This is a genomic window from Photobacterium japonica, from assembly GCF_050337005.1.
Taxonomy (GTDB): Bacteria; Pseudomonadota; Gammaproteobacteria; order Enterobacterales; family Vibrionaceae; genus Photobacterium; species Photobacterium japonica.
This window is the reverse complement of sequence record NZ_JAKJSN010000032.1, coordinates 1-56,350: the sequence shown is the minus strand read 5'-3', so window position 1 is coordinate 56,350 and position 56,350 is coordinate 1. Positions and strand designations below refer to the sequence as shown.

The following is a 56,350-nucleotide window of genomic DNA, read 5'->3' as shown; positions in this document are numbered from 1 at the left end:
GTACGGCACACCGTGCACAAGCATCTACGCACGGCGTAGGCATGCACGCACCTGTCGCATGTGCGGGTCCACTGCTAGCCGCTGAGCTAGAAGCATTGGGTAAAGCAATGAGCAACCCTGCACGCCCATTGGTTGCTATCGTGGGTGGCTCTAAAGTATCGACCAAGCTAACTGTGCTTGAATCTCTATCTAAAATCGCTGACCAATTGGTTGTTGGCGGTGGTATCGCAAACACTTTCATCGCGGCTGAAGGCCACAACGTAGGTAAGTCTCTGTACGAAGCTGACCTAGTTGAAACCGCGCAGAAACTAATGAAAGAGTGTGCGATTCCAGTAGCAACAGACGTTGCATGTGCAAAAGCATTCGATGAGAACGCAGAAGCTGAAATTAAGAACGTTGCTGACGTTCAAGATGACGACATGATCTTCGACCTAGGTCCAGATTCAACAGCCGTACTTGCAGACATCATTGCGAACGCAAAAACAATCCTTTGGAATGGCCCTGTTGGCGTATTCGAGTTCAAGAACTTCGAAGCGGGTACAAAAGGTATTTCTGACGCTATCGCTAAGTCTGCAGGTTTCTCTGTCGCGGGCGGCGGTGACACACTAGCGGCTATCGACAAGTTCGGTATCAAAGCGGATGTTTCTTACATTTCAACGGGCGGCGGTGCATTCCTTGAGTTCGTAGAAGGTAAGGTACTTCCAGCCGTTGCAATGCTAGAAGAGCGTGCAAAAGCGTAATAAATAAGGCGGGAGCATGAAGCTCCCGTACTTAAACGTTTGTGCATTGGGTCAGGTTTTTATAGAATACTGACCAGTAGCAAACGTTTGCAAAGAGTTTAAATTCACAAAGACAACAAGGTAAATAGGACTATTGTTATGTCTAAGATCTTCGATTTCGTAAAACCTGGTGTTATTTCTGGCGATGACGTACAGAAAGTATTTGAAGTAGCAAAAGAGAACAACTTTGCACTTCCAGCTGTTAACGTTGTTAACACTGACTCAATCAACGGTGTTCTTGAAGCAGCGTCTAAAGCAAAAGCACCAGTTGTTGTTCAGTTCTCTAACGGCGGTGCAGGTTTCTTCGCTGGTAAAGGCGTGAAACTTGAAGGTCAAGGTGCACAAATCCTTGGTGCTGTTGCTGGTGCGAAATATGTACACGCTGTTGCTGCCGCTTACGGTGTACCAGTGATTCTTCACACTGACCACGCAGCGAAGAAATTGCTACCTTGGATCGACGGTCTACTAGACGCGGGTGAAGTATTCTTCGCTGAAACAGGTAAGCCTCTATTCTCTTCTCACATGATCGACTTGTCTGAAGAATCACTAGAAGAAAACATCGAAATCTGTGCTCAGTACCTAGCGCGCATGGAAAAGATGGGTATGACACTAGAAATCGAACTAGGTTGTACTGGTGGTGAAGAAGACGGCGTAGACAACTCTGATATGGACGCGTCTGAGCTATACACTTCTCCTGAAGATGTGGCTTACGCATACGAGAAACTAAGCGCGATCAGCCCACGTTTCACTATCGCGGCATCTTTCGGTAACGTACACGGTGTTTACCAAGCGGGTAACGTTGTACTGACTCCAACGATTCTACGTGATTCTCAAGCATACTGTGCAGAGAAGTTCGGTATTGCACCAAACGCACTAAACTTCGTATTCCACGGTGGTTCTGGTTCTTCTGAAGCTGAAATCAAAGAATCTATCGGCTACGGTGTGATCAAAATGAACATCGATACTGATACACAGTGGGCAACGTGGGACGGTATCCGTACTTACGAAGCTGAAAACCGTGATTTCCTACAAGGTCAAATCGGTAACCCAACGGGCGAATCTGCACCTAACAAGAAGTACTACGATCCACGCGTATGGCTACGTGCTGGCCAGGCGTCAATGGTTACTCGTCTAGAGAAAGCATTCGCTGACCTAAACGCAATCGACGTACTATAATTTCGTTTTAAACGAAATCTAGAAAAGCCCGCGCAAGCGGGCTTTTTTTTATCTGGATAAAGTGAAGTGTGTGTAGAGCCCACTTTTCTGTTGGTGATCAGTCGCGGTGGAGGTATTATCCCGCGCATAAAATGGCCACAGAAATTAGGCCATACACCGGTGATCACTGATATAGTGATGATTGCATAAATAGTAAGCTTTTTTTTATCGACGCGTATTGCACTGCCGTACCGAGAGGGCGGTTGGGAAATACCACAAGCAGGATGAGATAAGTATGAGTGAGAGTGTTGCATCAAGTGTGACGGACTCGGTAGTCGAGACGATTACCGATAATGAGCTGACCAATGGCGTGTTGCACGCGGGGAATTGGATTGCAGATAACCATGATTTGTTAGTGCAGTATGGTGTAAACATCATTTCTGCTCTGTTGATCCTGTTTATCGGTAATATGATCACCAAAGGCATTGCTAACGGTGTAGCAAAAGTGCTGCGCAAGAAAGAGATGGATGAAGCGGTTGTTGAGTTCCTACACTCATTGGTTCGCTATCTGCTGTTTGTGATCGTATTGATCGCGGCATTGGGCCGTGTTGGCGTACAAACTGCGTCTGTGGTTGCTGTGATCGGTGCGGCCGGTTTGGCTATCGGTCTGGCACTGCAAGGTTCATTGTCTAACTTTGCTGCGGGTGTCTTGATTGTAGCATTCCGTCCATTTAAGTCTGGTGACTTCGTAGAAGTGGGTGGCGTATCGGGTCTGGTTGAAGCGATTCAGGTGTTCTCAACGATCCTGAAAACCACAGACAACAAAATGGTTGTCGTTCCTAACTCTGGTGTCATTGGCGGTCCGATCACGAACTACTCTCGTCATGCGACCCGTCGTATCGATTTCGTGATTGGTGTGTCTTACAAAGCGGATCTGAAGAAAACGAAAGCCGTACTTGAGCGTGTTGTTGCGGCAGAAGCGCGTGTACTGAAAGACGTTGAAGCGACTGTCGGCGTAGTGGCATTGGCCGATTCATCGGTGAACTTCGTGGTGCGCCCATGGGTAAACACGGAAGATTACTGGCCTGTGTACTTTGATTTGCTACAAGCAATCAAAGAAGGCCTGGATGAAGAAGGTATTGAGATCCCATTTCCACAAATGGATGTACATCTCAACAAGCTAGAAGGCTAAGCCTTTATTGCTGAATGGATTTAAAAATGGAGCCGAGAGGCTCCATTTTTTTATGCTTAATAAAACAATGTACAAAAAAAGAAATAATCCATGGAATCTTTTGCCTCATGTTGTTGTCGAAGGTACATATCCTAAAATAACGACGGGCAACTTCGATGAAAAAACACCTTTTGGCAGTGATGCTAGGATTGGGTCTATTAGGCACCAGCGGCGTGGCATCGGCGGACATTTCTGTCCCTCATTTGGAAACCACCGGTAGCGGTGAAATCACGGTACAGCCGGATATGGCCGTATTTTCTGTGGCGGTAGAAGAAGTGAAACCGACCGCACAAGCCGCCAAGCAGGCGGCGGACCAAGCCGTGACGGCGTTTGTTGAGCGTTTATTGGCGCAGGGCTTAGAACGTAATCAGATCCAAAGTGCCAATATCAGTTTGCAGCCGCAGTACACCTACCCGAAAAATAATGCGCCTCAGTTGAAAGGCTACCGTGCCAGCCGCAGTATTACCGTGACAGTGAATCAATTGGATAATCTGAATACCTATTTGGATCATGCATTAGGGGATGGCATCAACCGTATCAACGCCATTGAGCTGAAAGTGCGTGATGAGAAGACGTTCCAAGAGCAAGCTCGTCAGGCCGCGATCCAAGATGCAATAAACAAAGCGGAGTCATTGGCGAAAGGGTTTGGTGAGAAGTTGGATGGGGTATGGAATATTTCGTATCAGTCAAATCAGCCACGTCCGATCATGATGCGTATGGCGATGGACAGCCCGAATGAAGCGGCCATGACCTACCAAGATGCCCAGATCACCATTCGTGACCAAGTGGCAGTGACGTTTAAGCTGGAAGATTAAGCAAGAGAGCAGGGACGAGGGGCGCGTCTAAAGGAAAAGCAGGAAAAGCCAGATAAAGCACGGATGAAAAAAATGGGACACGTTGCCGTGTCCCATTTTCATAATATTACTGAACCTCGAACCTCGAACCTCGAACCTCGAACCTCGAACCGTTTAGTGCAGAATACGGGCGCGAATGGTGCCGTCGATGGCTTTGAGTTTCGTCAACGCTTCTTCAGAGCGTTCGGTTTCGACATCAATCACCACGTAGCCCACTTCAGCGCCTGTTTGCAGGTACTGGGCGGCAATGTTGATGCCTTCCGAGGCAAAGATGGTAGTGATTTGATTCAGAATACCAGGGCGGTTTTCGTGAATGTGCAACAGACGCGAGCAATCACGGTGTTCAGGCAAAGACACTTCCGGGAAGCCAACCGCAGACAGGGTCGAACCGTTGTCAGAGTATTTGGCCATCTTGCCAGCCACTTCCACGCCGATGTTGGCTTGGGCTTCTTGCGTTGAGCCACCGATGTGCGGCGTCAGCAACACGTTGTCAAACTTCATCAGTGGGCTTTCAAACGGGTCTTTGTTGGTTTCTGGCTCTACCGGGAAGACGTCAATGGCCGCGCCTGCAAGGTGATTGCTTTCCAAGGCGCTGCACAGTGCATCAATATCGACCACCGTGCCACGGGCGGCATTGATGAAGATTGAGCCCGGTTTCATGCGGGCAAACTCTTCTGCCCCCATCATATCTTGCGTGCCTAGCGTTTCAGGCACGTGCAGACTGATCACATCACACTTATTGAGCAACTCGCTCATGGTCATGACTTGCGTGGCATTACCGAGTGACAACTTGTTTTCGATGTCATAGTAATAGACTTTCATGCCCAAGTTTTCCGCTAAGATCCCCAGCTGCGTACCGATGTGGCCGTAGCCGATAATACCGAGACGTTTACCACGGGCTTCATACGATTGATCGGCGGATTTGATCCACTCGCCACGGTGTGCCTTAGCATTTTTCTCAGGGATCCCACGCATTAGCAACAAGATTTCACCGAGGACTAATTCTGCCACACTGCGGGTATTTGAGAAGGGGGCGTTAAAAACGGGAATACCACGCTTGGCGGCCGCTTGAAGATTCACTTGATTGGTGCCGATGCAGAAGCAACCGACCGCGATCAATTTCTTCGCCGCGCTGAACACGTCTTCCGTTAATTGGGTGCGCGAACGGATCCCGACAAAATGGGCATCGGCAATAGCGTCTTGAAGCTCCTCACCGGAGAGCGAACCTTTGTGGTACTCAATATTGCTGTAGCCCGCGTGTTGCAGTACCTCGATGGCTGAAGGGTGTACGCCTTCGAGCAGCAAGATCTTTATTTTGTCTTTATCCAGTGAAAAGTGTGCCATTGATATCCATCCTTAATACGTGAGGCATAACGTGGCGATATCGGTCTCTGGGAGGGGGAAGCTGGAAGGAAATGCTTCGCTGATTTGGGTGTGCATAGTGCCCACCGTATCCGGAGTTGCCTATTCTCGTCACGTTATAGGTTGCTTACATGCTATTGCTTAAACTACCAAAAAATAACCAGAATGGGTAAAAATATTACAGAACTGAATAAAAAAAACGGCATAAAGGATGCCGTTTCGTAAGAAAGTAACGTATTCAGCGCTATTCCCTCATAGAGAGAGAGGAATCTACGCCAAAGCGTTATTTTTCAAATTTTTTCACGCCTTCCGGGGTGCCCATCAGCAGCACATCTGCACCACGGTGGGCAAATAGACCGACAGTCACCACGCCTGGCAGGGCATTGATTTTGTCTTCCAACTCTTTCGCGTTGGTGATCGCCATGTTGTGCACATCTAAAATGATGTTGCCGTTATCGGTGATACAGCCTTCACGGTAGACCGGATCGCCACCCAACTTCACCAACTCACGGCCAATGAAAGAGCGTGCCATTGGGATCACTTCCACAGGCAATGGGAATTGGCCTAGCACGTCGACTTGCTTGGTGTCATCGACGATACAGATGAACTTGTCTGCGATTGCCGCGACAATTTTCTCACGCGTTAGGGCCGCGCCGCCGCCTTTGATCATGTCGTATTCGCCGTTGATTTCATCAGCGCCATCAACATACACATCCAGGCAGGCCACTTCGTTCGCGTCAAACACAGGAATGCCGATTTTTTCCAGACGTTCTGTTGACGCCACAGAGCTCGATACCGCCCCTTTAATTTCTTCTTTACGGGTTTCCAAAGCATCGATGAAGTGATTCACGGTTGAGCCAGTGCCCACACCCACAATGCTGCCTTTTTTGACGTACTCAAGTGCAGCCCAGCCGGCAGCTTTTTTCATTTCATCTTGTGTCATGCTTTTCTCCTGATGATGACATACATAGCGCAGAGCGCTGATTATAGCCAAAGCCGTGCGTGCCGTCAGTCCCTAAGCGGGAATGTTTTTTGTGCTAGAGGTAGCAAGAAAAGATAATTCTATTAATAACATAGGCTTAATGTTGGCAGTGTGGTGATAAAAAACCAAACGATTGCGTTAAGCGGTGCAAAACAGGGGCTTATCACTAAAAAGAACAGGGTTACCAATGAAAGTGACGAGAGGGAGTGAGGATATCGGGCAGGGGCACATCCCACGCTTCAACGGGCAGAGAAGTAACGTGTTGGCAGTCGTGGGCAAGGCCAACAGGGCGTGGCCCCTGACGGTGCTGGTGCCATTGCATTAAGGTGCGGTCGTAATAGCCGCCGCCCATGCCTAAGCGCTGTCCGAGTAGATCAAAGGCCACCAGCGGGGTGCAGATCAAATCCAGCGCCATGGCGGGTTTCACGGCCCGAACATCGAGTTTTGGCTCGGCAATGCCATAACGGTTGGTGTGCATGGGGGTGGTCGGGGTGTAGTGCAAAAACAACAGGTGCCCTGGGCTGAACGGGTGCAGGACCGGCAAATAGACATCACGGCCTTGCTGCCACAACCAATGGATCAGGGGTTGGGTATCAATTTCGCCGTCATAGGCCAGATAGAGCGCAATATGGTGTGCTTGAGCCAATGTCGGGGAGCGGGTAAATCGGGTTAATAGATCGTGTGCGGCTTGTGTTTGTTCATTCGCACTGAGTGCGCGACGCTGTTGGCGGATCTGTTGACGTAGGGTATGGCGGATAGTGTGTTGAGAGGGTTGTGCGTGAGACGGTGTTGCAGGTTTCATGGGTCATCCAATGACGGTTTGGTGACAATGTCTTGTCGACGCAGCTGACGAATTCCATTCGTCGTCGTAAGAGGTGGTGCCCCAGAGTGCCGTTGCGCATTGTGGCCCTTGAACCAGATGTTCAAGGTGGACCAGCAACATTAACCGTAGGCTTCTCGGTACGGGCCGAGCATGCTCAATAGCTAATCAAAGCTGATCCTGGGTATTTGCTTATCGGCTCGGGGACGTTAATACGCTGACGAACACCCCAGGGTCAATTCATTATCAACGCTCAGGCTGATATTGCAATGCTTTCTCCAATAAATCTTCCATCTGGTTGATTCTAGTGGACATTTTTTCAGCACTACGTTGTTGTTCTTGGCGCTCGCTGTGAAGCTCGTTGCAGATATTGAGGCCGGTGAAGATCAAAAGTTGTTCTGGGTTAGTGATCTTCGTACGTTCAGAGAGATCGTTCAGGCGCTGGTCAMAATCAGCGGCAGCCGCACGCAATGCCTCTTCCTGACCGGTTGGGCAATTCACTTTAAGGGTGCGGCCAAAAATCTGAATTTCTACTGCCTGATTACTCATAGCTTTTTAATCTGCTCCGTGTCAGATTGCTCAATATAGCATTCCGCTTGCGATACGCGTTTAGTGGCTCAATATAGAAAAAGCCCTACCAACATGCAAGCAAGCATATCACGCTTTATGCTCAATAGTGTCTGACTAATCAGATATTAACCAGATTGAGGTAAACGTGGCCCTGTGGCCGGAATTGCCAAGTGACGCTGCTTTCGGTTAAGTGGTAGCATACTCTACCATAGATACCCCTATAGACACCCACGAGAAAAAGGTGAACGCCATGAGCGAAGTGAAATTGCCAGCTTACGAAATCCTTGAGCCACGCTTGAAAGAGCAAGGCCTTGCTGTGACACCGTCAGAATTGCACGGTTTGTTGAGTGGCATGATCTGTGGCGGACTGGCCGTCGACGGCGAACAATGGCTCACCCCGATCTGCGATTACGCCAATCAGGGCGAAGTGATGACAGACGGCGCCAAAAGTGTGGTGCGTTCAGTATTTACTGCGGTGTCCGATGAGCTGACACAGGTGACACAAACCCTGTTTACCTCAACGGCGGCAGAATTGGCCGACGTGGATTTCCATGTCTCTCTTCTGCTACCGGCGGAAGACGCGGACTTGATGGTGCGCGCGGAAGCCCTGAGTGAATGGGTGACCAATTTTATTTCGGGTCTGGGCCTGATGGGCATGGACAAGCAAACCCTCTCTGACGATGTGACAGAAGCGGTGGCGGCGTTGGAAGAAATCGCCCAACTGGGTATTGATGAAGATGAAGAAATGGACGAGCAAGCGATGTTGTTTGATAACGTCGTTGCGTACGTGCCGGAGTGCGTGTTGGTGTGTTTGGTCGGCTTGAGCCAGCGCGGAGAGGTCGATGAAGACGACGCGTTTGGTGTTCCGTCTGACGATCAACCAACCTTGCATTAATCCATCACGGTCATCACGAAGAGGCGAAATGTGAAGCAGTACGATGTCGTCATTGCCGGTGGGGCGATGGCAGGTGCCACGTTGGCAATTGCGTTAGACCGTTTGAGCGGCGGGCAGTTGCGCATTGCGGTCGTTGAAGCGGTCGCGCCGCAGCAGGATTACCATCCCGGCTATGATGCGCGCAGCATTGCCCTGTCATTGGGATCCGCGCACGGCTTGGATCACATTGGGTGCTGGGCGCCGTTGTCTGCCGTGGCGACAGCGATTGATCATATCCATGTGTCGGATCGCGGCCATGCCGGTCGTGTGACGATGGACGCCCATGCTCTCGCGGTCGATGCGCTGGGTTATGTGATTGAATTGGCGGATGCCGGTCGCATTTTTCATCAAATGTTGGCCGACACGCCTGCCGTTGATCTGTATTGTCCTGCGACTATTTGCGCCATTGCGCGTACACAAACCAACGTGACCCTGACCCTTGATTCGGGGGACTCGCTCAACGGTAAGCTGTTGGTGACTGCTGATGGCGCGGTGTCGGCCTGTTGCAACATGGTCGGTATTGGCCGCAGTGAATACGATTTTGAGCAAGTGGCGGTGATCGCGAATGTGACGACCGCCGAGCCGCACCGTGGCCGGGCGTTTGAACGGTTTACGGCGCAGGGGCCGGTGGCCTTGCTGCCGATGTCGGAAGGGCGCAGTTCACTGGTGTGGTGTGTCCGTCCGGATGCGCGTGATACCGTGATGGGCTGGAACGATGATGAGTTTTTAGCACACTTGCAGCAGATCTTTGGTTGGCGCTTAGGGCGGTTGGTCAAAACCGGCGCGCGCAGTGCGTATCCGTTATTATTGCGCCAAGCCCTGCGTTTGACCTCTCACCGCGTGGCGGTGGTGGGGAATGCCGCACAAACGTTGCATCCGATCGCCGGGCAAGGCTTTAATCTGGGCTTGCGTGATGTGCTGAGTTTGGCTGAAGAAATTGTACAAGGTGTGGCGGAATACGGGGATGCCGGTTGTACCGCCGTGCTTAGCCGCTATCGTCAGCGCCGCGAACCGGATCGCCAAGCCACCGTCGGCATGACCGCCGGTTTGGTCAGTGTGTTTGCCAATGAGGCCATGCCACTGGTGGCGGGGCGTAATCTTGGTCTGATGGCCATGAACACCTTTGATGTATTGAAAGCTCCGCTGGTACGGCGAGCGATGGGACAGGTAGAAAGATAACCATGATGCAAAGTGTTGATGTCGCGATTATTGGCGGTGGAATGGTGGGCTTGGCCTTGGCGGCTGCGTTGGCAGATACCGAGTTGCGGGTTGCCGTGATTGAAGGTCACCAACCGGATCCAACATTGGCAGAATTACCGGATCTGCGAGTCTCTGCCTTGAGCCGTGCCAGTGAGCGTATTCTGCGCCGCGTGGGCGCGTGGCAAGGCATTGAAGCCCGCCGCAATGCCCCGTATGACAAAATGCAGGTGTGGGAACAAGACAGCTTTGCCAAAATCGCCTTTGATGCTGCGCGTTTAGCCCAGCCGAACTTGGGGTACATCGTTGAAAACCGTGTGATCCAACTGGCTTTGTGGGACAAGGTCTCTCAGCTGGATAACGTCACCTTGTTGGCTCCTGAGCGTTGCGAGAATATCGTGTTCGGTGAAAGCGAAGCCTGGTTGACGCTGGCATCCGGCAAACACCTGACCGCCAAGCTGGTGGTGGGCGCCGATGGGGCGCACTCTTGGCTGCGTGACAAGCTGGATATTCCGTTGACCCATTGGGACTACGGGCACAGTGCGATTGTGGCGAACATTCGTTGTGCTGAGCCGCATCAGGACACGGCGCGTCAGATCTTCCGTCCACAAGGGCCGCTCGCGTTCCTACCATTGCCGGAGCCGGATCTGTGTTCCATTGTGTGGTCAATGCCGCCGCTAGAGGCTGACGCGCTCTGTGCTATGTCAAACAGTGAGTTTAACAAGCGCTTGACGAGCGCGTTCGATAATCACCTAGGCTTGTGTCAGGTGGAAGGGGAACGCCGAGCGGTGCCATTGAAGATGCGTTATGCCCGCAGCTTCGTTCGCGATCGCGTGGCGTTAGTGGGCGATGCGGCACACACTATTCATCCTTTGGCTGGCCAAGGCGTCAACTTGGGGTTGCTCGATGCAGCGGCCTTGGCGCAAGAATTGAAACGCTTGTGGCAACAGGATCAAGACATCGGCAAGCTGGCGAATCTGCGTCCATATGAACGCTGGCGTAAAGCGGAAGCGGCCAAAATGATTGCCGCGATGCAAGGGTTCAAAGACTTGTTTGCCGGCGCGCATCCCGCAAAAAAGCTGGTGCGCGATCTGGGCATGCTGTTGGCCGATAAGGCGCCGGGACTGAAAGACGAGTTTATGCGCCGTGCATTGGGGCTGAGCGGTGAGTTGCCGGATTTAGCCCGTTACTGAGTGATGTGCGTCGCTGATTTTAAACCGCCTATTGGGCGGTTTTTTTGTGCCTGATGAATACCGGTTTCTGCGGTTAATAACATGAATACATAGTGCTTTATCGCAAGTTTGAAAAAATCGATCCGGAGCGGGAATTTTTCTCCTACAGTAAATATCAGGAAAAACGAGGGGCGGCGTATCCCACGATGTCGCTCTCTTTCATGATGACGAAACCCGTGCTGCCTGATGCTTTTTTCGGTGTCGAGCAGGTTATTTTCATAAGGACGTTTACGATGAGCTATATCCCTTCTGAATTGAAATATACCCACACGCACGAATGGGTGCGCCCCGAAGGCGAGGGTGTGTACACCATAGGCATTACCGATCATGCCCAATCCTTATTGGGCGATATGGTGTTTGTGGACTTACCTGAAATAGACAGCGCCACAGAAGCCGGTGAAGACTGTGCGGTGGCGGAATCGGTGAAAGCCGCATCAGACATTTATGCGCCACTGACAGGGTTTGTGGTGGCCGTGAACGAGGATCTCGAAGGGGCGCCGGAATTGGTGAACAGTGATCCCTATGGTGACGGCTGGTTATTCCAAATCAAAGTCGACGATGACGGTGAAGACGGGGATTTACTGGATTCGGACAGTTATCTCGATGTGATCGCTGATGATGACGATTAATGGATCAAAAAAAGCCCAATGATGGGCTTTTTTCTGGCAAACACGATGAAACGGTTAGTAGGCGCTGTCTTTCATGCGTCTGATTTCTTGGTTGATTTCATTCACGGTTTGGTAGTGGCGGTGCTCTGCCTTAATGGGTACCATTAACAATCCATTGTTAAATTCATAACCTCCACGGCCATCAATATAAATCCGACCACTGAATAAACGACTGACGTGCTTTGCGATCATTTTAGGCACGTAGCGTTTGAACATGCGCATAATTAGTCAACCTTTCCCTCTGTTTTTGACGGTGAGAAGTGTAAATCAACTTTTTGCCCGCTTCTGTGATGCCTTCAGCATAATGAAAATGTTAAAACTATCTTATTATTGTGTTTCTTTTGTCAGTAAGCGCCTCGATAGTGAATTCTCCTTGTTTTAACACGCTCGGTATGGCGGAGAAGGCTATTCTGGCGCTTGGTGTGCGTGGTTTAACGGTGAAAATACAGATTTTTCATCGATCTGCGATGAAATGGTGGCGAAAGGCAACAAAGTCAAGATGTACGTGCTTATTACGGTGGCTCGCAGATAGGGGAGTGTCACCGATTGGCTGCAAAGTTGTTAAGCGATATTTTGCTTTGGTGTGGGTGTTTTTGCATGATCACTGCGCAAGATCAAAGTGAGTTATTGGCATATGCCAATAATAGGGCGCTGTTGTGATAATAGCGATGACGAGAGTAAAGAGGATGCCTAGACCGAAAATAGCCCGCCGGATCAGTTGCCGCCCAGCTTATCAGTGTTTTAAACCCAATGGGGTGCCGATGTCAGAATTGACGGCCATCCTGCTGGCGGCTGATGAGCTAGAGGCGCTGAAGTTGGTTGACGTGAATGGGCTCAATCAACAAGCGGCGGCCTTGGCGCTCGGCGTTTCTCGTCAAACGTTGGGTAATATTGTAGCCAGTGCGCGGCATAAAGTGGCTAAAGCGCTGGTGGGGGGAATGGCGTTAGAGCTGGCCTCGCCGCTAACAAGTGATCGTGAAAAGGAATAAGAAATGGCATTGGCAATTGCAGTGACACCAAGACAAGAAGTGGCGGGCCACTTCGGCAAAGCGGCGACGTTTAAAGTCTATGATGAACAAGGGCGCTGGTTAGCTGACCTTGAAAACAGCGGCAGTAAAGCGGTGGGATGTAAGCATAAAAAGCTGATCCAACGCCAGTTGGCGGAGCAGGGCGTATCAACCATCATTCTGGGTAATGTCGGTCAACGTTCTCTGGCAAGGTTGCTCAATGCTGGCTTTGTTATTTTCCGCGTGCCGTCACGCAGCGCGTTGACAGACGTGCTTAATGGTACCGTTCCCCGTGAAGCGTTAACCGCTGCCGAGCAAGGCCGTCCGTGTAAGCGTGAAAAAGGTGGATGCGGTTGTGGGTGCGGTACCAAAAAAGCCGCGCCAGCGCCTGTGGCGAAGATCGGCACCCGTACGCTGGGTGCTTCTGTGCTGAAAGGGTTGACGAAAATCGGAGGATTGAAACTATGACCTACGTGTTAACGGTGGTGGTATTTTTATTGGTGATCGGCGGCATGGCCATCGGTTTACTGAAGAAGCGTTCGATTCAAGGCAGCTGTGGTGGTTTAGCCAATGTGGGCGTGGATAAAGAATGCAACTGCAAAGAGCCGTGTGACGAGCATAAGTTGTATCAGATCCAAGAGCCTGGGCAGAGCGAGCCCTCTGCGGATAAATAACGGTATCACTCATGCGCGGTAAGCGCGGGCTGCATACTAAAAAAAAACGGTGTCGCGTAGAACGTGACACCGTTTTTTATGGCTCGCGCATCGGATTTGCGCAACAACACGGAGGGATTTTAGTTGAGTTGCCGCAGTTCATTCACTCTCGCCGTGATGGTCTGATGTACGCACTGGCGCAGCCATTCTTGACGGGGGTGGTTAGCATTGCGGCGTAACCACAGCATATTGATATCAAAATCCGGGATATCGACAGGCGGTCGGCACTGGGTCAGGGTGTCTTGGAACACATCCAATTGCGCCATCAAGGTCGAGACTACACACAGCAAGTTGCGGCCTGTCAGTAGGTGGCGAATGGTCAAAAAGCTGCTGGAACCGACGGCGATGTGGCGCTGAAAACCTTGCTGTTGCAATTGGTTATCGACATTGCTGGCCAGCTTTCCGTCAGGGGTGACCAAGGCTTGCGGCGTTTGAATGTAGCGTGTGAGATCGATAGGCGTCGATAAGCCCGTCGCCTGACTGTCAAACAAGCACACGTGATCTTCGGTGTAGAGATACTGGCTCTCAAACTCCCGAGGCAGATCTTTCATTGAGCCGATGATCAGATCGATTTGCTGCGCTTCCGCGGCATGCTGATAGTTGTTTCTATCGACATTGCAGAAGCTTAACTGGCTGTGCGGGGCTTGCTCGCGGATCGCATCAAACAGCGCGGGGGCGAACAGCAATTCGGCGTAGTCGGTCAGGCCAATGCGGAAGATCCCCTGATAATGTGCAGGCGAAAAATCCCCCGGTTGCAAGATCTCTGACGTGACCAACTGCAAAATGTGCTCCACCACTGGCGCCAACTCCAAGGCTTTATCCGTGGCAATCATCTGATGGCCATGACGTTCAAACAGCGGATCGTCGATCAGTGCACGCAGGCGGGACAAATTATGGCTCATGGCCGATTGCCCCATCGACAGTTTGGCGGCTGCTTTGGTCACACTGCGGGTTTCCATTAAGGCCGAAAACGCGATCAGCAAATTCAGATCGACGCCGCGCCAGTTGATGGTGTTCATGAAGCCTCCTGCTTCGTTACGCCGTGCGGCAGATGTCTGCCAACATTGGATCACATAACACCAGTAAATCGTCGGTGGCCAACTCGATCCCAGCCATGCGATCACCGCTGCTGATGTTGACGTGCGAGTGAGCCGTAATGCTGTGATCAAAAATGATCGGCAATGGCTGTTTCAGGCCAATCGGCGCCACGGTGCCAATGATCAGCCCGGTGACTTTTTCGACATCACTGGCTGAGACACAGGTCATACGGCGACAGCCAAACATGTTTCGTACCTTGGTGGGATCCACTTGTGCCGGGCCTGGCACACAGGCCAGCACATGAAAGCCACTCATGTCGCGCAGCAAAATCGATTTCACCATCTGTTGTGGATCAACCCCGCGTTCACGGGCGGCTTCCTCGACCGTTTTGGCCGGTTGACGGTGAGGAAGCAGGCGGTATTCCACGCCTTCTTCCTCTAAATAACGGGTAACGGATGTTTGCATACGGGCTTACGCTTCTTCGAGTGAGTACGGCAAAGCCTGTTGCTGCCAAAGCGCGTCGTGACCGGCAAGGCGGAATTGGGTGTCGGCATCCAAATCATTCGGCAGGCAGACCAAGGCGATAGCCGTGTCATCACTGAAGCGGTAACCGGCAATGATAGTGCCGCCTTTACGCCAGTTTTCACCAATACTGCGCTCAAGGGCATCCCCCGCTTGTGGGCATGCTGTGGCTGGGCCGCTGACTAAGTACATGGCACGTTTGTTGATGCCACGGTATTTGGCTCGCGCGACCGTTTCTTGGCCAGTGTAGCAGCCTTTCTTAAAGCTGATCCCATCCAATGCCTGTAGGTTCAAGGCTTGTGGAATAAATTCCAGCTCGGTCGCCGCTTCAATGCGAGGCAGCGCTGCCGCGACATCACAACGATCCCACAGGGTGTCGTCGCACAAGGTTGCGGTGTCAGCCAATTGCGCTGCAATGGCGTTCGCGCGTTCAGCGGTCACCGCGATCAGCCAGCGTTGTTCGTCAATCTTCACCGCTGTGCCGCCGTCGATGGCACGCACATCGCCTTCGCCACCGAACAGGGTATCCACGTGTGCTGTGGCGTCACGACCGACCAAGCCGAGCAGGATGTCATCGCTGGTGTTGATGTCCACTTGCGAGAAAATGGCGTACTTTTTCAATTCTGGCAGTTGGGTCTCTGTCAGGCTGCGGTGCTGGAAGAAGCCGTAACCGTCATTGTGATGGAACAAGCGGAAGATAGTACGTAGTTTGCCTTTGGCGTCGCAGTGACCGCCCAGCGTGGATTGATCGGCCGCCAGGCTTACGACATCACAGGTCACCTGACCTTGCAGGTACGATTTTTTGTCATTGCCGATCAGCGTGATCAGCGCCCAGTGCGTTAAATCCACCAAGGCCAGCGCCGGCAAGTCGGCATCCTGTGTCAGGGCGAGAGGGGGGAACGTGAAGTTTTCAGACCAAGTGCTCATAGTATATCCAACGTCGTCGTATCGTGAGCGGGTGGCGTGTTGCCGAGCCCTCAAGGTGCCCCACGACAAATAGGGGTGAATGGGAGGAGGGTTACCTTACCCGGCGCGAAGGCGCGGGTACGTAACGTCCCTGATTGGACTATGTTAAAGCGACTTTTTCCGTTTGTCAGCATCTATACCTGAGGTAAACGCTCAGATACTGTCAGGCGCGTGACAAGGCGGCAAAAGTGATCGCAGATCTCAACTTGGGGGTTTGCTTGCGCTGGCGCATAGTCGCGCCCAAAGGGGGCTGCTAGTATGAGTGGCATATTCCATGATGGGGCACCCGCATGGGCATGGCATGTCACGTCAGCCCTGTTGCCCTGAGCAAGATGATTGAGGTTGTAACAATGTTGAGTGCAGAAGATAAAGCACGGGTTAAATGGGCATGCCGCCGTGGTATGTTGGAATTGGATGTGATTATCATGCCGTTCTTTGAAGAGTGTTTTGAGGCATTGCCAGTCGAAGAGCAGAAAGACTTTATTTCACTGTTAACCTGTGATGATCCGGACTTGTTTAAGTGGATGATGCAACACGGTCGCAGCGACAACCTGGCTCACGCGGCCATGGTCGATAAAATTGTTGCCCACAACAACAGCAAACTTCGCTGATATCGCGCTGACCCCTTCTCGCCCCCTCTTTTACGCACTGGCGGTGGGTTATGCCAGTGCGTTGTTTTTGTTACTTCTCACTGTGTTTGTGCATGCCTTGCCGCCATCACTGCTTGTCCTCGGCGTGTGGGGATTATGGCATGAAGTCGAGCAATGGGCGTGGCGCCACGTCCGCCAGCAAGGACGATTAGTGATCCGCTGTGACGGTCAGATACAGTGGCAAAATACGTCGTGGACACTCAAACGCCTTACTCTGCGCACCCCGTGGCTGGTGGTGTTTCAGTTACGCCATAGTCCGTCGCCGTCTTACTCACCGTTGTCGTCTTCGTGTCCAGCCAAACCCCGAACCGTGTGGGTCGCGGTTACTCCAGACAGTTGTACGGCATCGGCGTATCATCAAGTTATGTTATTTGCGCGCTACCCGAATGGGATTGCGGATTATCGTCCGGGTGAGTCGTGGAGAAGAGAATGGTAGAGAAGGAAGGAAAGCGGTCTCGTGACGTTAGCCACGAGACCGCTGCCACGAGATAGAAGTACGATTAGCAGGGTTGATCCGGCGTCAGGATGGTCGGGCGAGGTTCCGCCGAAGACTCGGGATAGTCCAAGGTATAATGCAAGCCCAGGCTCTCTTTACGTTCCAGTGCACAACGTACCATCAGCTCCGCCACTTGCAATAAGTTACGCAACTCCAGCAGGTTATTCGAGACGCGGAAGTGGCTGTAGTATTCATGGATTTCATCTTGCAGTAACTGAATCCGCCGCATCGCCCGCTCTAAGCGTTTGGTGGAACGGACAATGCCCACGTAGTCCCACATAAACAGACGCAGCTCGTGCCAGTTGTGCTGGATCACTACCTCTTCATCTGAGCAGCTGACCTGACTTTCATCCCAATTGGGCAAGCTGCCAGGCAGGCTGACGCTGTCCATGTGTTTGGCAATGCTTTCAGCCGCCGCCCAGGCGTACACCACGCACTCTAACAGCGAGTTGGAAGCCATGCGGTTCGCGCCGTGTAAACCGGTGTAGCTGACTTCCCCAATGGCATACAAGCCATCCAGATCCGTGCGGCCTTGTTGATCCACCATCACGCCCCCACAGGTGTAGTGGGCGGCCGGCACAATCGGGATCGACTCTTTGGTGATGTCGATGCCGTATGTCAGCAGCTTTTCGTGGATCATCGGGAAATGCTTCATGACAAAATCGGCCGGCTTGTGGCTGATATCCAAGTACATGCAGTCCGCCCCGAGGCGCTTCATTTCATAGTCGATGGCACGGGCGACGACATCACGCGGTGCCAGTTCGCCCCGCGTATCGAAATCAGTCATAAAGCGTGACCCATCCGGACGGCGCAGGTAGGCGCCTTCGCCACGCAGGGCTTCGGTCAGCAGGAAGTTGCGGGCATCCGGGTGAAATAAGCAGGTAGGGTGAAACTGATTGAATTCGAGGTTCGCGACACGGCATCCCGCACGCCATGCCATGGCAATCCCATCCCCGGAAGAAACATCTGGGTTCGAGGTGTACTGGTACACTTTCGACGCACCACCCGTGGCTAGCACAACAAACTTGGCGCGCACGGTTTCTACCGCTTCGCGGTTGCGATTCCATATATAGGCACCGAGAATGCGGTTGGGTTGGTCGGTCAGGCCCAGCTTTTGGCTGGTGATTAAATCGAGGGCGTTGTGACGTTCAAAGACGTTGATGTTGGGGTGTTGATGGACATTGTCTTGCAGGCTATTTTGTACCGCCATGCCAGTGGCATCGGCGGCGTGGAGGATACGGCGATGACTGTGTCCGCCCTCGCGGGTGAGGTGGTAGCGGGGGGAGTCGTCACTGTCACACTCTTCCCGGTCAAAGGGGACGCCACCATCGATCAGCCATTGGACACAATGCTTGGCGTTCTCGGCAATAAAGCGAACCACTTGTTCATCGCATAAATGGGCGCCGGCGATTTGGGTGTCTTCCACATGGGAATCGACACTGTCGCCTTCGTCAAACACCGCGGCAATACCGCCTTGGGCATAATAGGTCGCCCCTTCGCTGCGGGGGCCTTTACTTAAAACAATCACTTTCCCCTTGGGGGCAAGGCGTAATGCCAGTGACAATCCTGCGGCACCACTCCCGATGACTAATACATCACATTGATGCTCTCGGTTTTCGTTCATCATGATCTCATATCCCTGTGGTCATGCCGTTATGTTACCAAATTCCCTGTCATTTGTTCATTTTTGACGGCGGGTTCACAAATTGCTCTCATGAAACGCTATAATGCGCGACGAAGCACAGCCTAAGGTGTTTCTCTTTCGTATCAGACCGCGCTCAGTACGCCGGTGGCGGAAAGCAAAGCGAATGTTAATACTGCGGTATTGGCGCCGAAAAATCGCGCACTATTTCTGAGAAGTTATTTTTTTATCGGGAACTTTGTGGGTTCTGCCGAGTCAGAGATAGTGCTCACGCTCATATATTTTTATCATATTGTTTTGGTTGGGCACGGCAGATCAGATTGGATCGCAAATTCGCGATGCGATCGGTTTCGTTGATGGCTCACAATCTTTTTTTAGCCAGGACGCATAAGAAATACGGGTGTCATAGACATAGGAGTACACGCTCGGATGAGCGAGCAGCAAACTGACCAAGTACTCATTGAGCGGGTACAGCGTGGCGACAAGCAGGCCTTTAATTTACTGGTCGTGAAGTACCAGAATAAAGTCTGCAACTTGGTGGCAAGGTATGTCAGCAATTCTGGCGATGTGCCAGATGTTGCCCAAGAAGCATTCATTAAGGCCTATCGTGCGTTACCGACGTTTCGTGGTGAAAGTGCCTTTTATACATGGCTCTATCGTATTGCGGTGAACACCGCGAAGAATTACTTAGTCGCTCAGGGGCGACGCCCGCCTGCGTCCGATGTGGATGCTGAAGAGGCGGAATATTATGAAAATGGTAATGCGCTAAAAGAAATATCGAACCCTGAGAACCAAATGTTGTCAGAAGAATTGAAGCGGGTTGTCTTTAGTACCATTGAAGGATTACCGGATGATCTTAAAACAGCGATCACATTGCGCGAGTTGGAAGGCTTAAGTTATGAAGAGATTGCTGAAGTCATGGATTGTCCGGTGGGTACGGTGAGATCTCGTATTTTCCGTGCACGAGAGGCGGTGGAAAAACGCATTCGCCCTCTCATGCAGCGATAGTGTTGGGCCAAACGGTGAAAAAAGATGGCTGATAAAGAAAAAATTTCGGCATTGTTAGATGGCGAAGAGCTGGATCAGAGCATTGTAAATGCATTGACTGTTGATAACAGCAGTCAAGAAACCTGGCAGAGCTTCTCTTTAATCGGGGATGTGATGCGCGGGGAAGCACCGCAAACCATGGATTGGGATATTGCGGCCAAGGTAGCACTGGCGCTGAACGATGAGCCTGCTCATTCCGGTATGGCACCGCAAGAGGTTGCGCCAGTGGTGCACCTTGCGGATGTGCGTGAAACACAGACGGTGCCAACCGAATCTCAGCCGACACCACAACAGGCAAAGTGGACACTCCCTAGTTGGTTAACCCAGCTCGGTCAGGTGGCCGTGGCCGCCAGTGTGTCATTGGCCGTGATTGTCGGCGTACAGCAATACAACGGCAGTGACATCGGTGCCGATGGCTTAGCAAACAGCGAGCAACTCCCAGTATTGGAAACCATTCCTTTTGCTGGCACTGCTGAGCCAGTTAGCCTCACGCGGGATTCGGTGCAAGCCAATCATCGTCATGCAGGGCCAACGGAAGCGCAGGTGATGGAGCAGCGCCGTCGCATTAATGCGATGTTGCAGGACTATGAACTACAGCTGCGCTTAAATGCCGAAGACGGTTCCATTGACCGTTCGATGTTGGAAGCGAACTAATTGATGGCGGACAAATGAAAAAGATTCTGGTCGGTGTGATGACACTGGTCAGCCTTGCGATGCCACTGCAAGCCTCTGCGGAAGATGTGACACCCTCCGCAGAGGCTTTGTTGCATCAAATGGATGAGGCCAGCCGTGCACTCAGTTATGAGTTGTCGTACATCCTAATCAAGAAAAACAGCATTGAACCGCTGCGTTATCGCCATGCGGTGGAAAACGGGGAAACCTATGCGCACTTGGTGTACCTCAGTGGGCCGCCGCGCGAAGTGATCCAGCGGGGCAATGAAGTCAGTTATTTTGAGCCGGGTCTTGACCCGTTCACCATCGACAGCAACAAGATGGTGGCGCCATTGCCGCCGATCATGAAAACAGACATCAGCGAATTAGCGGACTATTATGATTTCATTGCTATGGGGCGGTCGCGAGAAGCGGGCGTTGCATGTGATGTCGTGCGTATCGCACCTAAAGACGGGGCCCGTTATTCCTATTTGTTGTGGATTGATACCCGCAGCAAGTTGGTGATGCGTGCCGACTTGCTGGATCGTGATGGTGAGCCGCTAGAGCAATACCGTGCCGTTTCTTACGTGATCAACCCGAAAGTCGGGGATGTGCTGAAAAGCCTGGAAAGCGTTGAGTTGCCAGCCGTGGTGCAGTTACCGCCGAAACCCCAAGCGGAGCTGGACTGGAAGGTAAAGTGGTTACCACAAGGGTTTGAATCGATTTCTCGCAATCGTCATCGCTTGATGATGACCGAACGACCGGTAGAGAGCAAAATGTACAGTGATGGCCTGTTCAGTTTCTCGATTTATGTGTCTGCCGCCGATAATTTTACCGTGCGTGAGCAGCTCGTACGTCAGGGGCGTCGTACCTTGCACAGCTACATGCTCAAGGGCAAAGAAGTGACGGTGGTGGGGGATATTCCGCCCGCCACTGCCCGTCGAGTTGCCGAGTCAGTGGAGTTTCCCGCAGCCGGGAGTAAGTCACAATGATGCATTCATTGGCCACCGTGGTGGCTTGCCATTCTGGCCATATCGTGGTCAGTTGTCAGCAACAAACCAGTTGCGGCAGCTGTGCCTCACAACAGAGCTGTGGCAGTGGTATCGTCAGTAAAGCGTTGCCCGGTCGCCAGCATAAAATCACCATTCCGACTCAGCAATCCGTCAATATTGGGGATGTGGTCGAGATCGGCTTGTCTGAGCGGAGCATGATTCACTCCGCCTTGTTAGTCTACGTGCTGCCTTTGCTATGCTTAGTGGTAGGTGCTGCACTCGGTCAGTGGTGGTTTGTCAGTATGGTCGGTGGCAGCGAGCTCGGTGTGATCCTCACCGCATTAAGTTGCGCCGCACTCGGCGTGGGGATTGCGAAGCATTATGCTGCACGATTAGAGGGGGATTCTGACTATCAACCGAGCTTGATCCGTGTACTTGGTCAGCCTGTTTCGGCAGAGTTGGCAATAAATGCCGCATCGAAAGATAGCGAGTAGCGGGGAAATTCGGTAGAATCCGTGAACTTGATCTGTAGATCCCATTCATTTTTATCACGAGTTAGTCACGCCAATTCATGAAGCACATTCGTAACTTTTCGATTATTGCACATATCGACCATGGTAAGTCGACCTTATCCGACCGTCTAATCCAAGTCTGTGGCGGCCTTTCCGATCGTGAAATGGCTGCGCAGGTTCTTGATTCCATGGACCTTGAGCGCGAACGCGGTATCACCATCAAAGCCCAGAGCGTGACGCTCGATTACACGGCTAAAGATGGTGAAACTTATCAGCTTAACTTTATCGATACCCCTGGACACGTTGACTTCTCGTATGAAGTTTCGCGTTCACTTGCTGCGTGTGAAGGCGCGCTGCTAGTGGTTGATGCGGGTCAAGGGGTTGAAGCCCAAACACTAGCAAACTGTTACACCGCCATGGAAATGGATCTGGAAGTTGTGCCGATTTTGAACAAAATCGACCTGCCAGCCGCCGAACCTGAGCGTGTTGCAGAAGAAATTGAAGACATCGTGGGTATCGACGCAATTGATGCAACACGCTGTTCAGCGAAGACCGGTGTGGGTGTTGACGATGTACTAGAAAACATCGTGTCTGCCATTCCGGCACCAGAAGGTGATCCTGACGCGCCATTGCAAGCGTTGATCATTGACTCTTGGTTCGATAACTACCTAGGTGTTGTTTCTTTGGTGCGCATTAAAAATGGCATCATGAAGAAAAATGACAAGATCAAGGTAATGAGCACAGGCCAAATCTGGGGTATCGACCGTCTGGGTATCTTCACACCGAAGCAAGTTGATAAAGACGTGCTGCGTACCGGTGAAGTAGGCTGGGTTGTCTGTGGTATCAAAGATATTCTTGGTGCACCAGTAGGTGATACCTTGACGTACGCGAAAAACGGTTGTGAAGAATCACTGCCGGGCTTTAAGAAAGTGAAGCCTCAAGTTTACGCCGGTCTTTTCCCTGTCTCTTCTGATGATTACGAGAACTTCCGTGATGCACTGGGCAAGCTGAGCTTGAACGATGCTTCATTGTTCTACGAGCCAGAAAGCTCAACTGCGCTAGGCTTTGGTTTCCGTTGTGGCTTCCTTGGCATGCTGCACATGGAGATCATCCAAGAGCGTCTAGAGCGTGAGTACAACATCGATTTGATCACGACGGCACCAACGGTGGTGTACGAAGTGACAAAGACAGACGGTACCTTGATTTATGTTGATAGCCCGGCGAAATTGCCCGCGGTGAACGACATTGCCATCATGGGTGAGCCGATTGCACGTTGTAACATCCTGGTACCAAGTGAATACCTGGGTAACGTGATTACCTTGTGTATCGAAAAGCGTGGTATGCAGGTAGACATGGTGTACCACGGTAACCAAGTGGCATTAACATACGACATTCCAATGTCTGAAGTGGTGCTCGACTTCTTCGACCGTTTGAAGTCAACGTCTCGCGGCTATGCATCGCTAGACTACAACTTCCAGCGTTACGAAGAATCGAACATGGTACGTGTTGATATCTTGTTGAACGGCGATCGTGTTGATGCATTGGCTATCATTACGCACAAAGACAACTCGCAACAACGTGGCCGTGATGTGGTTGAGAAAATGAAGGAATTCATTCCTCGCCAGATGTTTGATATCGCTATTCAAGCGGCTATCGGCACCAACGTGATTGCTCGCTCAACCGTGAAGCAGCTACGTAAGAACGTTATCGCGAAATGTTACGGTGGCGATATCAGCCGTAAGAAGAAGCTACTGCAGAAGCAGAAAGACGGTAAGAAGCGAATGAAGCAGATCGGTAACGTTGAACTGCCTCAGGAAGCCTTCCTTGCTATTCTGCATGTGGGTAAAGATAAGTAATAGATTTAACCTATTGTTATCAGTAGACAATGAAAGACAAGGGTTGTTACTCTTATCATCAGTAATACTGATAATAATGGCAATGCAGCAAGCTGGTCTTGCTGCATTGTTTTATCGAGCGAACGGTGTTTGGTTTTGCCAGCCGTTTTGCCTGATAGTTAATTAAGTAGGGATAAACATGGCAAATACTTTTTCGCTAATTCTTGTGCTGGCGACGCTGGTAACAGGGATCATTTGGGCTTTAGATAAGTTTATTTGGGCGCCGAAACGCCAATTGAAGATTCAAGCGGCGGCGGTAAATGCTGGCGATCAGGTGGATGCTCAAACCTTACAAGCCGTTGCACCGCAACCGAGCTGGGTAGAATCTGCTAGCTCGATGTTTCCGGTGATCGCGCTGATTATGGTATTTCGCTCATTTATTTATGAGCCGTTCCAGATCCCATCCGGTTCGATGATGCCGACGTTATTGGTCGGTGATTTCATCTTGGTTGAAAAATTCGCGTACGGTCTGAAAGATCCTGTTTTCCGTCACCAGTTGGTGGAAACCGGTGAAGCGGAACGTGGCGATGTGGTGGTGTTTAAATACCCGCCTCAGCCAAATATTGACTACATCAAACGTGTGGTAGGTTTACCTGGTGACACAGTGCGTTACAGCGCACACAAACAACTGTGTATTGCCCCGAAAGGCACCGCAGAGTGTACACCAGTCCCACTGACCAATATGACTGATAGCGACTTTAGCCAGGGTATGACCCGACTTGTGCAATTCAATGAGAAATTGGGTGAGCACGAACACCAAATTTTGGTGCATCCACTTAAGCGTGATAACACGCTGGCATACCAGCCTCGTTCTGGTGTGAATGAGTGGGTTGTGCCGGAAGGGCAGTATTTCGTTATGGGTGATAACCGCGACAACAGCGCAGATAGCCGTTACTGGGGATTTGTGCCAAAAGCCAACTTAGTGGGTAAAGCGGTCGGGATCTGGATCAGCTTTGAGTTTGAACGAGGTGCTGATAGTGCACTTCCATCTTGGATTCCTACCGGTGTGCGTTTCAATCGCATCGGTGGCATAAACTGATCGGGAAAAAATGACCACTCCTGCAAATAGACTCCAGCGTAAGCTGGGGTATACATTTAATGATTCAGCCTTGTTGACCCTAGCACTGACACACCGCAGTGCTAACGGAACACACAATGAACGCCTAGAGTTTCTGGGCGATTCTATTTTGAGCTTCGTGGTAGCGGATGACTTGTATCATCGCTTTCCGTCGGTTGATGAAGGCGATATGAGCCGCATGCGTGCCACTTTGGTACGCGGCAAAACATTGGCCGAATTGGGCCGTGAATTTGAACTGGGTGATCACCTGTTACTGGGTCCTGGCGAATTGAAGAGTGGCGGTTTCCGTCGTGACTCGATTCTGGCGGACTGCGTAGAAGCGATCATTGGCGCGATTTACCTCGACAGCGGTACCGAATCTGTTCGTACTATTGTCTTGAAATGGTACCAGTCGCGTCTTGAAACGATTCAACCAGGGATCAACCAGAAAGACCCGAAAACTCGTCTGCAGGAATGCCTGCAGGGACGTCGCCTTCCATTACCTGCGTACACAGTGACCAAGGTACATGGTGAAGCGCACAACCAAGAGTTTACCGTGCAGTGTGAAGTGGCGGGCTTGGATCAGCCTGTTATTGGTAAAGGCGGCAGTCGGCGCAAGGCAGAGCAGGCAGCAGCAGAAATTGCACTTAAGCAGTTGGAATCATGACAGATAAGCAACATTGTGGCTTCATTGCCATCGTTGGCCGTCCGAATGTCGGTAAGTCAACCCTCCTCAACCGTTTGGTTGGTCAGAAGCTGTCAATTACCTCGCGTAAGCCACAGACAACCCGCCACCGCATCATGGGTGTTGATACCCGTGATGGTTACCAAGCGGTCTATATCGATACCCCTGGATTGCACATTGAAGAAAAGCGTGCGATTAACCGCTTGATGAACCGAGCGGCCAGCAGTTCTATCACTGATGTAGAATTGGTTTTGTTCCTCGTTGACGGCACCATGTGGACCGCCGATGATGAAATGGTATTGAACAAGCTTAAAAAAAGCGGCTTGCCGACCGTGTTGTTGATCAACAAAGTCGACAACGTGAAAGATAAGCACGAATTGTTCCCTCACTTGCAAGAGCTTTCTAGCAAGATGGAATTTGTTGATGTGGTGCCTATTTCTGCAAAGAAAGGGACAAACATTGATACCATTGAAAAGATTGTTCATGAACACTTGCCTGAATGTGACTACTACTTCCCTGAAGAGTATGTAACTGACCGTTCTCAGCGCTTCATGGCGTCTGAAATTATCCGTGAAAAGCTGATGCGTTTTACGGGTGAAGAGTTACCGTATTCAGTGACCGTGGAAATCGAACGCTTTGATTACAACCCAGATACCGATGGTTTTGATATCAACGGTTTGATCTTGGTAGAACGCACCGGCCAGAAAAAAATGGTGATCGGTAAAGCGGGCGAAAAAATCAAAGTGATCGGTACCCAAGCGCGTATGGACATGGAAGAGTTGTTCGAACGCAAGGTCTACCTTGAGCTATGGGTAAAAGTGAAGTCCGGTTGGGCTGACGATGAACGCGCCTTGCGTAGCTTGGGCTATATCGACGATCTATAAGGCACGGTTATGGAAGGGCTTCAGCGCTGTTTCGTCCTCCATACTCGTCCCTACAGTGAGACGAGCCTGATCCTCGACGTCTTTAGCGAGGATGCAGGCCGTCTCACACTGCTATCGAAAGGAGCGCGCCGTAAGCGCTCCAATCTTAAAGGCGCCCTTCAGCCTTTTACCCCCCTCTTCATGAAATGGTCCGGTCGCGGCACCATGCCCGTGCTAACCCACGCGGAACCCATTAGTATCGGTCTGCCGATGCGTAGCTATATCTTGTACTCCGCCCTGTATGTGAATGAATTAGTGGCGCGTGTGCTGGAAACCAATACCCCTTATCCTGTGCTGTTTCTCGATTATCTGAATGTGCTGCGTGAGCTGGCCCAAGCGGATAACCCAGAGCCGGCATTGCGCCGTTTTGAACTCGCATTACTGTACCATTTAGGCTACGGTATCGACTTTCTTCACTGTGCAGGCAGCGGCTTGCCAGTGGATGACACTATGACTTACAACTACCGTGAGCAACGGGGATTTATCGCCTCGATGAAGGTGGGACACTTAACCTTTTCCGGCGAACAGCTCAAGGCGATTGATGCCAGACGGTTTGAAACCCCCGAACAATTGCGTGCCGCGAAGCGCTTTACACGGATAGCGTTAAAGCCGTATCTTGGTAGTAAACCATTAAAAAGCAGGGAATTGTTTATCCCTAGAGGAAGGAGTACCGGAAAATGAACAACATCTTACTCGGCGTCAATATCGATCATATTGCCACATTACGTAACGCACGCGGCACCCGTTATCCGGACCCTGTGCACGCCGCAGAAGTTGCTGAGCGCGCCGGTGCCGATGGGATCACCATTCATTTACGTGAAGATCGCCGCCACATTACCGATCGTGATGTGCGTATTTTGCGTGAAACCATTCAAACGCGTATGAATCTGGAAATGGCCGTGACGGATGAAATGGTGCAGATCGCGTTGGCGACGCAGCCTGAGTTTGTGTGTCTGGTACCAGAAAAGCGTGAAGAGTTGACGACTGAAGGCGGACTGGATGTCGCTGGCCAATTGGATAAAGTCAAAGCGGCGACGGAAACCTTGCGTGCTGCAGGCATTAAAGTGTCGTTATTCATTGATGCGGATCGCGGTCAAATTGATGCTGCGCTGGCGTGTGGCGCCCCGTTCATTGAGCTGCACACCGGTCACTATGCCGATGCAGAAACTGAAGCGGAGCAACAAGCTGAGCTGAAGAAAATCGCAGCAGCGGCCAGTTATGCACACGATAAAGGCATTAAAGTGAATGCGGGTCATGGCTTGACGTACCACAACGTGAAGCCGATTGCGGCGTTGCCTGAGCTGTATGAATTGAATATTGGTCACTCGATCATGGGGCGTGCCGTGTTTGATGGGTTGCAAAAAGCCGTGGCGGACATGAAAGCGGAAATGCAGAGCGCCCGTCGTTAATGGCTATTCTCGGTTTAGGGACAGACATTGCTGATATTGAACGCGTCACGAAAGTGTATGCGCGCAGTGGCGATGCGTTTGCTGAGCGGGTGTTATCGCCGTCTGAATTGGCGATCTTTCATTCGCTGAAACAAAAAGAGCGTTATCTTGCTAAGCGGTTTGCGGTGAAAGAAGCGGGAGCCAAAGCCCTCGGTACCGGTATTGCCTGTGGCGTGAGTTTTCAGGACTTTACGGTCAGCAATGATGAGTTCGGCAAACCGGTGTTGCATCTGTCGGGTAAAGCGGCAGAGTTGGCGGCACAGCGGGGCGTGAATCACGTCCATCTGACCCTTGCCGATGAAAAGAAATACGCCGTGGCGACGGTGATCCTCGAATCCTGATCGCCTTGGCGACGATTCAAAACAAACACATAAAAACGGCGAGCCTTAGCTCGCCGTTTTTATGTTTGGGGTTTTATGTTTGGGAAGGTGATGGATAACCGACCGCGGTGATCACCCTTTATAGGCTTTAGAGGCCTTGACCACATTCTCCATTTCATCAATCAATTCAAACAACTCTGGCTCTATCTCGTCCATGCCAGCCCCCGCTTTCAGGGCTGTTTCAATGGTGTAACACAGGTTTTTCAGGCGCGGTACACCGCTGTATGCACAGCTGCCATGCAGTTTGTGAATCGGCGGCCAGAGCTCAATGGCTTTGCCATCCAGCGCTTCATTGACCAGCATTTCCACTTCCGGCATGAAGTCGAGCAGCATTTGCAGCATGTCTTTGGCCAGATCTTCTTTGCCTGCTGCTTGCTTCAAGGCCAAATTCCAGTCCCAGCTGACGTTCTGTTGTTCCGCCGTGGGCTCGGTGTGTGTTTGTTCGATCGTGGCTACGTTCGGTAACGCTGTGCTCATTTTGTTGGGATCGGTCCACTTGGCCAAAATCTGCTGCAAAATATGCTCTTCAATCGGCTTGGTCAGGTAGTCATCCATTCCCGCTTTAATCAAGCGTTCGCGTTCACCGGCCATGGCATGGGCGGTCACGGCAATCACCGGTGTGCTGTGGTTCAGGTGGGTGTCATGAATGGCCTGACAGGCGGTGACCCCGTCCATTTCTGGCATCTGAATATCCATGAACACCAAATCAAATTGCTTCTGCTGAGCGTATTCGACCGCTTTGCGCCCACCCGTTGCGGTGATCACGGTTTCCACCCGCTCGCTGAGCAGGGCGGAGATCAGTTTCAAGTTAGCCGGGTTGTCATCGACGGCCATGACCGTCAGTGGTTGCACGGTCGGAGCCAGCAAGGGCTCTGGCAGTGGCTCCGGTTCATGGAACGCTTCCGGCTCACTGATCAGCGTTTCCAGCAGCTTACGGTGGCCTAATGGTTTCGGTAAGCAGGCGGACACGCCCGCATTGAGCAAGCGATCAGACAGGGCCAATTCCGTGGTCGGCAGGCTGACGATCACTTTGTCACTGAGCTGCTCGGCTTTAAACACGGTATTGAGTAAGGCCCCCAATGTTGGCTGCTCACCCGGTGCCAGGTTGAGGAGCGTAAAGTCATGATGTTCCGCGTCTTCCGGCAGGGTCGAGCGGTAGGTCACCTGTAAGCCTGCGCTGATCATGCGTTGTTGCAACACAGAGGCCGCTTGCATGTTCGGTTCAATCAACAATAGTTTCTTGTTCTGCAGTGAGTGTGTATCCATCGGCTGCGATACCGGCAGATCGGTTTTGTTCAGACGCAAGCTGAACCAGAAGGTTGAGCCTTGGTGCAGACGACTGGTCAGGCTGATCTCGCCGCCCATCTGTGACACCAATTTTTGGGTGATCACAAGGCCTAAGCCGGTACCGCCATAACGACGGGAGATACTGGCATCAGCCTGACTGAAGGCCTGGAACAACTGGGCCTGTTGACGCTCAGAGATCCCGATCCCGGTATCGCGCACCATAAATTGCAGTTCAAGACTTTCACTGCGATCGGTTTTCAGCTCAACTGAGACATCGATGTTACCGCGCTCGGTAAATTTCACCGCATTACCGATCAGGTTGGTCAGCACCTGCTGGATACGCAGGGGATCGCCGATCATGCCGGTCGGAATGCGCTGATCAATTTTCAGCGTCAATTCCAGCCCTTTTTCATGGGCACTTGGCGCCAGCAGTTTCATCACTTCATCGAGCGAGTCGGTGAAATCAAACGGAATGTTTTCCAGCAACAGTTTACCGGCTTCCAGTTTCGAGAAATCGAGAATGTCGTTGATGATAGTTAGAAGGTTATTGGCTGATTTTTCAATGGTTTGTAGGTAGTCTTGTTGGCTGCTACTCAATCGGGTTTTGAGCATCTGACGGGTAAAGCCAATCACACCATTCAGCGGCGTGCGCAATTCGTGGGACATGTTGGCCAAGAATTCTGACTTCACGCGCGCCGCTTCTTGGGCGCGTTTTTTCGCAATATCCAATTCGACGTTTTGAATTTCCAGCTGCTCTAAGGTTTCCCGGAGATCCGAGGTGGCCTGATCGATGCTCTGCTGCATTTCAATGTGGTATTCCGACAGCGAAATCGCCATCGCATTGATCCCGTTTTTCAGGGTATCCAGTTCGCCCAGCAGGTGGCCTTCGATACGGATATCTAAGTGGCCCCGGCGGATCCTGTCGACCACACTGACCATGTGCGAAATCGGGCGAGTGACATCTTTCATCAAACGGTAGGCAAACAGCGCCGACAGGGTCAGGCCAAGCAGCAGTACCATCAGGGCGGTAAACACTTCCTGATATTGCTGTAAGCGCAACGCGCTGAGATCGAGTTCCAGCGCAATATAGCCGAGTGCCTGTGCTTGATAGCCCGGGAACGACGGGTTGCTGAACTGACCTTCTTTGAGGATCGGTGCTCGCAGGATCAATGCGTTCTCGCTGAGCCGCGTTTCCAGTAATAACGGGATAGGCTGATCATCGGGATACATCAGTGCCTCGAAATTACGGTGGAAATTCGAGGTCACAAACAATTCATTGTGGGTGTTGAACACCGCGATACTGCGGATGATTTGCGAATGCTTGCGATGGGCGTAGCTGATCAAGCGACGCACGGCTTCCCGGTTCTGATCCGCCATGCCATATTCGGTGGAAATCGCCAAAGGTTCGATGATGCTGGCACCGGTCGAAAGGAGCTGATGTTCCAGATCGCGATAACGGCTCATCGTAAAAAAAGCGCTGAGGAGGAGGCCGATAATCAGTGTCGGTGCTAATGTCAGGGTGAAGACCCTGGCACGAAGTCCATATTTGGTCATGGTTCTCTTAATTACAAGAATGCGATTCTGTGGGAGAATTGTCGCCCATCTGTGGTCGTTAGCTTAATGAAACTAGGGCTATTCGACAATCCACTAATCCCAAACTGTCGATATTATCACTCAGTTTGTACTAACTGTTCCGTGAGTCCAAAACTATGGCACGCTTTTTTAAGCCTCAGAAACGAAAAGTCACCGACACCAAGCACAAAGAAATCATCATTAGCCGCTTGGATCACCTTGGCGCCGGTATTGGTCACGTTGATCGCAAATCCGTCTTTGTCGACGGCGCTTTGCCGGGTGAACATGTGGTGGTGCAGCTCACGGAAGAGAAAAAACAGTACGCCCGCGCTAAATTGATCAAGCGCCTGACCAGCAGCGAATCCCGCATTGCGCCGCAATGTCCGCTATACGCTGAGTGTGGTGGCTGTAACTTGCAGCACCTGTCGCACGATGGACAAATTGCGGCCAAGCAGCAATCCCTGAGTGAGTTGATGGGGAAATTCGCCAATGCCGGCCATGTTGACCAAGCCGCACCGATTGTCAGCCAACCATGGGGCTACCGCCGTTGTGCACGCTTTAGCGTGATGCCGATGGGCAAAGGGCTGGTGATGGGCTTTCGTAAGAAACAAAGCAAAGACATTGTGAATGTTGAGCAGTGTCCGGTACTGGCGGCGTCGCTGAATGCGTTGTTGCCGCCATTGCGTGCGATGCTGTTGTCGCTACAAGGTAAAAAACACTTAGGCCATGTGGAACTCGTGGAAGCGGATAATGGCCGCGTGGTGTTGATCCGCCACTTACAGCCGTTTTCTGACCAAGACATGACGGTGCTCAAGCAGTTCGCTGACGAACATCAGGTTATGTTATACCTTGCCCCAAGCGCAGACACGGTGGAGAGCCTGTCAGACGCCCACCCGCACTACGTGTTGGATGGGTTAACCTTATCGTTTTCACCAAAAGATTTTATTCAGGTGAACCGTGAGGTGAACGAAAGCATGGTGGCACAGGCGATGGATTGGTTAGCGATCACCCCGCAAGATCGCGTGCTGGATCTGTTTTGTGGGTTAGGTAACTTCAGCCTGCCGCTGGCAAAACAGGCAAATGCACTGGTAGGTGTTGAAGGTATTGACGAGATGGTGCATCGTGCATCAGAGAATGCTGCTAATAACCAATTACACAATGCGGCGTTCTACCAAGCGAATCTTGACGATGATGTGACCGCCATGCCGTGGGCACAGGAGAAATTCAATAAAATCCTGTTGGACCCAGCGCGTGCTGGCGCAGCAGGCGTGATGGAGCATGTCGTGAAATTACACCCTGAACGGGTGGTGTATGTGTCGTGTAACCCGGCTACCCTTGCGCGGGACAGTCAGGTGTTACTGGCACACGGTTATCAGTTGGCAAAGCTGGGTATGATGGACATGTTCCCGCATACCGGGCATTTGGAGTCCATGGCGTTATTTGTGAAGTCACGTCGTTGATGGCGCCTTCATAATTATCGCCCTTGATTCATCTACACAGAGAAACAGGATAGAGAAATGGTCGCAGTTCGCGGTGCGCATTTAAAGGAAAATGATACATTCGAGCTTTCGTCTTGGATTGACAGTTTGCAGCAGGATGGCAAGGTCGCCAACCGATTAACGCAGACTTACCAGCGATGTCTCGATTTGACGGCGAAGGAAGAGACGGCACCCTTGTTGCTATGGCGCGGCCGCGAAATGGTCGAGATCTTAGTGACGTTAAGCATGGATCGAGACACCTTGGTCGCGGCACTGCTGTTCCCCTTAGTGGAGGCCGGGGTGTATGCCCCTGAGCAGCTGCAGGAGGACTATGGCCAAACCATTACGCAGATGGTGGTGGGCGTCAGCCAGATGGCGGCCATCGGCCAGCTCAATGCCACCAAAGAAGGGGCAGAGCAGTCGGCGCAGGTCGATAATATTCGTCGCATGCTGCTGTCGATGGTGGATGACTTCCGCTGCGTAGTGATCAAGCTGGCGGAGCGCATTTGTAATCTGCGCGAAGTGAAAGATGAGCCGGATGCCGTGCGCCGTGCCGCCGCGAAAGAGTGCGCCAATATCTATGCCCCGTTGGCGAACCGTCTTGGGATCGGCCAGCTCAAGTGGGAAATCGAAGACTACGCCTTCCGTTATCGTCACCCTGACACCTATAAGCAGATCGCTAAGCAGCTGTCTGAGCGCCGTATCGACCGCGAACATTACATCGACCACTTTGTCACGGACTTAGCGGATTCGATGAAAGCGTGCCACATCAAAGCCGAAGTACAGGGGCGCCCAAAACATATCTACAGCATCTGGCGTAAGATGCAGAAAAAGAGCTTGGCGTTTGACGAGCTGTTTGATGTGCGTGCGGTACGTATTATCGCTGATGCGCTGCAAGACTGTTACGCCGCATTAGGCGTGGTGCATACCAAATACCGCCACTTGCCAAAAGAGTTCGATGACTACGTCGCGAACCCGAAACCCAATGGCTATCAGTCTATCCACACCGTGGTGCTGGGGCCGGAAGGCAAAACCATTGAGATCCAGATCCGTACCAAGCAAATGCATGAAGAGTCGGAACTGGGTGTCGCCGCACACTGGAAATACAAAGAAAGTGGTTCGTCATCGGGCGGCGCAAAATCGTCGTACGATGAGAAAATCAACTGGCTGCGTAAGCTGCTGGCTTGGCAAGAAGAAATGTCAGATTCAGGCGAAATGCTCGATGAACTGCGTAGCCAAGTGTTTGATGATCGCGTATACGCCTTTACCCCGAAAGGGGACGTGGTGGACTTACCTCTGAATGCGACGCCGTTGGATTTTGCTTATCACATTCACTCGGAAGTGGGGCACCGTTGTATCGGCGCGAAAGTGGAAGGGCGCATTGTGCCGTTCACGTACCACTTGCAGATGGGCGATCAGGTTGAAATCATCACCCAGAAAGAGCCAAACCCGTCCCGTGATTGGCTGAACCCGAACTTAGGCTTTGTGACCTCAAGCCGAGCACGTGCGAAGGTGCATGCGTGGTTCCGTAAACAAGATCGCGATAAAAACATGGCAGCAGGCCGTGAGATTTTGGAACACGAACTGCACAAAGTCGGTGCCACGTTGAAAGATGCCGAAGCCTACGCGCTCAAGCGTTTTAACGTGAACTCGACGGATGAACTTTTTGCCGGGGTCGGCAGCGGTGATCTGCGTATTAACCAAGTCATTAATCATATCAATGCCTTGGTCAACAAGCCGACCGCGGAAGAAGAAGATCAGCAGTTGCTGGAGAAACTGGCGGAAGCGAACAGTAAAATGTCGTCAGCCAAAAAGCCACAGCGTGATGCCGTGGTGGTGGAAGGGGTGGATAACCTCATGACACATTTGGCGCGTTGTTGTCAGCCGATCCCGGGTGATGAGATCCAAGGCTTTGTGACGCAAGGCCGCGGGATTTCCGTGCACCGCAGCGATTGCGAGCAATTGGAAGAGCTGCGTCATGTGGCGGCCGAGCGGATCATTGATACCGTGTGGGGCGGGGGCTTTGTGGGGAACTACAATATCACCGTGCGTGTCACTGCCTCAGAGCGAAGCGGGTTGATCAAAGAGCTGACCAATACCTTTGCCAATGAAAAAGCCAAGGTCGCCGGCATGAAGAGCCGAGTGGACTTTAAAAAGCAGCTTTCCATTTTGGACTTTGATTTGGAACTGACCGATCTTGATGTGCTGGGCCGCGTGCTCAAACGCATTGAGCAAGTGAAAGACGTGGCCGAAGCCAAGCGTCTGCACTGATAAGCGAGAATCGAGAGGCGAGTATCTAGGTGTTGAGCCTAGATACTAGGGACTCGGAACTAAAAACTCGAAATGAGAACCAGAAACGGGGAGCCCAGATGCTGCCCGTTTTTTTTACCGCTATATTGTTAAAGCAACCGTTTGCAGCGCGAGTGAGAAGGAAAAAACAATGAAAGAGACATCACAGACACCGATAGAACGCTTGGTGGCAATCATGGCGACACTGCGTGATCCGCAAAAAGGTTGCCCGTGGGACCAAAAACAGACCTTTGCTTCCATTGTGCCGCACACCATTGAAGAAGCCTACGAAGTGGCGGACGCCATTGGTGAGCAAAACTGGGATGACGTGCGTGAGGAGTTGGGCGATCTGCTGTTCCAGGTGATTTTCTACAGCCAGATGGGCAAAGAGCAAGGGCTGTTTGATTTTGATGACGTGGTCGACGGGCTCAATGAAAAATTGACCCGTCGTCATCCGCATGTGTTTGGCGACAAAGCCTTGACGAGCGATGCCGAGATCACCGCCAACTGGGAAGCGGAAAAAGCCAAAGAGCGCGCTGAAAAAGGCGAAGACAATAGTGTGTTGGCGAACATACCTCGTGCCTTGCCAGCATTGACGCGTGCTGACAAAATCCAGAAACGCTGTGCCAAGCATGGCTTTGACTGGGACACGCTGGGGCCGGTGGTGGATAAGGTGCACGAAGAAATTGACGAAGTGATGGAAGAGATCATCCAAGCGTCACCTAAGCAAGAGAGAATCGAAGAGGAAATGGGGGATTTGCTGTTTGCCGTTGCGAACTTCAGTCGCCATGTGGCGGTCAAACCAGAGGTCGCTTTGCAGCGTGCCAACCAGAAATTTGAGCGCCGTTTTCGTCAGGTTGAAAAAACTGTGCTAGAACAAGGTAAGCAACTTGAAGATTGCTCGTTGGCGGAGTTAGATCAGGTCTGGGATGCGGTAAAACGCAGCGAGTCAAAAGGTTAGCAGAGTCTCGGTTTGCATGTGGAAATCAATTAATCGATCTATTGATAGCGCTCCTAAGAAGGAGAATTGATTTGAGACAAAAAAAAAGCCATGGTGCTGTGATAGTTTTCACGTTGTGGCAATAAGGGGTGTCTGGTATACTAATTTCCCGTCCAGATACACTTATATCCTCTATACCAATCTTCCAGGTAAAACATGACTACGAATTACATTTTTGTTACGGGCGGGGTTGTATCCTCACTAGGTAAAGGTATTGCTGCTGCATCACTAGCGGCTATTCTAGAAGCACGTGGTCTAAACGTGACCATGATGAAACTAGACCCTTACATCAACGTTGACCCAGGCACAATGAGCCCGATTCAGCATGGTGAAGTATTCGTAACGGAAGACGGTGCAGAGACTGACCTTGACTTAGGTCACTACGAGCGTTTCATCCGCACTAAGATGACTAAGCGTAATAACTTTACCGCTGGTCGTGTCTACGAAGAAGTACTGCGCAAAGAACGTCGCGGTGACTATCTTGGTGCCACTATTCAGGTTATCCCTCACATCACCAACGAAATCAAAGATCGTGTTATTGCCGGTGCGCAAGGCCACGATATTGCTATCGTAGAAGTGGGCGGTACTGTTGGTGATATCGAATCGCTACCGTTTATGGAGGCTATTCGTCAACTTGCGGTTCAGCAAGGCCGTGATCGTACCATGTTCATGCACTTGACATTGGTTCCGTACCTAGCGGCGGCTGGCGAAGTGAAAACTAAGCCAACCCAACACTCAGTAAAAGAGCTTCTGTCTATCGGTATTCAGCCTGACGTGCTGATCTGCCGTAGCGACCGCATGATCCCAGCGAACGAACGTGCGAAGATTGCGCTTTTCTGTAACGTGCAAGAAAAAGCTGTTATTTCAATGAAAGACGTAGATTCTATCTACAAGATCCCACAGCTGATTAAAGCACAGGGTCTTGATGATCTTGTTTGTCAGCGTTTCGGTATTACTGCACCAGAAGCAGACCTGAACGAGTGGGAACAAGTGATCTACGAAGAAGCGAACCCAACGGCGGAAGTTGTGATTGGTATGGTCGGTAAATATATCGAACTACCAGACGCATACAAATCTGTTAACGAAGCATTGAAGCACGCAGGCCTGAAAAACCGTCTGTCAGTGCAAATCAAGTACATTGATTCTCAAGACGTTGAGTCAAAAGGCACAGAAGTGCTGGAAGGCCTTGATGCGATCCTGGTACCAGGTGGCTTCGGTAACCGTGGTGTAGAAGGTAAAATCCTGACTGCACAATATGCACGTGAAAACAAAATTCCATACCTAGGTATTTGTTTGGGTATGCAGGTTGCACTGATCGAGTTCGCTCGTAATGTTGCAGGCTTTGAAGGGGCGCACTCTACAGAGTTTAATCCTGAAACGAAATTCCCAGTTGTTGGCCTAATCACTGAATGGGTTGATAGCGAAGGTAACGTTGAAGAGCGTAGCGAAAAGTCGGATCTTGGCGGCACAATGCGTCTAGGTTCACAGCTATGTCATCTACAAGACGGTTCAAAAGCACGTGAACTCTACGGTAACCCGACTATTCACGAGCGTCACCGTCACCGTTACGAAGTAAACAACAACCTACTTCCTAAACTAGAGAAGGCAGGTTTGAAAATTTCTGGTCTTTCTGCAGACAAGAAATTGGTGGAAATCATCGAGATCCCGAACCACCCATGGTTCGTGGCTGCTCAGTTCCACCCTGAGTTCACCTCAACACCTCGCGATGGTCACCCATTGTTTGCGGGCTTTGTGAAAGCGGCTGGTGACAACCAGCGCGGTGAGCTTAAAAAGTAAGGATTACGGATAGCTGTAGCGCAGTGTTAGCTGCAGCTATTTTTTTAGCTTTTAATTTCAAGATAAAGCAAGAGGAAACATCAATGTCTAAGATCGTTAAAGTTCTAGGTCGTGAAATCATCGATTCACGTGGTAACCCTACTGTTGAAGCTGAAGTACACCTAGAAGGCGGTTTCGTCGGTATGGCTGCAGCTCCATCAGGCGCATCTACTGGTTCTCGCGAAGCTCTTGAGCTACGTGACGGTGACAAGTCTCGTTTCCTAGGTAAAGGCGTACTTAAAGCCATTGAAGCTGTAAACGGCCCAATCGCTGAAGCGCTAATCGGCCAAGACGCTAAAGACCAAGCTGCAATCGATGCAGTGATGATCGAACTAGACGGCACTGAAAACAAATCTAACTTCGGTGCAAACGCAATCCTAGCGGTATCTCTAGCGAACGCTAAAGCAGCAGCTGCTGCTAAAGGCATGCCTCTATATGAGCACATCGCTGAGCTAAACGGCACTGCGGGCGTATTCTCTATGCCTCTACCAATGATGAACATCATCAACGGTGGCGAGCACGCAGACAACAACGTTGATATTCAAGAGTTCATGATTCAGCCAGTTGGCGCGAAAACGCTAAAAGAAGCTGTTCGCATGGGCGCTGAAGTATTCCACAACCTAGCGAAAGTATTGAAGTCTAAAGGCTACAACACTGCAGTTGGTGACGAAGGTGGTTTTGCTCCTAACCTTAAATCTAACGCTGAAGCGCTAGAAGTTATCGCAGAAGCTGTTGCAGCTGCTGGTTACGAGCTAGGCAAAGACATTACTCTTGCTATGGACTGTGCTGCTTCTGAGTTCTACGACAAAGACGCTGGCATCTACAACATGAAAGGCGAAGGCAAAACCTTCACTTCAGAAGAGTTCAACCACTACCTTGCTGGTCTTGTTGAGCAATTCCCAATCGTTTCTATCGAAGACGGTCTTGACGAGTCAGATTGGACTGGTTTCAAACACCAGACTGAACTTCTAGGCGACAAGATTCAGCTAGTAGGTGACGATCTATTCGTTACTAACACTAAGATTCTTGCTGAAGGTATCGAGAAAGGCATCACTAACTCAATCCTTATCAAGTTCAACCAAATCGGTTCTCTAACTGAGACTCTAGCTGCAATCAAGATGGCTAAAGACGCAGGTTACACTGCTGTAATCTCTCACCGTTCAGGCGAAACTGAAGATGCAACTATCGCTGACCTAGCGGTAGGTACTGCTGCAGGCCAGATCAAAACAGGTTCTATGAGCCGTTCTGACCGTGTTGCTAAGTACAACCAACTTATCCGTATCGAAGAAGCTCTAGGTGCTAAAGCTCCTTTCAACGGTCTTAAAGAAGTGAAAGGCCAGGCTTAATTATTAGCCTGCCTGTAGGGACTCCCTACACGCTTTAATAAAAACCGCCTCTAAGGGGCGGTTTTTTTATGGCCGAATGGTCACCGGTTGTGGCTTCTACGCTAGTGTCAAACTGCGCTTTATGGGATTATTATCGGTTTAGTCGGCTGTCTGATGAGGATAGACGTGGTATTTATTGATGGCATTGTCAGCATTATTAGGCAGTGTGATCTGTTAATATCACTGATCATTGTCTGGAGAACGGAATGCGAATGCTTACCTTGCTGCTACTGGCAGTGTTGAGTTGGCTGCAATATGATTTTTGGTTAGGCAAAAATGGGATGATTGATTATCTGGCGGTGAAAGATAATGTCGCCGTTCAGCAACATGCCAATGCGCAGTTAGTGCAGCGTAACCAGCAGATGTATTTTGAAATAAACGATTTGAACCGAGGACAGGAAGCGATAGAAGAGCGGGCTCGCAATGAGCTTGGCATGATCCGCCCTGACGAAACCTTCTTTCGTATTGTCGGGGAATAGTCTGATGATCCTAAGTGAAAAAATGATAGCAGTGGTACCTGCTGCTGGGGTGGGGAGCCGGATGGCGGCTGATCGCCCTAAACAGTACCTACAGATTGCCGGAAAGACGATATTAGAACATACCGTCGCCCGCTTGCTGCAACACCCTTCGATCGCGCAAGTGATTATCGCCGTGAGTGAAGACGACCCGTATTTCCCACAGTTGCCATTGGCCACCGACCCACGTGTGATCCGTGTTGATGGCGGGGCTGAGCGAGCGGATTCCGTGTTTGCGGGTTTAGCCGCGATTGACGATCCTGATACTTGGGTGCTGGTGCATGATGCTGCTCGCCCATGTTTACATTTGAGTGACGTGGACGCCTTGATTCAAGGGGCGCAGGCCTCCCCGTTTGGGGCAATTTTGGCGGCCCCCGTGCGTGACACGATGAAGCGCGGCAACGGTGCCGGGGGGATTGCCTCCACGGTGGATCGTACCGATCTATGGCACGCGTTAACCCCGCAGATGTTCCGCGCCGGCCTGCTTAAGCACGCGCTGGAACAGGCATTGGCTGACGGCGCCGTGATCACCGATGAAGCGTCAGCAATGGAACATGCGCAGCAAACGCCTCAACTTGTGAAAGGACGCGCCGATAATCTCAAGGTGACGCAACCGGAAGATCTCGCGTTGGCGGCATTTTATTTAGAAACCATGATGAGGGAAGCGCAATGATGCGAATTGGACACGGCTTTGATGTACACAAGTTTGGTGGCGAAGGGCCGGTAATTATTGGCGGTGTTGCGATCCCTTATGAACAAGGTTTAATTGCCCATTCAGATGGTGATGTGGCGTTGCACGCGGTGTGTGATGCCTTGCTCGGCGCGATTGGCGAGGGCGACATTGGCCGTCACTTTCCTGATACGGATGCCGAATGGGCCGGTGCAGACAGCCGTGCATTGCTGCGTGATGTCTATAGTAAGGTAAAGGCGAAAGGTTACCGCTTAGGTAACGTGGATGTCACCATCATCGCGCAAGCGCCGAAAATGGCGCCCTATATCACGGCTATGTGCCAAGCGATTGCTGCCGATCTGGAAACCGAGATCGGCAATGTGAATGTGAAAGCGACGACCTCAGAACGTTTAGGGTTTACCGGCCGAAAAGAAGGCATCGCCTGTGAAGCGGTCGTGTTGATCTGCCAACAATAATTCAAGGGTAGATCCTATTATGGGGTCTACTGATTGGCACACATGTGCCGCTAGTTAATGGTGTATATATGTCTACTGTTATGGACAATTTCAGCTGGTTATACGGAAAACCAAGCTGTCAGGGCCGAATTAAAGCTGAGCCTGAAGATTTTGTTGTAAAGGAAAACTTGGGTTTTGATTTTGCCGGTACTGGCGAACATTTTATGGTGAAAATCCGTAAGACTGGCGAAAACACCAAGTATGTTGTGAATGAATTAGCCAAAGCGTGTGAGGTGAAATCTCGCGATGTGAGCTGGGCAGGCCTGAAAGATCGCCATGCGATCACCGAGCAATGGCTGAGTGTCCATTTGCCGGGTAAGCCGGATCCGGATCTGAGTGCCTTTGTGGCAGAACACCCGGGGATTGAAGTGTTGGAAACGGCGCGTCATGATAAAAAATTGCGCCCCGGTGATCTGGTGGGTAACTGGTTCCAGTTGACGTTAAGCGATCTTGATCAGCCAGAGGCGTTGATCGCACGTTTAGAGCAGGTTCGTGAACACGGTGTGCCGAACTATTTCGGTGAGCAGCGTTTCGGGCATGGTGGCAACAACGTCACAAAAGCACGCGCGTGGGGTAACGATGAGTTCCGTGTTCGCGATAAGAGCAAGCGTAGCTTCTACTTGTCAGCGTCACGTTCATGGTTGTTTAACCAAGTGCTGTCAGCTCGTATTGAGAAGAATACGATTAACACCGTGATGGCGGGTGATTGGCTGCAATCAGACGTTGATCCGCGTGGCATGTTGGTGGCAACGGTGACTGACAGCATTCAACACGATGTGGAAGCCGGCCGTTTGGCCATTACCGCCCCAATGATGGGTGATAACGCGCTGCCAACTACCGCTGATGCACAAGCGTTTGAAATGGCGATTGTGGAGCAAGAGCCAGCCTTGTTGAAGTTGATCCGTGATAACCGTATGCGCCATGAACGCCGTACGCTGTTGCTTAAACCTGAACAAATGGCATGGCAACAAAACGGTGATCAAATGACGGTTTCCTTTGCCCTTCCGGCAGGGTGTTTTGCCACCGCTGTGGTTCGTGAGCTGATGACGGAGCTGGCGACAGAACAAAAGGTTTATGGACACGATGCGGATACTGATCAGTAACGATGATGGCATTTTTGCTGAAGGGATAAACACCTTAGCAAAAGTCTTGTCAGAACTGGGTGACGTGACGGTGATTGCCCCTGACCGAAATCGGTCGGGGGCGTCAAATTCACTGAGTCTGGATAACCCGTTGCGCATTCGCCATGAAGGGGATCGCCGCATTTCCGTCGAAGGCACGCCGACAGATTGCGTGCACTTTGCTCTCAATGAATGGTTGGATGAACGACCAGATTTGGTCGTGGCAGGGATCAACCACGGGGCGAATCTCGGTGATGATGTGCTGTATTCGGGCACGGTGGCGGCCGCGACGGAAGGCCACTTTTTAGGTGTGCCGGCGATTGCCGTATCACTGGTGGGGAAGACCCATTTTGAGACCGCCGCTCAGGTAGTGAAGCAGGTATTGATGAAAATGGATACCCACCCGTTGCCTGAGAATCGCATTCTCAATATCAATGTACCGGATCTGCCACTGGCAGAGCTGGGGCCTTGGCAGGTGACCCGTTTGGGTGCGCGCCACCGTGCAGAAAACATGGTGAAAGCGGTCGATCCTCGCGGGAAAGAGCTGTACTGGTTGGGCCCGCCGGGGCCGTGTCAGGACGCTGGCCCAGGCACCGACTTTTACGCCATTGAACACGGTTGTGTGTCTTTAACGCCGTTACAGGTGGATCTCACCGCACACGATGCACTCGATGCATTGCAGCAGTGGGTTAACGATCAGGAGATGATGTAAGGATGCGCTATGTGGATGAGCGGCACGCCCTACTGCAGTATCTATCTCAGCAAGGGATCCGCGATGACAAGGTACTTCGAGCGATAGGCGCAGTGCCACGCGAGGTGTTTATAGATGAAGCCTTGTCACACAAAGCCTATGAAAATAATGCGCTGCCAATCGGTAATGGGCAGACCATTTCACAGCCGTACATTGTGGCCAGAATGACAGAGCTGATGGCGTTGTCTCCACAATCGCAGATTTTGGAAATCGGCACCGGCTCAGGGTACCAGACCGCCGTGCTGGCACAGCTGGTGGAACACGTGTATTCGGTCGAGCGCATTAAAGCATTGCAATGGCGGGCGAAACGGCGTTTAAATCAACTGGCGTTGCACAACGTGTCGACCAAACATGGCGACGGTTGGCAGGGGTGGGCGAGTAAAGGGCCGTTTGATGCCATTATTGTGACCGCCGCCGCCGCCGATATTCCGATGGCATTATTGGCGCAGCTGGCCGAAGGTGGCCGATTGATTGTGCCCGTAGGCGAAGCAACACAAGTATTAAAATTGATTGTACGTGACGGTGACCGATATCGCGCCAGCGATGTTGAGCCGGTACGTTTTGTACCGTTGGTAGCAGGGGAACTGCTGTATTAATGAGGATGAGCGCGTCAGTGTCAGTGATTAAACCGACCGTAAAGTGGACAGTATTGGCTGTCAGCTTGTGGCTATCTGGCTGTAGCAATCATACGCCGGCCCCTGTAACCAGTTTGGGGAAGGACTATCATAGCCTGGAGCGTGGCAGCTACCGGGGCAGCTACTATGAAGTACAAAAAGGTGACACCTTGTATTTCATTTCTTATATCACTGACAAAGACGTGAATGATCTGGTGGCGTATAACCAGCTGACGAGGCCATACACCATTTTCCCCGGGCAGAAATTGCAGTTGTGGAAGCCGAAATATCAGGCGCCACAATACGGTAAAACGGTGCCGATCACTTCGCCTTCTACTCAGACCGTTCATAAGGCGAAACCGGTGATCACGCCAGTCGCAAAACCGACCTCGAAACCGACTGTGGCCCCCGCGTCTCAAACCGCCAGTAAGGCGGTCGTGCCACCTGTGAACAAACCGGCTTCCCAGAAGCCGGTTGCTGTCGCCGCGACCAAACCTGCAACTGTGCAAAAAAACAGCAATAAAAATATTGATCCAGCTCCCACAAAAGAGTACTCTCAAAAAGCCGAAAGTAACAAAGTTGTTACAAATAAGCCAAAACCTAAACCAAGCAACACCAAGGTAGATAAATGGACGTGGCCAACCAAAGGACGGGTCATTGCACGTTTCTCTAATGCAGAGAATGGCAATAAAGGTCTGGATATTGCGGGGCAGCGCGGTCAAGCCATTGAGGCATCCGCCGACGGTGTTGTGGTTTATGCCGGTAATGCGCTACGTGGTTATGGCAATCTGGTCATTATTAAGCATAGCGAGGATTTCCTCAGTGCCTATGCCCATAACGATCAGATGTATGTCAAGGAGCAGCAGCGGGTTAAGGTGGGGCAGAAAATCGCCACAATGGGTAGCTCAGGCACCAACAATGTGCGGCTCCATTTTGAAATCCGGTACAAGGGTAAATCTGTTGATCCGATGCGGTACTTGCCGCGATAGAGAACATGACAGAGTAAAGGTGTAATGTCTTGCTAACTCGCCATCTGGGAGGCGCTATGAGTAGAAGCAATACTGCTACAGAGATTGATGATTTCGATGTAGAACAGGAAATGGAGATTGAAGCGGGGAGCAAAGAGGCCAAAGCGGAAACGACAGAGACCCTTGACGATGATGTCGACATGTCTCAATTTGGTACCCCGCAAAAGGCCTTAGATGCGACGCAGCTGTATTTGGGAGAAATCGGTTTTTCCCCGTTGCTCACCGCTGAAGAAGAAGTGTTGTACGCCCGTCGTGCGTTACGGGGGGATGAAGTGGCCCGTAAACGTATGATTGAGAGTAATCTGCGTTTGGTGGTGAAGATCTCCCGCCGTTACAGTAATCGCGGTTTAGCGTTACTGGACTTAGTGGAAGAGGGCAACCTTGGCCTGATCCGCGCGGTGGAGAAATTCGACCCTGAGCGCGGCTTCCGTTTCTCTACTTATGCCACCTGGTGGATCCGTCAAACCATTGAGCGGGCCATCATGAATCAAACCCGCACCATCCGTTTACCCATCCATGTCGTGAAAGAGCTGAATGTGTACTTGCGCACCGCCCGTGAGCTGGCACAAAAACTCGATCATGAACCTACCGCCGAAGACATCGCTTTCAAGCTGGATAAGTCCGTCGATGACGTGAACCGTATGCTGCGCCTGAATGAGCGTGTTGGCTCGGTCGATAATCCTATTGGCGGGGATTCCGAAAAAGCCTTACTGGATATCATTCCCGACGAAAAAAGCGGGGGGCCAGAAACCTCAACCCAAGACGATGACATCAAATTGTCGATTGTGCATTGGCTGAAAGAATTGAACCCGAAACAGCGCGAAGTGCTGGCTCGACGTTTTGGTTTGCTCGGCTATGAAGCCTCGACGTTGGAAGATGTGGGGCGTGAAATTGGCCTGACGCGTGAGCGGGTACGTCAAATTCAGGTAGAAGGGTTACGCCGTTTACGTGACATGCTGACCCATCAAGGGCTAAGTATCGAATCTTTGTTCAATCAAGAGCAGCTCTAACCCGCTTTCATTTTCTATTGTCCTTTTGCGGGGATGAGTGATGAAACGTATACGCGCATGAAAAACTGACAGCGAAAAATAAAAAAGGGTTGATGCCAATAGCATCAACCCTTTTTCTTTATACGAGGTGGCTTTTCACCGCGCTTAGCGCAACGCGGTGACAATCAAAGCGCTTACAGCAAGGCCTTCAGACGGTATAGCTCATCCAATGCCTGACGCGGGGTCATTTCATCGGGATTGATCTTGGCCAATGCTTCTTCCACTTCGCTTGGTTCAGGGATCAAACTTAGCTGATTCTCAATCCGTGGTGCTGCCGTGGTACTGAGCGTGCCCGCTTGTGGATCCATGGCTTGCTGGTGGCCGCTGGCTTCTAACTGCTGCAGTTTGAACTTCGCACGTTTGATCACCGGCTTGGGTACGCCAGCCAAGCTCGCGACCGCCAAGCCGTAAGACTTGCTGGCCGCGCCTTCTTGTACGGCGTGCATGAAGGCAATCTCATCGCCGTGTTCTACCGCATCCAAGTGAACATTGGCAAGGCCATCGATCAATGACGGCAACTCGGTCAGTTCGAAATAGTGGGTGGCAAACAACGTCATGGCGGCGATTTTATCTGCCAACCATTCAGCACTGGCCCACGCGAGCGACAAGCCATCGTAGGTGCTGGTACCGCGACCAATCTCATCCATCAACACCAAACTGTGCTTTGTCGCGTTGTGCAGGATGTTGGCGGTTTCTGTCATCTCGACCATGAAGGTCGAACGGCCAGAGGCCAGATCATCCGATGCACCGATACGGGTGAAAATGCGATCTAATGGGCCGATCTTCACCGCTTCAGCCGGCACAAAGGAACCGACGTGCGCCAGCAGCGCGATCAACGCCGTTTGACGCATGTAGGTCGATTTACCGCCCATGTTTGGACCGGTGATGATCAGCATACGACGATCTTGATGCAGCGAAATCGGGTTAGCGATAAACGGTTCACTCAATACTTGCTCAACCACGGGGTGACGACCGGCACTGATCTCAATACCCGGTTGTTCCACCAACTCTGGACGGCAGTAGTTAAGGGTATCGGCGCGCTCGGCCAAGTTCGCCAACACGTCCAATTCTGATAGTGCACTGGCGGCATTCTGTAGTTGCTCAAGGTGTGGTAACAGCAGATCAAACAGCTCATCCCACAACTTTTTCTCTAAAGCCAAGGCTTTGGATTTGGAATTAAGTACTTTGTCTTCGTGCGCTTTCAATTCAGGAATGATGTAACGTTCCGCATTTTTCAGGGTTTGACGGCGCACATAGTGGCTTGGTACTAAGTGGCTTTGACCGCGGCTGACTTGAATGAAGAAACCGTGGACTTGGTTGAAGCCGACTTTCAGGCTGTCGATGTCGTGGCGTTCGCGCTCGCTCGCTTCCAGCTCATCAAGGAATTTGGTCGCGCCATCGGCTAAATCACGCCATTCATCCAATTCAGCGTTATAACCGTGTGCCAACACACCGCCGTCACGGATCACCACTGGCGGGTTTTCCATGATGGCACGCTCCAGCAGTTCACACAGTGCGTCCATCGGGGCGGCATCGTGTGCCAGTTGGCTGATGCGCGGTTGGTCGATCTCGCTCAGCAAATCGCTGACTTCCGGCAGGTGTTGCAGGGCGGTACGCATGCGTGCTAAATCGCGTGGGCGAGCAGAACGCAGCGCAAGACGGGCCAGAATACGCTCAAGATCGCCCATGTGGCGCAATACGCCAGCCAGATCCAAAAACAGGCTCGTGTCTTTAAAGGCACTGATAGCGTCTAAGCGGCCGTTAAGTTGTTTTTGATCGCGAATAGGCTGATGCAGCCAGCGTTTCAGCAAGCGGCTACCCATTGGGGTGGCGGTGTGATCCAGTACCGACGCCAAGGTGTTGTCAAAGCCGCCGGACAGGTTCTGCGTTAGCTCCAGATTACGGCGGGTGGCCGCATCCAAAATGACCGCGTGATCTTTGGTGTCTTGGGTAATGGCACGAATATGCGGCAGGGCGGTGCGCTGAGTGTCTTTCACGTACTGCAGCAAACAACCGGCAGCACACAAACCGCGTTCCGCGCTCTCAACCCCGAAGCCGACTAAATCGCGGGTACCAAATTGCATTGTCAATTGTTGACGTGCGGTGTCGAGATCAAACTCCCACACCGGACGACGGCGGCTGCCTTTGATCTGTTGCAGCAGGCCGGGCAGGGCAAAATCTTCCGGGTACAGCAATTCTGCCGGGCTGGTGCGTTGCAGTTCCGCCTGCATTGCTTCTTCCGTTTCCGGCTCGGTGAGCATGAAACGGCCAGAGGTAATGTCTAACGTGGCATAGCCGAAAGCATTACCGTGCTGGTAGATAGCAGCGATCAGGTTATCGTGGCGTTCATTGAGCAGGGCTTCATCGCTGACGGTACCCGGGGTAATAATTCGGACCACTTTACGCTCTACCGGCCCTTTGCTTGTCGCGGGATCGCCAATTTGCTCACAGATTGCCGCCGACACACCTTGCTGTACCAATTTCGCCAGGTAGCCTTCGATAGAGTGATACGGCACGCCCGCCATCGGGATAGGCTCACCGTTAGAGGCACCGCGTTTGGTCAGCGAGATATCGAGAAGCTGGGAAGCGCGTTTGGCGTCATCAAAGAATAATTCGTAGAAGTCACCCATGCGGTAAAACAGCAGGATCTCAGGGTTTTCAGCCTTGATCCGTAAAAATTGCTGCATCATAGGTGTGTGTTTTTCTATGCCTTTTATGGTCACGATTTTGCCTGCTCGTAGTGCCGGTCGGGTCGCTGGCGCGCCGCCATGTCCGGGAAAATTTCTGACCGCTTAGGATACGTGAATCGCTGCGTGGGGCAAAGAGCCTCGAGGGATTTTTGATCGTGGGAGAATAGCCATATTGAGGGTGATGCGAAGGGGGGAATGACGAAAGGCATCGGCACAGACTTGCTCCTTGCGATGCCGTTGCTCCTTGAGGCGGTGCGGAGTAAGGTGTAGCCCTATCAGCACACACGCCGTCGATGGGTGCGTCGTCGGCGACGTATAACAGGAAGACAGCGATGGAACTTGCAGTACAACTTGGCCAGCGATTGGCTCGCCAGCAATGGGTAGCGGCCACGGCGGAATCGTGTACCGGAGGCGGGATTGCCTGTGCGATAACTGAGGTAGCCGGCAGTTCGGCATGGTTTGATCGGGCCTTTATTACCTATAGCAATGAGGCGAAGCAGGACATGCTCGGCGTTGCCGCGCAGACCCTGAATGAACACGGCGCCGTCAGTGAAGCGGTGGTGCATGAGATGGCGCGCGGTGCGTTGGCGCACTCGTTGGCCCATATCAGTGTGGCCGTCAGTGGCATTGCTGGGCCGGGGGGCGGCAGCGAAGCCAAACCGGTAGGCACGGTGTGGTTAGCCTGGGCGGATCATACCGGTTGGATGAGTGCTCGTTGCTATCATTTCCTCGGTGAACGCCATGCCGTGCGTCAACAGGCGATTGAGGCCGCGCTGCACGGGGTGATCCAGCGCGTGGATGCCGTCGAAAAAGCGTGAGAGTGATCAATAACACAGGGCGTTCGTGGAAAAAGTTTTATCCAGGGCTAGACACTGTATGAATAGACAGTATACTAGTCATCATTATCAGTACTTAATCTAAGCATTAATTCAGCATCCCTGGGAGAGTCGAATGGACGACAATAAGCAGAAGGCACTTGCCGCCGCATTAGGTCAAATTGAAAAACAATTCGGTAAAGGCTCGATCATGAAGTTGGGCGATAACCGCACAATGGATGTTGAGACTGTGTCTACAGGTTCGTTATCGTTAGATATCGCCTTGGGTGCGGGTGGTTTGCCAATGGGCCGTATCGTAGAAATCTATGGTCCGGAATCATCAGGTAAAACCACACTAACGCTAGAAGTGATTGCTGCTGCACAGCGTCAAGGCAAAACGTGTGCCTTCATTGATGCTGAGCACGCCCTTGACCCAATCTACGCGAAAAAATTGGGCGTAGATATTGACCAGCTATTGGTTTCTCAGCCAGATACCGGCGAACAAGCACTCGAAATCGCTGATGCCCTAGCGCGTTCAGGCGCTGTTGATATTCTGGTGGTTGACTCCGTTGCCGCGCTAACGCCAAAGGCGGAAATCGAAGGTGAAATGGGTGATTCACACATGGGTCTGCAGGCACGTATGTTGTCGCAGGCAATGCGTAAATTGACCGGTAACCTGAAGCAGTCAAACTGTATGTGTATCTTCATCAACCAGATCCGTATGAAGATCGGTGTGATGTTTGGTAATCCAGAAACCACCACCGGTGGTAATGCCCTGAAGTTCTACGCCTCTGTACGTCTTGATATTCGCCGTACGGGCGCAGTGAAAGAAGGCGACGAAGTCGTGGGTAACGAAACGCGCATCAAAGTGGTTAAAAACAAGATTGCAGCACCGTTTAAACAAGCGGAAACGCAAATTTTGTACGGCTTGGGCTTTAACCGTAATGGCGAGCTGATTGACTTGGGCGTGAAGCACAAGTTCATTGAAAAAGCGGGCGCATGGTATAGCTACAAAGGCGATAAGATCGGCCAAGGTAAAGCGAACTCATGCAAGTACCTGGCTGAAAACCCAGCTATCGCAGCAGAAATTGAAAAGTCGTTGCGTGATTTGCTGCTGAATAATCCAGAGGATGACGCAGCGGTAGGCAAAGAGCCCAACCTGAAAGAAATGGATGCCGAAGACGAAGAATTCTAATCTTTTTCCTTCCCAAGAGCCCTGCTAAGCAGGGCTTTTTTGTATGTGTTGTTTATGTCTGCGCCGTTCAGACGTTCGTCAATATGCCAAATGGCAACCTTTGCGGTTTCCACCAAGACAAACTGTCCGCATTGTGTCGCGATGTGCTGCACATTCCGTGAGCTGAAATTGCCCCATTTCTCAACATAACGTTTCCCGTATTGCCTGCCGTTGTTTTACAATAACCTTCAAAGAATTTATGTTAGTTCAATCACTGCCTTCCCCGTGTGTCCTACCTTGGACGGGAGGAAGCCATGGGTGATAGGAAAATCGCTAAATTCGACTATTCAGTTTACAGAAAAGCATTATTCAGGAATTGCCAATGTACATGAGCACTGATGAGGTACGTAACGCGTTCCTCAAGTTCTTTGAAAGCAAAGGACACCAAATCGTAGAGAGTTCATCGTTAGTTCCACACAACGATCCTACCTTGCTATTCACTAACGCAGGGATGAACCAATTTAAAGATTGCTTCCTCGGCCTTGAAAAGCGTGCCTATACGCGTGCGACAACGTCGCAGCGCTGTGTGCGTGCTGGCGGTAAGCACAACGATTTGGAAAACGTGGGTTTCACCGCGCGTCACCACACTTTCTTTGAAATGCTGGGTAACTTCAGCTTTGGTGATTACTTCAAAGAAGACGCTATCGCATTTGCATGGGAATTCCTGACTGAGGTGCTTCAGCTGCCAAAAGATCGTTTGCTTGTCACGGTTTACCAGACCGATGACGAAGCCTTCGATATTTGGAACAAAGCGGTTGGCATTCCGGCTGAACGTATCATCCGTATCGGTGATAAGGACGGTGGTAAGCCGTTTGAGTCTGACAACTTCTGGCAGATGGGCGATACCGGTCCTTGTGGTCCATGTACCGAAATTTTCTACGACCATGGCGCGCACATTGCTGGTGGTCCTCCGGGTTCTCCAGATGAAGACGGCGACCGTTTCATCGAGATCTGGAACAACGTATTTATGCAGTTCAACCGTCACGCAGACGGCACCATGGAACCGCTACCTAAGCCATCGGTAGATACCGGCATGGGTATCGAGCGTATCTCTGCGATCATGCAGGGCGTGCATTCAAACTACGAAATCGACATCTTCCAGCGCTTGATCAAAGAAGCGGCGGCGGTGATCGGGTTTGACGATTTGAGCAACCAGTCGCTACGCGTTGTGGCTGACCACATCCGTTCATGTGCGTTCTTGATCGCTGATGGCGTGATGCCGTCAAACGAAGGCCGTGGTTACGTGTTACGTCGTATTATTCGTCGTGCTGTACGTCACGGTAACAAGCTGGGTGCAAAAGGCTCATATTTCTACAAGTTGGTGGGTCCACTGGCTGACGTGATGGGCAGCGCAGGCGAAGAGCTGATCAAGCAGCAAGAATTGGTTGAGAAAGTACTGAAAATCGAAGAAGAAAACTTCGGTCGTACGCTTGAACGCGGTATGGATATTCTGGCTGAAGCGCTAGATAACCTAGACGGCAACATTCTTGACGGCGAAACGGTATTCAAACTGTACGACACGTACGGCTTCCCTGCTGATTTGACTAACGATGTGGCGCGTGAGCGTGGTTTCTCTATCGATGAAGAAGGCTTCAACGATGCAATGGAATCACAGCGTCAGCGTGCACGCGAAGCGGGTCAGTTTGGTGTGGACTACAACAACGCAATTAAAGTCGATGCAGAAACCGCATTCTGTGGCTACAACGCGACCACGGGTGAAGCAACGGTTGTTGCTCTGTACCGTGATGGCGAGCAAGTTGACGGCGTTAACGCAGGTGAAGACGTTCTGGTTGTGCTAGACAACACCCCATTCTACGCCGAGTCAGGCGGTCAGTGTGGTGATACCGGTGTGCTAAACGCACAAGGTGTACAGTTCAATGTCGCAGATACCCAGAAATTCGGCGCGGCGATTGGTCACAAAGGTCAGGTGTCTGAAGGCAGCTTGAGCGTGGGTGACACGTTGGTGGCAACGGTAGACGCAGCTCGTCGTGCCGCTGTGAGCCTAAACCACTCAGCCACACACCTGATGCATGCGGCACTGCGCAACCTATTGGGTGAGCACGTGGCACAGAAAGGCTCACTGGTGAAAGCCGATGGCCTGCGTTTTGACTTCTCTCACCTTGAAGCGGTGAAGCCAGAAGAATTGCGTGAAGTTGAGCGTGTTGTGAACGCGCAAATCCGTCGTAACCATGTGATCAGTACTGACATCATGGACATCGAATCAGCCAAAGAAAAAGGTGCAATGGCGCTGTTTGGCGAAAAATACGATGACGAAGTACGCGTACTGAGCATGGGTGATTTCTCGGTAGAACTGTGTGGTGGTATCCACGCGGCGAACACCGGTGACATCGGCCTGTTTAAGATCGTCTCTGAAGGCGGTATCGCGGCAGGCGTACGTCGTATCGAAGCGGTAACAGGTGAAGCGGCTATCGCGGCACTGCACGCGCAAGATGCATTGATCGCTGAAACAGCAAGCTTGGTGAAATCCGATGCCGCTTCTGTGGCGACAAAAGTAAGCGCATTGGTTGCACACAGCAAGCAGCTAGAAAAAGAAATTCAGCAATTGAAAGATAAGCTAGCGGCACAAGAAAGTGCTGACCTTATCAATCTGGTACAAGAGATCAACGGCGTGAAGGTCCTGATCACGAAGCTGGATGGCGCAGACAATAAAGCCCTACGTGGCATGGTTGACGAGCTGAAAAATCAGCTAGGCAGCGGTGTGGTCGTGCTAGGTAACGTGAGCGAAGGCAAAGTGGGCCTGATTGCTGGCGTAACCAAAGATTTGATCGGCAAAGTAAAAGCCGGTGATCTGGTTAACCTTGTCGCGCTACAAGTTGGCGGTAAGGGCGGTGGTCGTCCTGATATGGCACAAGCGGGTGGTACAGATGCTGCTGCGCTACCGGCTGCATTGGAATCGGTTGCCCCTTGGTTGGCTGACAAACTGTAAGAGTGGAGAGGTGCAGTGGCACTATTGGTGCAGAAATTTGGTGGCACATCGGTAGGGGATATCGAACGCATTGAAGCGGTTGCTGAGCGCGTGATTCAAGCGCGCCAGCAAGGTCATCAAATTGTCGTGGTCGTGTCCGCAATGGCGGGCGAAACAAACCGCTTGCTGGGTTTGGCAAAACAGGTGGATGACGTTCCTGATCAGCGTGAACTGGATGTCCTGTTATCAACAGGGGAACAGGTCACGATCGCGTTATTGGCGATGGCATTGAACAAGCGCGGTTTCCGTGCGACCTCAATGACGGCAGATCAAGTCACCATCCGTACGGATAATGCATTTAATAATGCCAGCATCATGCAGGTAGACACTGATAACCTGACGTCTCTGTTGAACGCTGGCCACATTGTTGTGGTGGCTGGCTTTCAAGGTCGTGATAGCGATAACAACATCACGACCTTGGGGCGCGGCGGTTCAGACACTACCGCAGTCGCGATTGCGAGTGCGTTGCGCGCGGACGAGTGTCAGATCTTTACCGATGTCGATGGGGTGTATACCACGGACCCTCGGTTAGTGACGACCGCTCGCCGTTTGTCGTCTATTCATTTCGATGATATGACGACAATGGCACGTTTTGGTGCAAAAGTGCTACAATTACAGTCGGTTGAATATGCTCAATCGCATCAGGTTCCTTTACGTGTGTTGTCGTCCTTCGAAGAAGGCGAGGGCACGCTTGTCGACTTTTCTGTCTCATCGTCGCAGGCCGCCGTCGGTGTCGCCGTGATGAGCCAACAGCTATTAGTCCGTGTCGATGCCCCGTTTAACGCGGTAAGAGAGCGGTTGACGCTGTTAGGCTTGGATGCATGGTGCTATGCTGATGACAGTGATGCCACACTTGTTGTGGTGGCCAACGATGATTTGGCGCGACTGAAGTGGGGGATGCATGTCCCGACGGTCACCGTGGCAGGGGTATCCACCTTGTCATTGGTGGGCGAACACGTTAGTCCGTTGCGTGACGCATTGCAGGCCATGATGGCAGAGATGGGGCTGACAATTTATCAACAAAAACAATCCATACGCTGTTTATCTATCTTGATTAATAGTGTGGACCAGCAGTTAGCGGTTGACGGCATCCACAAAAAGTTTGTGGTTGACGCCGAAAGTCTGGATAATCGAACAATTCTCGCTGTTTCTTGATCAGTGAGCTTTTACGAAATGTAAAAATTGTTGGATACGCCAACGTTAACTCTTATAAAGCTGAGATTACTCAAGGAGCACACGAATGCTAATTTTGACACGCCGCGTAGGCGAAACACTAATGATCGGTGATGAAGTAACTGTTACTGTACTTGGTGTAAAAGGTAACCAAGTCCGTATCGGTGTAAATGCACCTAAAGAAGTTTCTGTGCACCGCGAAGAAATCTACATGCGCATTCAAGCAGAGAAAGAAGCGGGTTCCCAGAGTTCTGGTAACTACTAATTTGAAGAAGGTCAGCCGATGTGCTGGCCTTTTTTAATTCCCCTGTTTACTGGGCGTCGAAATAGCGAAAAGTGACGGAATACTCGGCTGTTACGCATGATAAATTGCCGTGTTGTTTATTAAGTGCTCGTTCGCGCTGTAAGTGTCGTTTTTTCACAATAAAGTGTTTGACTTATTTTTGGCTATCAGTAGTATAGGCCTCCGCAAGACGGTGAGGTGGCCGAGAGGCTGAAGGCGCTCCCCTGCTAAGGGAGTATACGGCTTAATACCGTATCGAGGGTTCGAATCCCTCCTTCACCGCCATTCTTTCTCTAAGAAAGAATATGCGAAAAGAAACAAAAAGTGCGCGCGTAGCTCAGCTGGATAGAGTACCTGGCTACGAACCAGGCGGTCGGAGGTTCGAATCCTCCCGCGCGCACCATCAGATTTAACGGTGAGGTGGCCGAGAGGCTGAAGGCGCTCCCCTGCTAAGGGAGTATACGGCTTAATACCGTATCGAGGGTTCGAATCCCTCCTTCACCGCCATTCTTTCTTAGCAAAAAGAAGACAGAAACAAAACAGTGCGCGCGTAGCTCAGCTGGATAGAGTACCTGGCTACGAACCAGGCGGTCGGAGGTTCGAATCCTCCCGCGCGCACCATCATTTAAAGCAATGAGCCTCATGCTTGTTGTTGCAACACCAAATTTAAAGTGCGCGCGTAGCTCAGCTGGATAGAGTACCTGGCTACGAACCAGGCGGTCGGAGGTTCGAATCCTCCCGCGCGCACCATCAAATTTGCGGTGAGGTGGCCGAGAGGCTGAAGGCGCTCCCCTGCTAAGGGAGTATACGGCTTAATACCGTATCGAGGGTTCGAATCCCTCCTTCACCGCCATTATTTGCACGGCACTGTCTTTCACAAGATGTGACATCGATAGTGTTGACGCAAACTGCCTTTTCTAGCAAAAAGGCACTGCAACAAACAGTGCGCGCGTAGCTCAGCTGGATAGAGTACCTGGCTACGAACCAGGCGGTCGGAGGTTCGAATCCTCCCGCGCGCACCACTTTCTTCTTAGGTATCAATGGATTGTTACTGAAGCCAATACGGAAACGCATTGGCCGTTAGGTGTTTTTCTAAAAAACATTTATTGTTACCTTATAGAAAAAATTGTTGTCCTGTAAAAATATAGCAACAACTCAGTGCGCGCGTAGCTCAGCTGGATAGAGTACCTGGCTACGAACCAGGCGGTCGGAGGTTCGAATCCTCCCGCGCGCACCATTATTTAAAGTGATGAGCCTTAATGCTTGTTGCTGTTACACCGATTTAGTGCGCGCGTAGCTCAGCTGGATAGAGTACCTGGCTACGAACCAGGCGGTCGGAGGTTCGAATCCTCCCGCGCGCACCATTATTTAAAGTGATAAGCCTTAATGCTTGTTACTGTTACACCGATTTAGTGCGCGCGTAGCTCAGCTGGATAGAGTACCTGGCTACGAACCAGGCGGTCGGAGGTTCGAATCCTCCCGCGCGCACCATTATTTAAAGTGATAAGCCTCAATGCTTGTTACTGTTACACCGATTTAGTGCGCGCGTAGCTCAGCTGGATAGAGTACCTGGCTACGAACCAGGCGGTCGGAGGTTCGAATCCTCCCGCGCGCACCATTATTTAAAGTGATAAGCCTCAATGCTTGTTTT

53 protein-coding genes, 11 tRNA genes and 1 other RNA gene (1 of these 65 cut by a window edge) are annotated in these 56,350 nt (G+C 51.4%); 53 read left to right on the top strand and 12 right to left on the bottom strand.

Going from position 1 to position 56,350, the window contains the following annotated elements:
- The 4 genes from L4C36_RS13805 to L4C36_RS13790 all read left to right on the top strand — a co-directional run.
- A protein-coding gene (locus L4C36_RS13805) for a phosphoglycerate kinase (RefSeq protein ID WP_428478375.1) crosses the window boundary here: on the top strand, positions 1 to 740 show its 3' portion. The gene continues 424 nt to the left of window position 1, outside the view; the window shows 740 of its 1,164 coding nt (coding positions 425-1,164); its start codon lies beyond the left edge, outside the window; it ends in the stop codon at positions 738 to 740.
- A gap of 138 nt (positions 741 to 878) precedes the next feature.
- Entirely contained in the window at positions 879 to 1,955 is a 1,077-nt protein-coding gene (fbaA, locus tag L4C36_RS13800; protein WP_428478374.1) for a class II fructose-bisphosphate aldolase, read from the top strand.
- A 274-nt stretch (positions 1,956 to 2,229) separates the two neighbouring features.
- The gene (gene mscS, locus L4C36_RS13795) at positions 2,230 to 3,126 is read left to right on the top strand and encodes a small-conductance mechanosensitive channel MscS (protein WP_428478373.1); all 897 of its coding nucleotides are present in this window, start codon (positions 2,230 to 2,232) and stop codon (positions 3,124 to 3,126) included.
- Positions 3,127 to 3,281: 155 nt separating this feature from the next.
- Positions 3,282 to 3,980, top strand: coding sequence for an oxidative stress defense protein (locus L4C36_RS13790; RefSeq protein WP_428478372.1), 699 nt, complete (start codon positions 3,282 to 3,284; stop codon positions 3,978 to 3,980).
- A 153-nt stretch (positions 3,981 to 4,133) separates the two neighbouring features.
- On the opposite strand, the gene serA is transcribed toward L4C36_RS13790, so the two are convergent.
- The 5 genes from serA to zapA all read right to left on the bottom strand — a co-directional run bounded on the left by serA (position 4,134) and on the right by zapA (position 7,732).
- Positions 4,134 to 5,363 carry a phosphoglycerate dehydrogenase gene (gene serA / locus L4C36_RS13785; RefSeq protein ID WP_428478371.1) on the bottom strand — a complete coding sequence of 410 codons (1,230 nt, stop codon included), beginning with the start codon at positions 5,361 to 5,363 and terminating at the stop codon, positions 4,134 to 4,136.
- 301 nt (positions 5,364 to 5,664) lie between these two features.
- On the bottom strand, positions 5,665 to 6,324 hold the full coding sequence (gene rpiA / locus L4C36_RS13780) for a ribose-5-phosphate isomerase RpiA (RefSeq protein ID WP_428478370.1): 660 nt from the start codon (positions 6,322 to 6,324) through the stop codon (positions 5,665 to 5,667).
- A 220-nt stretch (positions 6,325 to 6,544) separates the two neighbouring features.
- The gene (locus L4C36_RS13775; protein WP_428478369.1) at positions 6,545 to 7,165 is read right to left on the bottom strand and encodes a 5-formyltetrahydrofolate cyclo-ligase; all 621 of its coding nucleotides are present in this window, start codon (positions 7,163 to 7,165) and stop codon (positions 6,545 to 6,547) included.
- Positions 7,166 to 7,239: 74 nt separating this feature from the next.
- Positions 7,240 to 7,422: non-coding RNA, 6S RNA (gene ssrS / locus L4C36_RS13770), on the bottom strand.
- Between the two features lie 7 nt (positions 7,423 to 7,429).
- Positions 7,430 to 7,732, bottom strand: coding sequence for a cell division protein ZapA (gene zapA / locus L4C36_RS13765; RefSeq protein WP_428478368.1), 303 nt, complete (start codon positions 7,730 to 7,732; stop codon positions 7,430 to 7,432).
- A gap of 271 nt (positions 7,733 to 8,003) precedes the next feature.
- On the opposite strand from zapA, the gene L4C36_RS13760 reads away from it, so the two are divergent.
- From L4C36_RS13760 to gcvH, 4 genes are all read left to right on the top strand, one after another.
- Entirely contained in the window at positions 8,004 to 8,648 is a 645-nt protein-coding gene (locus tag L4C36_RS13760; protein ID WP_428478367.1) for a UPF0149 family protein, read from the top strand.
- 30 nt (positions 8,649 to 8,678) lie between these two features.
- Positions 8,679 to 9,866 carry a 2-octaprenyl-6-methoxyphenyl hydroxylase gene (gene ubiH / locus L4C36_RS13755; protein WP_428478366.1) on the top strand — a complete coding sequence of 396 codons (1,188 nt, stop codon included), beginning with the start codon at positions 8,679 to 8,681 and terminating at the stop codon, positions 9,864 to 9,866.
- A 2-nt stretch (positions 9,867 to 9,868) separates the two neighbouring features.
- Positions 9,869 to 11,077 carry an FAD-dependent 2-octaprenylphenol hydroxylase gene (locus tag L4C36_RS13750; protein ID WP_428478365.1) on the top strand — a complete coding sequence of 403 codons (1,209 nt, stop codon included), beginning with the start codon at positions 9,869 to 9,871 and terminating at the stop codon, positions 11,075 to 11,077.
- A gap of 281 nt (positions 11,078 to 11,358) precedes the next feature.
- Positions 11,359 to 11,745 (top strand): glycine cleavage system protein GcvH, encoded by a 387-nt coding sequence (gcvH, locus tag L4C36_RS13745; protein ID WP_428478392.1) that lies wholly within the window; start codon positions 11,359 to 11,361, stop codon positions 11,743 to 11,745.
- 54 nt (positions 11,746 to 11,799) lie between these two features.
- Here gcvH and L4C36_RS13740 read toward each other — a convergent pair whose 3' ends face one another.
- The gene (locus tag L4C36_RS13740) at positions 11,800 to 12,006 is read right to left on the bottom strand and encodes a DUF1107 domain-containing protein (RefSeq protein ID WP_428478364.1); all 207 of its coding nucleotides are present in this window, start codon (positions 12,004 to 12,006) and stop codon (positions 11,800 to 11,802) included.
- Positions 12,007 to 12,470: 464 nt separating this feature from the next.
- On the opposite strand from L4C36_RS13740, the gene L4C36_RS13735 reads away from it, so the two are divergent.
- Genes L4C36_RS13735 through nqrM form a run of 3 tightly spaced genes read left to right on the top strand, consistent with a single transcriptional unit; the run spans position 12,471 to position 13,465 of the window.
- Entirely contained in the window at positions 12,471 to 12,773 is a 303-nt protein-coding gene (locus tag L4C36_RS13735) for a DUF134 domain-containing protein (RefSeq protein ID WP_428478363.1), read from the top strand.
- Positions 12,774 to 12,776: 3 nt separating this feature from the next.
- A complete protein-coding gene (locus L4C36_RS13730) occupies positions 12,777 to 13,259 on the top strand; it encodes a NifB/NifX family molybdenum-iron cluster-binding protein (protein ID WP_428478362.1) in 483 nt (160 codons plus the stop codon).
- Positions 13,256 to 13,465: a (Na+)-NQR maturation NqrM gene (nqrM, locus tag L4C36_RS13725; RefSeq protein ID WP_428478361.1), complete on the top strand. Its 210-nt coding sequence runs from the start codon at positions 13,256 to 13,258 to the stop codon at positions 13,463 to 13,465. Before L4C36_RS13730 ends, nqrM begins: the two co-directional genes overlap by 4 nt.
- A gap of 119 nt (positions 13,466 to 13,584) precedes the next feature.
- Here the strand turns inward: nqrM and L4C36_RS13720 are convergent, their stop codons facing one another.
- Genes L4C36_RS13720 through ygfZ form a run of 3 tightly spaced genes read right to left on the bottom strand, consistent with a single transcriptional unit; the run spans position 13,585 to position 15,991 of the window.
- Positions 13,585 to 14,523 (bottom strand): LysR substrate-binding domain-containing protein, encoded by a 939-nt coding sequence (locus L4C36_RS13720; protein ID WP_428478360.1) that lies wholly within the window; start codon positions 14,521 to 14,523, stop codon positions 13,585 to 13,587.
- Between the two features lie 16 nt (positions 14,524 to 14,539).
- Positions 14,540 to 15,007 (bottom strand): aminoacyl-tRNA deacylase, encoded by a 468-nt coding sequence (locus tag L4C36_RS13715; protein WP_428478359.1) that lies wholly within the window; start codon positions 15,005 to 15,007, stop codon positions 14,540 to 14,542.
- Positions 15,008 to 15,013: 6 nt separating this feature from the next.
- Positions 15,014 to 15,991: a tRNA-modifying protein YgfZ gene (ygfZ, locus tag L4C36_RS13710; RefSeq protein WP_428478358.1), complete on the bottom strand. Its 978-nt coding sequence runs from the start codon at positions 15,989 to 15,991 to the stop codon at positions 15,014 to 15,016.
- A gap of 389 nt (positions 15,992 to 16,380) precedes the next feature.
- Here ygfZ and L4C36_RS13705 point away from each other — a divergent pair, with 389 nt between their 5' ends.
- Both L4C36_RS13705 and L4C36_RS13700 read left to right on the top strand, forming a co-directional pair.
- Positions 16,381 to 16,641 (top strand): FAD assembly factor SdhE, encoded by a 261-nt coding sequence (locus L4C36_RS13705; protein ID WP_428478391.1) that lies wholly within the window; start codon positions 16,381 to 16,383, stop codon positions 16,639 to 16,641.
- Entirely contained in the window at positions 16,613 to 17,116 is a 504-nt protein-coding gene (locus L4C36_RS13700; RefSeq protein WP_428478357.1) for a protein YgfX, read from the top strand. The genes L4C36_RS13705 and L4C36_RS13700 overlap by 29 nt, the downstream gene beginning before the upstream one ends.
- Positions 17,117 to 17,180: 64 nt before the next feature.
- Here L4C36_RS13700 and nadB read toward each other — a convergent pair whose 3' ends face one another.
- A complete protein-coding gene (gene nadB / locus L4C36_RS13695; protein WP_428478390.1) occupies positions 17,181 to 18,800 on the bottom strand; it encodes an L-aspartate oxidase in 1,620 nt (539 codons plus the stop codon).
- Between the two features lie 447 nt (positions 18,801 to 19,247).
- Between nadB and rpoE the strand changes: the two genes are divergently transcribed.
- From rpoE to acpS, 11 genes are all read left to right on the top strand, one after another.
- Entirely contained in the window at positions 19,248 to 19,826 is a 579-nt protein-coding gene (rpoE, locus tag L4C36_RS13690; protein WP_428478356.1) for an RNA polymerase sigma factor RpoE, read from the top strand.
- 24 nt (positions 19,827 to 19,850) lie between these two features.
- On the top strand, positions 19,851 to 20,519 hold the full coding sequence (locus tag L4C36_RS13685; protein WP_428478355.1) for an RseA family anti-sigma factor: 669 nt from the start codon (positions 19,851 to 19,853) through the stop codon (positions 20,517 to 20,519).
- 14 nt (positions 20,520 to 20,533) lie between these two features.
- Positions 20,534 to 21,508 carry a sigma-E factor regulatory protein RseB gene (gene rseB, locus L4C36_RS13680; RefSeq protein ID WP_428478354.1) on the top strand — a complete coding sequence of 325 codons (975 nt, stop codon included), beginning with the start codon at positions 20,534 to 20,536 and terminating at the stop codon, positions 21,506 to 21,508.
- A complete protein-coding gene (locus L4C36_RS13675) occupies positions 21,505 to 22,002 on the top strand; it encodes a SoxR reducing system RseC family protein (protein ID WP_428478353.1) in 498 nt (165 codons plus the stop codon). The genes rseB and L4C36_RS13675 overlap by 4 nt, the downstream gene beginning before the upstream one ends.
- 77 nt (positions 22,003 to 22,079) lie before the next feature.
- Positions 22,080 to 23,876, top strand: a complete 1,797-nt coding sequence (gene lepA, locus L4C36_RS13670) for a translation elongation factor 4 (protein ID WP_428478352.1) — start codon at positions 22,080 to 22,082, stop codon at positions 23,874 to 23,876.
- Between the two features lie 178 nt (positions 23,877 to 24,054).
- Positions 24,055 to 24,954: a signal peptidase I gene (gene lepB / locus L4C36_RS13665; RefSeq protein ID WP_428478351.1), complete on the top strand. Its 900-nt coding sequence runs from the start codon at positions 24,055 to 24,057 to the stop codon at positions 24,952 to 24,954.
- A gap of 10 nt (positions 24,955 to 24,964) precedes the next feature.
- A complete protein-coding gene (rnc, locus tag L4C36_RS13660) occupies positions 24,965 to 25,639 on the top strand; it encodes a ribonuclease III (protein ID WP_428478350.1) in 675 nt (224 codons plus the stop codon).
- Entirely contained in the window at positions 25,636 to 26,541 is a 906-nt protein-coding gene (gene era, locus L4C36_RS13655) for a GTPase Era (protein ID WP_428478349.1), read from the top strand. Before rnc ends, era begins: the two co-directional genes overlap by 4 nt.
- Before the next feature lie 9 nt (positions 26,542 to 26,550).
- Positions 26,551 to 27,261 (top strand): DNA repair protein RecO, encoded by a 711-nt coding sequence (gene recO, locus L4C36_RS13650; protein ID WP_428478348.1) that lies wholly within the window; start codon positions 26,551 to 26,553, stop codon positions 27,259 to 27,261.
- On the top strand, positions 27,258 to 27,989 hold the full coding sequence (gene pdxJ, locus L4C36_RS13645; protein ID WP_428478347.1) for a pyridoxine 5'-phosphate synthase: 732 nt from the start codon (positions 27,258 to 27,260) through the stop codon (positions 27,987 to 27,989). The genes recO and pdxJ overlap by 4 nt, the downstream gene beginning before the upstream one ends.
- Complete coding sequence (gene acpS, locus L4C36_RS13640) at positions 27,989 to 28,369, top strand: holo-ACP synthase (RefSeq protein ID WP_428478346.1); 381 nt, start codon at positions 27,989 to 27,991, stop codon at positions 28,367 to 28,369. The genes pdxJ and acpS overlap by 1 nt, the downstream gene beginning before the upstream one ends.
- Before the next feature lie 111 nt (positions 28,370 to 28,480).
- Here acpS and barA read toward each other — a convergent pair whose 3' ends face one another.
- Positions 28,481 to 31,249: a two-component sensor histidine kinase BarA gene (barA, locus tag L4C36_RS13635; RefSeq protein ID WP_428478345.1), complete on the bottom strand. Its 2,769-nt coding sequence runs from the start codon at positions 31,247 to 31,249 to the stop codon at positions 28,481 to 28,483.
- 155 nt (positions 31,250 to 31,404) lie between these two features.
- On the opposite strand from barA, the gene rlmD reads away from it, so the two are divergent.
- The 13 genes from rlmD to rpoS all read left to right on the top strand — a co-directional run bounded on the left by rlmD (position 31,405) and on the right by rpoS (position 45,479).
- Positions 31,405 to 32,727 carry a 23S rRNA (uracil(1939)-C(5))-methyltransferase RlmD gene (gene rlmD / locus L4C36_RS13630; protein ID WP_428478344.1) on the top strand — a complete coding sequence of 441 codons (1,323 nt, stop codon included), beginning with the start codon at positions 31,405 to 31,407 and terminating at the stop codon, positions 32,725 to 32,727.
- A gap of 57 nt (positions 32,728 to 32,784) precedes the next feature.
- Positions 32,785 to 35,016: a GTP diphosphokinase gene (relA, locus tag L4C36_RS13625; protein WP_428478343.1), complete on the top strand. Its 2,232-nt coding sequence runs from the start codon at positions 32,785 to 32,787 to the stop codon at positions 35,014 to 35,016.
- Between the two features lie 169 nt (positions 35,017 to 35,185).
- Positions 35,186 to 35,995, top strand: coding sequence for a nucleoside triphosphate pyrophosphohydrolase (mazG, locus tag L4C36_RS13620; protein WP_428478342.1), 810 nt, complete (start codon positions 35,186 to 35,188; stop codon positions 35,993 to 35,995).
- A 195-nt stretch (positions 35,996 to 36,190) separates the two neighbouring features.
- Positions 36,191 to 37,831: a CTP synthase gene (gene pyrG / locus L4C36_RS13615; protein ID WP_428478341.1), complete on the top strand. Its 1,641-nt coding sequence runs from the start codon at positions 36,191 to 36,193 to the stop codon at positions 37,829 to 37,831.
- 83 nt (positions 37,832 to 37,914) lie between these two features.
- The gene (gene eno, locus L4C36_RS13610; protein ID WP_428478389.1) at positions 37,915 to 39,216 is read left to right on the top strand and encodes a phosphopyruvate hydratase; all 1,302 of its coding nucleotides are present in this window, start codon (positions 37,915 to 37,917) and stop codon (positions 39,214 to 39,216) included.
- 245 nt (positions 39,217 to 39,461) lie between these two features.
- Positions 39,462 to 39,734: a cell division protein FtsB gene (gene ftsB / locus L4C36_RS13605; protein WP_428478340.1), complete on the top strand. Its 273-nt coding sequence runs from the start codon at positions 39,462 to 39,464 to the stop codon at positions 39,732 to 39,734.
- A gap of 4 nt (positions 39,735 to 39,738) precedes the next feature.
- Complete coding sequence (gene ispD, locus L4C36_RS13600) at positions 39,739 to 40,443, top strand: 2-C-methyl-D-erythritol 4-phosphate cytidylyltransferase (RefSeq protein WP_428478339.1); 705 nt, start codon at positions 39,739 to 39,741, stop codon at positions 40,441 to 40,443.
- Positions 40,443 to 40,916 (top strand): 2-C-methyl-D-erythritol 2,4-cyclodiphosphate synthase, encoded by a 474-nt coding sequence (gene ispF / locus L4C36_RS13595; protein WP_428478388.1) that lies wholly within the window; start codon positions 40,443 to 40,445, stop codon positions 40,914 to 40,916. Before ispD ends, ispF begins: the two co-directional genes overlap by 1 nt.
- A gap of 68 nt (positions 40,917 to 40,984) precedes the next feature.
- Positions 40,985 to 42,058 (top strand): tRNA pseudouridine(13) synthase TruD, encoded by a 1,074-nt coding sequence (truD, locus tag L4C36_RS13590; RefSeq protein ID WP_428478338.1) that lies wholly within the window; start codon positions 40,985 to 40,987, stop codon positions 42,056 to 42,058.
- Positions 42,039 to 42,788 carry a 5'/3'-nucleotidase SurE gene (surE, locus tag L4C36_RS13585; RefSeq protein WP_428478337.1) on the top strand — a complete coding sequence of 250 codons (750 nt, stop codon included), beginning with the start codon at positions 42,039 to 42,041 and terminating at the stop codon, positions 42,786 to 42,788. Before truD ends, surE begins: the two co-directional genes overlap by 20 nt.
- A 2-nt stretch (positions 42,789 to 42,790) precedes the next feature.
- Positions 42,791 to 43,423 (top strand): protein-L-isoaspartate(D-aspartate) O-methyltransferase, encoded by a 633-nt coding sequence (locus L4C36_RS13580; protein ID WP_428478336.1) that lies wholly within the window; start codon positions 42,791 to 42,793, stop codon positions 43,421 to 43,423.
- 5 nt (positions 43,424 to 43,428) lie between these two features.
- The gene (locus L4C36_RS13575; protein ID WP_428478387.1) at positions 43,429 to 44,430 is read left to right on the top strand and encodes a peptidoglycan DD-metalloendopeptidase family protein; all 1,002 of its coding nucleotides are present in this window, start codon (positions 43,429 to 43,431) and stop codon (positions 44,428 to 44,430) included.
- Between the two features lie 56 nt (positions 44,431 to 44,486).
- A complete protein-coding gene (gene rpoS, locus L4C36_RS13570; protein ID WP_428478335.1) occupies positions 44,487 to 45,479 on the top strand; it encodes an RNA polymerase sigma factor RpoS in 993 nt (330 codons plus the stop codon).
- 173 nt (positions 45,480 to 45,652) lie between these two features.
- Here the strand turns inward: rpoS and mutS are convergent, their stop codons facing one another.
- The gene (gene mutS / locus L4C36_RS13565; RefSeq protein WP_489685891.1) at positions 45,653 to 48,208 is read right to left on the bottom strand and encodes a DNA mismatch repair protein MutS; all 2,556 of its coding nucleotides are present in this window, start codon (positions 48,206 to 48,208) and stop codon (positions 45,653 to 45,655) included.
- A gap of 332 nt (positions 48,209 to 48,540) precedes the next feature.
- Between mutS and L4C36_RS13560 the strand changes: the two genes are divergently transcribed.
- From L4C36_RS13560 to L4C36_RS13485, 16 genes are all read left to right on the top strand, one after another.
- The gene (locus L4C36_RS13560; RefSeq protein ID WP_428478334.1) at positions 48,541 to 49,026 is read left to right on the top strand and encodes a CinA family protein; all 486 of its coding nucleotides are present in this window, start codon (positions 48,541 to 48,543) and stop codon (positions 49,024 to 49,026) included.
- A 133-nt stretch (positions 49,027 to 49,159) separates the two neighbouring features.
- Complete coding sequence (gene recA, locus L4C36_RS13555; RefSeq protein WP_428478333.1) at positions 49,160 to 50,218, top strand: recombinase RecA; 1,059 nt, start codon at positions 49,160 to 49,162, stop codon at positions 50,216 to 50,218.
- A gap of 361 nt (positions 50,219 to 50,579) precedes the next feature.
- On the top strand, positions 50,580 to 53,204 hold the full coding sequence (alaS, locus tag L4C36_RS13550; protein ID WP_428478332.1) for an alanine--tRNA ligase: 2,625 nt from the start codon (positions 50,580 to 50,582) through the stop codon (positions 53,202 to 53,204).
- A gap of 15 nt (positions 53,205 to 53,219) precedes the next feature.
- Positions 53,220 to 54,398, top strand: coding sequence for an aspartate kinase (locus L4C36_RS13545; RefSeq protein WP_428478331.1), 1,179 nt, complete (start codon positions 53,220 to 53,222; stop codon positions 54,396 to 54,398).
- A gap of 85 nt (positions 54,399 to 54,483) precedes the next feature.
- Positions 54,484 to 54,681 (top strand): carbon storage regulator CsrA, encoded by a 198-nt coding sequence (gene csrA / locus L4C36_RS13540; RefSeq protein WP_428478330.1) that lies wholly within the window; start codon positions 54,484 to 54,486, stop codon positions 54,679 to 54,681.
- A 210-nt stretch (positions 54,682 to 54,891) separates the two neighbouring features.
- Positions 54,892 to 54,984 (top strand) — tRNA-Ser (locus L4C36_RS13535).
- Between the two features lie 41 nt (positions 54,985 to 55,025).
- A tRNA-Arg gene (locus tag L4C36_RS13530) sits at positions 55,026 to 55,102 on the top strand.
- A gap of 11 nt (positions 55,103 to 55,113) precedes the next feature.
- Positions 55,114 to 55,206, top strand: a tRNA-Ser gene (locus tag L4C36_RS13525).
- A gap of 37 nt (positions 55,207 to 55,243) precedes the next feature.
- Positions 55,244 to 55,320: transfer RNA gene (locus L4C36_RS13520), tRNA-Arg, on the top strand.
- A gap of 52 nt (positions 55,321 to 55,372) precedes the next feature.
- A tRNA-Arg gene (locus L4C36_RS13515) sits at positions 55,373 to 55,449 on the top strand.
- Between the two features lie 10 nt (positions 55,450 to 55,459).
- A tRNA-Ser gene (locus L4C36_RS13510) sits at positions 55,460 to 55,552 on the top strand.
- A 92-nt stretch (positions 55,553 to 55,644) separates the two neighbouring features.
- Positions 55,645 to 55,721 (top strand) — tRNA-Arg (locus tag L4C36_RS13505).
- A 138-nt stretch (positions 55,722 to 55,859) separates the two neighbouring features.
- Positions 55,860 to 55,936 (top strand) — tRNA-Arg (locus tag L4C36_RS13500).
- A gap of 50 nt (positions 55,937 to 55,986) precedes the next feature.
- Positions 55,987 to 56,063 (top strand) — tRNA-Arg (locus L4C36_RS13495).
- 50 nt (positions 56,064 to 56,113) lie between these two features.
- A tRNA-Arg gene (locus tag L4C36_RS13490) sits at positions 56,114 to 56,190 on the top strand.
- A gap of 50 nt (positions 56,191 to 56,240) precedes the next feature.
- Positions 56,241 to 56,317 (top strand) — tRNA-Arg (locus L4C36_RS13485).
- Positions 56,318 to 56,350: the final 33 nt, after the last annotated feature.

What these genes read in the sequence shown, in the direction of transcription:
- L4C36_RS13730 (WP_428478362.1), top strand. Translation starts at nt 12,777, where the DNA reads ATGGCATTGGCAATTGCAGTGACACCAAGACAAGAAGTGGCGGGCCAC.
- rpoS (WP_428478335.1), top strand. Translation starts at nt 44,487, where the DNA reads ATGAGTAGAAGCAATACTGCTACAGAGATTGATGATTTCGATGTAGAA.
- L4C36_RS13760 (WP_428478367.1), top strand. Translation starts at nt 8,004, where the DNA reads ATGAGCGAAGTGAAATTGCCAGCTTACGAAATCCTTGAGCCACGCTTG.
- L4C36_RS13750 (WP_428478365.1), top strand. Translation starts at nt 9,869, where the DNA reads ATGATGCAAAGTGTTGATGTCGCGATTATTGGCGGTGGAATGGTGGGC.
- serA (WP_428478371.1), bottom strand. Translation starts at nt 5,363, where the DNA reads ATGGCACACTTTTCACTGGATAAAGACAAAATAAAGATCTTGCTGCTC.
- barA (WP_428478345.1), bottom strand. Translation starts at nt 31,249, where the DNA reads ATGACCAAATATGGACTTCGTGCCAGGGTCTTCACCCTGACATTAGCA.
- ftsB (WP_428478340.1), top strand. Translation starts at nt 39,462, where the DNA reads ATGCGAATGCTTACCTTGCTGCTACTGGCAGTGTTGAGTTGGCTGCAA.
- rpiA (WP_428478370.1), bottom strand. Translation starts at nt 6,324, where the DNA reads ATGACACAAGATGAAATGAAAAAAGCTGCCGGCTGGGCTGCACTTGAG.
- L4C36_RS13790 (WP_428478372.1), top strand. Translation starts at nt 3,282, where the DNA reads ATGAAAAAACACCTTTTGGCAGTGATGCTAGGATTGGGTCTATTAGGC.
- csrA (WP_428478330.1), top strand. Translation starts at nt 54,484, where the DNA reads ATGCTAATTTTGACACGCCGCGTAGGCGAAACACTAATGATCGGTGAT.
- L4C36_RS13735 (WP_428478363.1), top strand. Translation starts at nt 12,471, where the DNA reads ATGCCTAGACCGAAAATAGCCCGCCGGATCAGTTGCCGCCCAGCTTAT.
- eno (WP_428478389.1), top strand. Translation starts at nt 37,915, where the DNA reads ATGTCTAAGATCGTTAAAGTTCTAGGTCGTGAAATCATCGATTCACGT.
- nadB (WP_428478390.1), bottom strand. Translation starts at nt 18,800, where the DNA reads ATGAACGAAAACCGAGAGCATCAATGTGATGTATTAGTCATCGGGAGT.
- mazG (WP_428478342.1), top strand. Translation starts at nt 35,186, where the DNA reads ATGAAAGAGACATCACAGACACCGATAGAACGCTTGGTGGCAATCATG.
- mutS (WP_489685891.1), bottom strand. Translation starts at nt 48,208, where the DNA reads ATGATGCAGCAATTTTTACGGATCAAGGCTGAAAACCCTGAGATCCTG.
- truD (WP_428478338.1), top strand. Translation starts at nt 40,985, where the DNA reads ATGTCTACTGTTATGGACAATTTCAGCTGGTTATACGGAAAACCAAGC.
- L4C36_RS13720 (WP_428478360.1), bottom strand. Translation starts at nt 14,523, where the DNA reads ATGAACACCATCAACTGGCGCGGCGTCGATCTGAATTTGCTGATCGCG.
- surE (WP_428478337.1), top strand. Translation starts at nt 42,039, where the DNA reads ATGCGGATACTGATCAGTAACGATGATGGCATTTTTGCTGAAGGGATA.
- L4C36_RS13580 (WP_428478336.1), top strand. Translation starts at nt 42,791, where the DNA reads ATGCGCTATGTGGATGAGCGGCACGCCCTACTGCAGTATCTATCTCAG.
- acpS (WP_428478346.1), top strand. Translation starts at nt 27,989, where the DNA reads ATGGCTATTCTCGGTTTAGGGACAGACATTGCTGATATTGAACGCGTC.
- ispF (WP_428478388.1), top strand. Translation starts at nt 40,443, where the DNA reads ATGCGAATTGGACACGGCTTTGATGTACACAAGTTTGGTGGCGAAGGG.
- lepA (WP_428478352.1), top strand. Translation starts at nt 22,080, where the DNA reads ATGAAGCACATTCGTAACTTTTCGATTATTGCACATATCGACCATGGT.
- era (WP_428478349.1), top strand. Translation starts at nt 25,636, where the DNA reads ATGACAGATAAGCAACATTGTGGCTTCATTGCCATCGTTGGCCGTCCG.
- ygfZ (WP_428478358.1), bottom strand. Translation starts at nt 15,991, where the DNA reads ATGAGCACTTGGTCTGAAAACTTCACGTTCCCCCCTCTCGCCCTGACA.
- L4C36_RS13675 (WP_428478353.1), top strand. Translation starts at nt 21,505, where the DNA reads ATGATGCATTCATTGGCCACCGTGGTGGCTTGCCATTCTGGCCATATC.
- mscS (WP_428478373.1), top strand. Translation starts at nt 2,230, where the DNA reads ATGAGTGAGAGTGTTGCATCAAGTGTGACGGACTCGGTAGTCGAGACG.
- L4C36_RS13575 (WP_428478387.1), top strand. Translation starts at nt 43,429, where the DNA reads ATGAGCGCGTCAGTGTCAGTGATTAAACCGACCGTAAAGTGGACAGTA.
- lepB (WP_428478351.1), top strand. Translation starts at nt 24,055, where the DNA reads ATGGCAAATACTTTTTCGCTAATTCTTGTGCTGGCGACGCTGGTAACA.
- recA (WP_428478333.1), top strand. Translation starts at nt 49,160, where the DNA reads ATGGACGACAATAAGCAGAAGGCACTTGCCGCCGCATTAGGTCAAATT.
- rpoE (WP_428478356.1), top strand. Translation starts at nt 19,248, where the DNA reads ATGAGCGAGCAGCAAACTGACCAAGTACTCATTGAGCGGGTACAGCGT.
- ispD (WP_428478339.1), top strand. Translation starts at nt 39,739, where the DNA reads ATGATCCTAAGTGAAAAAATGATAGCAGTGGTACCTGCTGCTGGGGTG.
- L4C36_RS13560 (WP_428478334.1), top strand. Translation starts at nt 48,541, where the DNA reads ATGGAACTTGCAGTACAACTTGGCCAGCGATTGGCTCGCCAGCAATGG.
- pdxJ (WP_428478347.1), top strand. Translation starts at nt 27,258, where the DNA reads ATGAACAACATCTTACTCGGCGTCAATATCGATCATATTGCCACATTA.
- alaS (WP_428478332.1), top strand. Translation starts at nt 50,580, where the DNA reads ATGTACATGAGCACTGATGAGGTACGTAACGCGTTCCTCAAGTTCTTT.
- pyrG (WP_428478341.1), top strand. Translation starts at nt 36,191, where the DNA reads ATGACTACGAATTACATTTTTGTTACGGGCGGGGTTGTATCCTCACTA.
- L4C36_RS13715 (WP_428478359.1), bottom strand. Translation starts at nt 15,007, where the DNA reads ATGCAAACATCCGTTACCCGTTATTTAGAGGAAGAAGGCGTGGAATAC.
- relA (WP_428478343.1), top strand. Translation starts at nt 32,785, where the DNA reads ATGGTCGCAGTTCGCGGTGCGCATTTAAAGGAAAATGATACATTCGAG.
- nqrM (WP_428478361.1), top strand. Translation starts at nt 13,256, where the DNA reads ATGACCTACGTGTTAACGGTGGTGGTATTTTTATTGGTGATCGGCGGC.
- rnc (WP_428478350.1), top strand. Translation starts at nt 24,965, where the DNA reads ATGACCACTCCTGCAAATAGACTCCAGCGTAAGCTGGGGTATACATTT.
- L4C36_RS13705 (WP_428478391.1), top strand. Translation starts at nt 16,381, where the DNA reads ATGTTGAGTGCAGAAGATAAAGCACGGGTTAAATGGGCATGCCGCCGT.
- rlmD (WP_428478344.1), top strand. Translation starts at nt 31,405, where the DNA reads ATGGCACGCTTTTTTAAGCCTCAGAAACGAAAAGTCACCGACACCAAG.
- rseB (WP_428478354.1), top strand. Translation starts at nt 20,534, where the DNA reads ATGAAAAAGATTCTGGTCGGTGTGATGACACTGGTCAGCCTTGCGATG.
- fbaA (WP_428478374.1), top strand. Translation starts at nt 879, where the DNA reads ATGTCTAAGATCTTCGATTTCGTAAAACCTGGTGTTATTTCTGGCGAT.
- recO (WP_428478348.1), top strand. Translation starts at nt 26,551, where the DNA reads ATGGAAGGGCTTCAGCGCTGTTTCGTCCTCCATACTCGTCCCTACAGT.
- L4C36_RS13775 (WP_428478369.1), bottom strand. Translation starts at nt 7,165, where the DNA reads ATGAAACCTGCAACACCGTCTCACGCACAACCCTCTCAACACACTATC.
- L4C36_RS13685 (WP_428478355.1), top strand. Translation starts at nt 19,851, where the DNA reads ATGGCTGATAAAGAAAAAATTTCGGCATTGTTAGATGGCGAAGAGCTG.
- L4C36_RS13740 (WP_428478364.1), bottom strand. Translation starts at nt 12,006, where the DNA reads ATGCGCATGTTCAAACGCTACGTGCCTAAAATGATCGCAAAGCACGTC.